Origin of the sequence: Homoserinimonas aerilata (assembly GCF_006716125.1) — a bacterium.
Classification (GTDB): Bacteria; Actinomycetota; Actinomycetes; order Actinomycetales; family Microbacteriaceae; genus Homoserinimonas; species Homoserinimonas aerilata.
The window spans coordinates 746,041-800,109 of sequence record NZ_VFOM01000001.1 but is presented as its reverse complement, the minus strand read 5'-3'; the positions used below and the strand labels follow the sequence as shown (position 1 = coordinate 800,109).

Genomic DNA, 54,069 nt, shown 5'->3' with positions numbered 1-54,069 from the left:
GGTGTCGCCGTCGACCCACGACTGCTTGGAGCGGTCGTAGCGTCGTTGGGTCGACGCGAGCCTGAAGCTCGTGATGGAGAGTCCTTCGCCTGTCGTCAGGTGTTTGGGGTCCGTGGCGACGAGGCCTGTGAGTGTGATGGTGTCAGTCATGACGCCAGTCTGCTCAGCCGATGACCGCTGTGGCGGGCCGTCGGGCGATCAGGGGACAACCGCTCGCAGCGACCGCCGGTTGAGGAGAAGAGGCCGAGCTCAGTGTTCCTTGAACTCCGGCCATGGCGTGCCCGGCAGCAGGCTGGCGTGCAGGGCGCTCTTCGCCACATCGAGCGCGGGGAACACTCCCCTGTACTCGCTGTCGTCGAGCAGCTTGTAGGTGTAACCGCCCTCGACGGAATGCACCGTTCCGACAGCACCGGCCTCGCCGAACGCCACCCAGGTCTTGCCTGTCAGAGTCACATCACCCATGATGATCTCCTTCTCGAATCGAGACGAACTGCGTACTGATCCGACCCTATGCCGGTGCACCGACAGGGTCGAGGGCTTGTCGGCACATTACGAGGCGACCGGCCTCGACAACGGCATCAGAACCGCGGATGCGACAGCCACATTCGGTGCCCTGCGGCCCTAGGCTGGTCTGGTGACTGTTCCCAGCGACTACGCCCCCGCATCCGACCGTTATGACTCCACCGAGTACGCGAGGGTGGGCCGCAGCGGTCTCAAACTCCCGACGATCTCGCTCGGGCTGTGGAACAACTTCGGAAACGACCGCCCGATCGACACGCAGCGGGCCATCATCCGCCGCGCCTTCGACCTCGGCATCACCCACTTCGACCTGGCCAACAACTATGGCCCTCCCGGAGGCTCCGCCGAGAGCAACTTCGGGCGCATCCTGCACGAAGACCTGCTGCCGTACCGCGACGAACTGATCATCTCGTCGAAGGCCGGCTACCACATGTGGCAGGGCCCGTACGGGGAATGGGGTTCGCGCAAGAACCTGCTCGCCTCCCTCGACCAGAGCCTCGGACGCCTCGGCCTCGACTACGTCGACATCTTCTACTCGCACCGCCCCGACCCCGACACCCCCATCGAGGAGACCATGGGCGCTCTGGCGACCGCCGTCACCTCCGGCCGTGCACTCTATGCCGGCATCTCCAACTACAGCCCCGAGCAGACGCGGGCGGCCCATGCCGCCATCGCCGAGCACAAGGTTCCCCTGGTGATCCACCAGCCGCGGTACAACATGTTCGACCGCCACATCGAGAACGGCCTGTTCCCGGTGCTCGACGAACTCGGCATGGGCAGCATCGTGTTCTCCCCGCTCGCGCAGGGCATGCTCACCGACCGCTACCTGAAGGGCATCCCGAGCGACTCCCGCGCCGCTGAGGGTCGCTGGATCAGCGAGAGCAACATCGACGAGACCTACCTGCAGCGGGTCAGAGGCCTGGGCGAGATCGCAGCCGGCCGCGGCCAGAGCATCGCGCAGCTCGCGCTCAGCTGGGTGCTGCGCCAGCCGCAGGTGACCTCGGCCCTCATCGGGGCGAGCAGCGTCGCCCAGCTGGAGAACAGCTTCGCCGCAGCATCCGCCCCCGCCCTCACCGACGACGAACTGGCCGCGATCGAGCCGCTCGCCGTCGACGGCACCGCAAGGGCCTGATACCCCCTTGGGCTACGTCTACGCGCTGCTCGCGGCGGTGCTGTTCGGGGTCAACGGGAGCGTCACCAAGGTCGTCGTCGATGCGGGGCTCGACCCCGCCCAACTGACCCTGTTCAGGGTGGCCGGAACCGCTGTGATCGCCGGAGGCATCCTGCTGGTGATGAACCGTGACGCGTTCAGGGTGAGCCTGCGGCAGCTCGCCATCCTCTCGCTTCTCGGCGTGACCGGGGTGGCCCTCCTGCAGTACTTCTACGCGGTCGCGCTCAGCCGGCTGCCCGTGGGTATAACCCTCCTGATCGAGTACACGGCCGTGCTCATGGTCGCCGTCGTCGCGTTCTTCTTCTTCAAGGAGAAGGTGCGGGCCCGGCTGTGGGTGGCGATCGGATGCGTTCTGGTGGGCCTCGCCGTCGTGGCCCGCATCTGGGCGAACGAGCTCGACCCGTTCGGGGTTGCGATGGCGTTCGGCGCGGCGGTCGCGCTGACCATCTACTTCTTGGGCGGCGAGCGGGAGGTCGGCAAGACATCGCCCATGGCGGTCGCCTTCTGGGCGATGTCGGCGGCGACCGTGTTCTGGCTGCTGTTCAGCGGATGGTGGACGCTCGACCCCGGCATGTTCGGCGAGGCCGTGTCGTTGGGCGGCAATCTGGCCGACGCGGTGGTGCCGCTGTGGGTTCCGCTGCTGTGGAACATTCTGCTCGGGTCGTTCGCGCCGTTCTTCCTGTCGCTGCTTGCGCTCAGATATCTCAGTGCGACGGCCGCCGGCGTCGTGGCGACGGCCGAAGTGATCTTCGCGTTCCTGTTCGCCTGGCTGTGGCTGGGTGAGGGTCTGGATGCCGTGCAGATGCTCGGCGCCGGCGTCGTTCTCGTGGGCATCGTGCTCGCCCAGACGGCACGCGTCGACAAGGTCGTGGATGCCGACCTGGCCCTCATCGACGACCCGGATGCCGCGCTCAGCTGAGTCCGCCCGGGTCGCGCTGTCAGCTGTTCCGCACCATCAGGGCATCGGATGTCGGTGGTCGCGCCTATCGTCACAGTGACAAGTCCGGGGCCGGCCGGAGAAGCCACCGTATTTCAGGAGAAACCGATGATCACGCTCGACTTCGCCCCCGGCACCGCATCCGCCGCGCACAGCAGCACCTCCGGCATCGTGCTTGTACCCCTTGCCTCGGGCATGTGGCGCGTGACGCGGCCCGACGGTGAGGTGCTCGGTTACGTCGACGCGGTGCAGGCTGCGGATGGCGAGAGGTTCAGGGCCAAGCGCATCAGCGCGCGCCTGCGTCGCTTTGTTGTCATCGGTGAGTTCTGGCGCATGGACGAGGCGCTCGAGTGCTTCACCATGGGCTGAGCCGGGCTTCTGCGGGCGCCACAACATGAGCGCCACCCAGTTGAGCGACACGCGCCGACGCCACCGATATGTACCCCATACGGGGATAACATCACCCCATGCAGTGGTGGAATGATTTCGTAACCTGGTTCAACTCCGATGAGGGTTGGCAGATCGTCTCGACGGCGATCATTCCGTTCGTCGCGATCGTCGTCGCCGGCCTCGTCGCAGCCCTGATCGGGCGCGCGAGCACCCGACGGGTGATCTCGCTGACCGATCGCGAGCGTCGCATCGCCACCGTGACCGCGCTGATCAGCGCAGCACGGCGTGCCTCCAAGTGGAACACGCTTTCGGTGCCGGAGCAGCAGCATGCCGAGCATCTCGTGCACGAAGCGGACACGCGCATCCGTCTGCTCCCCATCCCGGGCACCGCGCTTGCGGCGGACTGGGCCGCGCATGAGATCGCGCAGATGAAGAAGAACTCCGTCAACTTCAGCTTTCAGGCCGATCAGTCGCTGATCGAGTTCCGCGACCGGCTGGTGGAGTGGCAGGCGAAGCCGAGCCGCGCGAAGAAGCTCTTCAAGGGCGATCTGGACACGTGGGCGTACGAGTCGACACTCGTCGATCAGGATCTCGTCACGAAGCAGCAGGAGTGGGCTCGCCGTCAGGTCAACGAGACCGGCCCGATTGCCGTCAGCCCTGCCTCGCCTTCGACGACGCCCGCCGTCGCTCCCCCCGCGGTGTCACCTGCGGTGACGCCTGCCGCGTCATCCGGCAGCGCCGCTCAGGCAGGCTTCGAGCGCCCTGCAGCTGTCGCCACCGCGGAGTCGTCCACGCCTGCTGCGGAGCCACGCAAGCCCTTCAGCTGGGGCGCATCGCGCACGTCAGCGGCGTCGCCTGTTGCCACTCCCCCGGCGTCGACGCCCGAGCCGGCTGCTCCCGCGACGCACAGTGTCGACGTGCCCTCCAACCCGGATGACACCTCGTTCACGGCTCCCGGCCCCGTGTCGGCGGAGACGGTGCGCAAGCGCATCAACCCCGACGACGCCTACTGATCCGCAGCTGCAATAAGCACTCTCCGCTTAGTACGGCTGTGTTTTGTCGCGACGGCGGCGAAATTTTCCACAGCCGTCGCGACAAAGTACAGCCGTCGGGTCAGGAACAAGATGTGCCCCCGGCAGGATTCGAACCTGCGACCAAGAGATGAGAAGCACCGCGAGATCTTCTCCAAAGTGCCCCCGGCAGGATTCGAACCTGCGACCAAGAGATTAGAAGGCTCCTGCTCTATCCCCTGAGCTACGGAGGCGTGGGGCGCTTCAACGATACAGCAGCTGCCGTGTCGCTTTCGTGGCGTCAGATGGCCTGCGCGAGCGCGGTGAGCACCTGGTTGAGGGTGGGCACGCCTTCTGCTCGGAACACCTCTTCGTCGTTGCCGTCGAGCACGACGATGGTCGGCGTCACCCGGATGCCGGCACGTTCTGCCTCCGCTGAGTTCTGGGCGACGTCGAGGTCGGCGATCTTCGCGGCGGGCACCAGCTTGGATGCCTCATCGAGCACCGCCCTCGTGTGGATGCACGGGTCGCAGAAGGCGGAGGAGAAGAGGATCAGTTGCACGTTGGGGTGCAACGACGCAGGGGCCGCAGGGATTCCCGATGCGAGGTCACGTGTGCCCGGGGCATCCGCTCTCCTGCTGCCGGTGCGTCGTTTCAGTCGCGGTCTTCGGGATCTTCGACTGCTTCGCTGTCCTTGGCGTCGTAGCTGTAGGTGACATGGTAGACGCCGCCCACTTCACGCCAGCTGGCGGCGTCGTAGTTGATGAGTGTCTCGTTGCCGGCCTCGGCCGCGAGCACGGTCAGCTCGTCGTCCCAGCTGCCGTCTGTGCTGATCCTGCGGTCGGTCTGCCCGTCGCTGGGTCCGCCGGAGTAGATCACGATGTATTCGTCGCCTTTGGCGAGCTTCGGCTTGGCTTCACTCATGGTCTTGTTCTACCACCTCGGGGGCGCTGCTGCGAGAAGCTCGCCGCATTCGTGTGCTGCGCACAGCCACGCGCGGCGGCTCGTGTCGCCGCCCGACTGTAGGCTGAGGGGATGGCTGGTAGCACGGATCGTCTCGTTTGGATCGACTGCGAAATGACGGGGCTCGATCTCGTCAACGATGAGCTCGTCGAGGTGGCGGTCGTCATCACCGACTATGAGCTGAGGCTGATCCATCCGGGCTTCTCGATCGTCATCAAGCCAGACCAGTCGGCGCTCGACAACATGGGCGACTTCGTGCGCAACATGCACACCGAGTCGGGGCTGCTGGAGGAGATCCCGAACGGGGTCAGCCTGGCGGATGCCGAGTTCGCGGTCAACGAGTACATCCTCGAGCATGTGCCGACCGCGGGGGTTGCCCCTCTCGCCGGCAACACCATCGGCACCGACCGCGCTTTCATCGCCAAGTACATGCCGCGGGTGGATGCGCACCTGCACTACCGCAGCGTTGACGTGTCGTCGATCAAGGAGCTCGCACGCCACTGGTTCCCGCGCGTGTACTTCAATGCGCCGGCCAAGAACGGCGGCCACAGGGCCCTCGCCGACATCTTGGAGTCGATCCGCGAGCTCGGGTATTACCGGCGCGCGGTGTTCGTCTCCGAGCCGGGCCCGACCACGGAGGAGCTCGTGCGGGTGTCGTCGTCTGTGGTGGAGGAATTCAGCTCCCGTCTGTAATAGACTCCTCTGGTGGCTCCGCACCTTGCGTGCGGGGAGACATGGTGGGCGTAGCTCAGTTGGTAGAGCGCTGGCTTGTGGTGCCGGATGTCGCGGGTTCGAGTCCCGTCGTTCACCCCAATGTGATGTCTCAGGACATCCCGATCGGCCCGGGTTGGCATGTGTGCCAGCCCGGGCCGATTCTGTTTTCTGCGCCTGCGGCACTGTGACAGGCTGGTTGCATGCCCCAGACGCTTGAACGCCACGACACGGAAACGGTGACGACCCCCGAGTCCCCGTGGGCGGCGCTCGTCTGGAACGACCCCGTCAACCTCATGTCGTACGTCTCCTACGTCTTCCGCAGTTACTTCGGCTACGCGCCGGCGGAGGCGGAACGGCTGATGCTGCAGGTTCACCTCGAGGGCAAGGCGGTCGTGGCGACGGGCGGCCGTGAGCAGATGGAGCGCCACGTTGAGGCGATGCATGATTTCGGTCTGTGGGCGACACTCAGCAGGGTCGATGGCTGAGGTGCGAAAGTGAGACGATTCGAGCGCGCCGACGACGGCACCATGGTGGCGGTGGCGGATGCAGATGAGCGGGCGCTTCTGGAGAGCCTGGTCACGCAGGTGGGCGGCCTGGTGATGGAGGGCGGCGATGTCGCATCCGATCCGGCGCTGCTCAGGCTTCTGCCGGATGCCTACCCGGATGACGCGGAGGGCTCGGCGGAGTTCCGCAGGCTGACCGCGGCGGGGCTGCTGCAGCGCAAGTCCGACAACGCGCGCACCGTGTTGCGAACATTGGAGGCGGCATCCGACTCTGGTGAGGTGCGGCTCGATGCGCAGGAGGCCGGCGCGTGGCTTCGCGTGCTCACCGATGTGCGCCTCATCGTGGCCACCCGCCTCGGCATCGACACGGAGGACGACGATGCGGGACGTGACGTCGACCCGATGATGCGCGATGTCTACGACTGGCTCGGCTTCATTCAGAATTCGCTCGTGGAGGCCCTCGACTCGCCTGCGGGCGGCGTCGATGCTTGAGCTGAGCGCGGAGGAGTTCGAGCGACTCGTCGTCGACGAGCTCGACCTGCTGCCCGACGACATGGTCGACGGCCTCGACAATGTGGTGTTCGTCACCGAGGACCGCCCCGAAGACGGCTCACTCGATCTGCTGGGGCTGTACGAGGGCGTCGCGCTCACCGATCGCGGCCAGTACGGCTTCGGCGAACTGCCCGATCGCATCATCCTCTTTCGGGAGCCGCTGCTCGCCATCTGCGCTGACATCGACCAGCTGAAGGAGGAGATCCACGTGACACTCGTGCACGAGATCGCCCACTTCTACGGCATCGACGACGCGCAACTGCACGAGCTCGGCTGGGGCTGACGCCTTCGCTCAGGCGGGCCGCTCGGGCGGTGCCTTGCTGAACAGCGAGGCGGGGCGCAGCGTGTCACGACCGAACTTCTGGGCGACGCCGTCGATCGTGCGCTCGGCCTCGCGCCATCCGTCGTGCTCATCCCACAGCGCGAGCGCCTCGCCGCCCGCGGGGGCGAGCTGCTCGGCGCGCACACCGATGAGACGCACGGGCGGATGCTCCCCCAGCGCCTCGAGACTGGATCGCGCCTCCGCGTAGATGGCCCGGCCGAGATCGGTCGGTTCTGCCAGTTTGCGCGAGCGGCTGAGGGTGGTGAAGTCGGCGTAGCGGAGCTTGAGCGCGATGGTGCCGCCGGTGAGCCCAGCGGAGCGCAGGCGCACGGCCACCCGGTTCGACAGGCGCAGGAGTTCGCGGTGCAGAATGGCGTCGTCGACGACATCCGTCTCGAATGTCACCTCGTGGCTGATGCTCTTCTCCTCGCGGCCGGGGGTGACGGCGCGCGGGTCGATGCCGCGCGACAGCTCGTAGAGCCTCAGCCCGAGCGCATCACCGAGCCCGCGCTGCAGCGAGTCGAGTGGGGTCACGGCGATGTCGCCGATCGTGTGCAGCGCCCTGCGGGTGAGCGCCTGCTCCGTCGCCGCCCCGACGCCCCACAGGGCGGAGACGGGCAGCGGGTGCAGAAAGGAGAGCGTCTGCTCGGCCGGGATCACGAGCACGCCATCAGGCTTGGCCCGACCGGATGCGAGCTTGGCGACGAACTTGGTGGCTGCGGCGCCCACAGAGCAGGCCAGCCCTGTCTCCTCCCTCACCCTGGCGCGGATGAGCCGCGCGATGTCGGCGGGCGAGCCAAGCACCTTGCCCGCGCCGGAGACGTCGAGGAAGGCCTCATCGATGCCGAGCCGTTCCACGGATGGCGTCATCTGGTCGAAGACATCCATGACGATGCTCGAGAAGTGGCGGTACTTCTCGAAATGCGGCTCCAGAACGACCGCGTGCGGGCAGCGTCGCAGGGCCTGCGCGAGCGGCATCGCCGAACGCACCCCGAACTTGCGGGCAGGATAGTTGGCGGCGCTCACAACCGAGCGGGCCGAGTTGTGCGCAATGACGACGGGCCTGTCGACGAGCTCCGGCCGCTCCAGCAGCTCGACGGAGGCGAAGAAGGCATCGAGGTCGACGTGCAGGATGGGCGCACTCCAGCTGTCGACGGTGTCGGCGCTGACCTGCCGCGCACTGCCATCCTGCTTGCCCATCAGTTCAGGCTAGTCGGCGCCACCGACATCCCTCGGCACCGTCTGATGGTCATGTGTCAGTCGAGCGCCGGCGTGCGAGCGACGAGCGCACGCGCCCTCTGGTCGACCGTTCGCAACGTCTTGGCGAAGGGGTAGATCGCCAGGAACACCCACATGGGCGCGCGCAGCACCGGGTTGCTGAGGCCGTGTCGGGTGAAGGTGCGGTCGAAGCGGTGCGCGTAGTAGTGAAAGTCACTGGGCGAGTCCTCGAGACGGCGGGCAGACATCCCACTGACCATCGTCGGCACGTAGGCGATGGTCAGTTCGTGCGCCCGCAGGTGCAGCGAGAGGTCGATGTCCTCGTGCATCACGTCGGCCTCGTCGATGCAGGCCTCGTGACGGATCTGCTGCCATGCCTCCCGGCGGATGGCCATGTTGCTGCCGAACAGAAAGCGGTAATCGCCGAGGATGCGCAGCATGAGCCGCCGCACGCTGTCGTCAGCTTTGAGGCCGAATCTCTTCATCGGCATGTCGTAGTAGAGCACGGGGCCCGTCGCGGCCGACACACCCTCATCCTGGAACGCCTTCTGCACCTCGTCGACCCAGTTCGGTTCGACGACGGAGTCGGCGTCGATGCGGCCGATGACGTCACCGCGGGCGCTGTCGATGCCGAAGTTGCGGGTGGGCACGAGCCCCTGCGTCGCATCCTGCTGAAGATAGATGAGTGAGCTGCCGTCGAACTCCTTCTGGAGTTCGCGCACGATCTCGGCCGTGCGATCCGTCGACCTGTTGTCGACGACGATGACTTCGAGGGCGGGGCGCGTCTGCAGGAGCGCCGCGGTGACACAGGCCCGAATGCTGGCCTCTTCGTTGTAGGCGGGGATGACGATTGAAACCGAAGGGTTTGGTGTCATGGCCTCAATCTACTGGCAGAGCGCTCCCGACTACCCGATTCGGGCAGCGATCCACGCATAGGGGTTGACCGAGGCTCCCCCGCCGGGGTGCAGCTCGAAATGCAGGTGTGCCCCCTGCGCGTTTCCTGTCGCACCGACGGCGCCGATCACCTGGCCAGCCTCGAGCTGCTGGCCGGCGCTCAGATTCATCGAGCCGGCCTGCAGATGCGCGTAGACGGCGGTGACGAGCTGCCCGTCGATCACATGGTCGATCACGAGGTGCACGCCGAAGTCTCCGCTCGTGGAGGCCTCGCGCACCGTGCCGGCGGCGATCGACTGGATCGGCGTTCCGGCCCCGGGGAATATGTCTATTCCCTCATGGAATGTGGAGTGGCATCCGGAGCATGAGCGCGGCCCGTAGCCGCTGGCGATCCCGATGCCGGGGGCAACCGGGTACACGAGGGTGGGCAGCAGCGTTGCCGTGTAGCTGTCGGGTGCGAGCGGTGCAATATCGGGCACGGATGCGATGACGAGCGACTGCGACGGCACCTGCGGTTCGCCCACGACCCCCTCGATCGTCTGCGCTGCGGCGGGCAGCGCCGCTCCCAGCCCGGTCGCGAGAACGAATGCGCCCGTCACGAGCGCGAAACGGGGCCTGAGTCGCTTGACGCCGTGCACATAGCCGATCCTGCGCTGCAGGGCGGGTGGGAGGCTCGGCAGCGTATCGCCACGATTCTGGTGCACAGCATTCTGGGGCACGCCAAGGCGTGGGGATGTAACGATTGGGGGCACGCGGGCTTTCCTTTATCTTTGCCCTGTGGCTGCGGTCGGGCCGCTGCCGGGCATACTTCGGGATGCACTCGCTCATGCCTGATGTCACGACATGGCGCGCTGGTCATCAATGGGGGGGGGTGTGGTTTCTGCGCGGAGCACTTCGCTCGGCCATCTGGGCCTGAGGGAAGCCGGGGCATCCGCGAACCGACATTTCAGTAAACCCGAGGAAGCTCCGCGCAAGCTGAGAACACCGTCAGCGGCGCGAAAACAAACATTCAGGAAATTTTGCGCAAGATCAGGAATATCTCCCATTTGCATGCGGTTGCATGGAGTCATGACCATCACCACTGAAACCCACCCCCAGTACATCGCCGGCACCTGGAAGCTCGACCCGGCGCACTCCACGGTGTCGTTCAGCGTCAAGCACCTCATGATCAGCAAGGTCCGTGGCACCTTCGACATCGTCGACGCCACGATCGTCACCGCTGAGAACCCGGCCGACAGCACGATCGAGGCCACAATCGACCTCGCATCCGTCAACACCAACCTGGCCGACCGCGACAACCACCTGCGCACAGGCGACTTCTTCAAGATCGACGAGTTCCCCACGGCGACGTTCCGCTCGCACGGGCTCATCGCCAACGGAGACGACTTCACCCTCGAAGGTGAACTCACGCTGCGCGGCGTCACCAAGCCGATCACCCTCAAGGGCGAGTTCGGCGGCGTCATCACCGACGGCTACGGCCAGACCAAGGCGGCCGCAAGCGCCACCACCAAGATCAACCGCCACGACTTCGGCGTCAGCTGGAATGCGGCCCTCGAGGCCGGCGGCGTGACCCTCGGCGACGACGTCACCATCTCGCTCGACCTGCAGGTCGTGCTGCAGAAGTAGTCCCCCCTGAAGACAAGGGCCCCCGCCGATTGGCGGGGGCCCTTTCACATTTGCAGACGGCGACATTCGCAGACGGCGACATTCGCCGACGGCGGCTATGGGTGCTGCAGCGGCTCGTGCGCCGCATGCTCGGCCGGTTCCAGCTGGAACGTCGAATGCTCCACGTCGAAATGTTCGCTGAGGCATTCGCCGAGCGCGTCGAGCAGCGCGCCGGTCTCCCCCTTCGCGAAGACGGATGCCTCCACCACGACATGCGCCGAGAACACGTTCTGCCCCGGTGTCAGCATCCAGACGTGCACGTCGTGCACGTCGACGACGCCGGGCCGCGACAGCACATGCTCCCGGATGAGCGCCACATCGGTTCCGCGCGGCGTCGCCTGGCTGAGCACCAGCACCACCTCGCGGAGCAGGCTGTACGCGCGCGGCAGGATCAGGATGGCGATGGCCAGCGAGGCGATCGCATCCGCTGCAAGGAAGCCCGTGGTCATGATCACGATGGCCGCGATGATGACGGCGACTGAGCCGAAGAGGTCGCCCAGCACCTCGAGGTAGGCGCCGCGCATGTTGATCGTGGAGTTCGCCCCGCCGCGCAGCACCAGCAGCGCGGCGAGGTTCGCGAGCGCTCCGATCACGGCGACGACGAGCATCAGCAGTCCTTCAACATGCTGTTCGCCCGGCTGGAGCAGGCGCGAGAAGGCCTCCACGACGACGTACACGACGACCCCGACGAGGATCGCCGCGTTGATGAATGCCGCGAACACCTCCACCCGCCGGTGACCGAACGTCTGCCGGTCGCTGGGCGGCCGTGCGGCGATGACGGTTGCGACGAGGGCGATGACGAGCGCCGCAACATCCGAGAGCATGTGCCCGGCATCGGCGAGCAGCGCGAGGGAACCAGAAAGGATGGCGCCGACGGCCTGCACGACGAAGACCGTGCCGATTATGGCGATCGCGATCACCAGTCGGCGGCGATTCGCCGTTCCGACGTGGTCGTGCCCGCGCGAGGGGCCGTGCGCATGATCGTGGGTTGCCATCACCCCAACTCTAGGAAGCCACGCTCGACAACTCCAGCGGCCTGCTCGCGGCGCGCCGTGTCACGCCGATTTCTTGCGTGTGCCCTTCGAACTGCCGCTGGTGGCAGGCTTCTTGCGTGTCTTCGCGGCCGGTGCCTTCTTGCCGCGGCTCTTCTCGACGCTCCTCCGCAGGGCTTCCATGAGGTCGAGTACCTCTCCATCGGTGTCGTCCTCGCCCTCTTCCCCGAACGTCGCATCCGTGTCGAGGGCCTCGCCCTTCTTCAGCTTCGCCTCGATCAACTCGCGAAGCTGCTCCTGATAGTCGTCGCTGAAACGGCTCGGATCGAAGTCGTTCTCGAACGACTCGACGAGTTCGGCAGACATCTCGAGCTCCTTCGCCGATATCCGCACGCGCTCGTCGAGGGAGGGGAACGCCGCATCCCGTACCTCGTCGTCCCAGAGCAGCGACTGCAGCATCAGCACATCACCACGCACCCTCAGCGCGCCGAGGCGCGTCTTCTGACGCAACGCGAAATGCACTATCGCCGTGCGATCGGTCTTCTCGAGGGTGCGACGCAGCAGCACATACGCCTTCGTCGACTTCGAGTCCGGTTCGAGAAAGTAGCTGCGCTCGAACATGATCGGGTCGAGTTGGTCTGACGGTACGAACTCGACCACGTCAATCTCACGGCTCTTCTCCTCCGGCAGCGAGCTCAGATCGTCTTCCGTGAGCACCACGGTCCGCTCGCCATCGTCATAGGCCTTGTCGATGTCGTCATAGTCGATCGCCTTGCCACAGATCTCACAGCGGCGTTGATAGCGGATGCGCCCGCCATCCTTGTCGTGCACCTGGTGCAGCGAGATGTCGTGGTCTTCGGTCGCGCTGTAGACCTTGACCGGAACGTTGACAAGGCCGAACGCGATGGCACCCTTCCAGATGGCTCTCATGGCAGCCATTCTGGGCCCGAATCATCCGCATGAGCAGCTTTCGGAGAGAACGTGGAGGTGGGGCGACACGTTACCGTGGCGTATGAGCCATGAGAGCAGCACGGCACGACAGCGGCGCGGATTCTTCGTCACCGATCGGCCACACACCCCGGCTGGCACGGTCGCCATCGGGCTGTTCGGCGGTGCGCTGCTCGGCGCGGCGGCCTGGTGGTTGCACGGTGCGCTGCCACAACCGTGGAACACGCTCGCCAACACGAGCGCGCTCTGGGGACTCGTCGCCGCAGCCGCCGTGCTACTGCAGCGGGCGCATGGCCTGCTCGCACTCGTCACGGGGATGGCGTCGCTGCTGGGGATGACCGGGACGTTCGGTGCCCTCGATGCCGCGTCGCCGAGAGAGGTCACCGAACGTCACGGGGATGGCGTCGCTGCTGGGGATGACCGGGACGTTCGGTGCCCTCGATGCCGCGTCGCCGAGAGAGGTCACCCTCTACCTCGTCGTCGGGGTCGTGGCCGGCGCGCTGTTCGGCCTCGCCGCATCCGTCGTCGACTCCGATCGGTGGCAGTACCGCACATTCGCAGCCGGGGTGCTCGGTGGCGTCATCACCGGAGAGGGCCTGTACGGCATTGCCGTCGTCGACGTGTCGGGGCCGCAATGGTGGCTGGAGTTGACCCTCGGGCTGCTGATCGCCGCGCTCATCGGGCGCGGATGGATGTCACGGATGCTGTCGCTCGGTACGGCCGCGATCGTCGCGCTTTCACTCCTCAGCGCATACGCGCTCTACGACGCCGCCATGCTCGCATAACTCCGCTTGTGATGTGAATCCCTCCGAAGCGCAAGAAGGCGGCGCAGTATGGGGGCATGGCGACAGCACAGCGGGCCGACGGCAGCCAGACGGTCACGATCGACGGTCACAGGCTGAAGCTCACACACCTCGACAAGGTCATCTACCCCGAGACCGGTACGACCAAGGCCGACGTGCTCGACTATCTCGCCCGGATAGCTGATGTGATGATCCCCCACATGGCGAACCGACCGGCGACGCGCAAGCGCTGGGTGAACGGAGTCGGCACGGCAGAGAAACCCGGGCAACTGTTCTTCCAGAAGAATCTCGACGAGTCGACGCCGAAGTGGGTGAAGCGTCGCGACATCCAGCACAAGGACCATGTCAACTCCTATCCACTCGTGAACGATCTGGCGACGCTCACGTGGCTGGGCCAGATCTCGGCGCTCGAGATCCATGTGCCGCAGTGGCAGTTCGGCCGAACCGGCGTGCAGAAGAACCCCGACAGGCTCGTGCTCGACCTCGACCCGGGCGACGGCGTCGGACTGCAGGAGTGCGCGGAGGTGGCACGCCTGGCCCGAAGCATCCTCCAGGGCATGGGACTCGATCCGCTGCCGGTGACGAGCGGCAGCAAGGGAATCCACCTGTATGCCGCCCTCGACGGCAAGCAGACATCGGATGACGTCAGCGCGGTCGCCCACGAACTCGCGCGCGCCCTCGAGGCCGACCATCCCGACCTCGTCGTCAGCGACATGAAGAAATCCCTGCGGACGGGACGTGTGCTCGTCGACTGGAGCCAGAACAGCGCCTCGAAGACAACAGTCGCGCCGTACTCGCTGCGAGGACGGCTGCATCCCATGGTGGCAGCGCCGCGCACCTGGCGGGAACTGGCATCCGCCGACCTTCGGCAGCTCGACTACACCGAGGTGCTCGCGCGAGTGAAACGGCGCGGAGACCCCCTCGCAGGGCTCACGGCCGGCCATCTGCAGTCGCTCGAGCCGACGAGCGAGCGGATGGACGGCTTCGACGCGACCGAAGAGACGGAGCGCCGCCTGGCCATCTATCGCAGCAAGCGCGACGCGTCGAAAACGAAGGAACCGATGGGTGAAACGGCCGCAAAGGGCACGAAACGCGCGAAATCGGGCAATTCTCCTGCGTTTTCGGCGGATCCCACGTTCGTGATCCAGGAGCACCATGCGAGCCGGTTGCACTGGGACTTCAGGCTCGAGCACGAGGGCGTCCTCGTGAGCTGGGCCCTCCCCACGGGCGTTCCAACCGATACGAAATCGAACCATCTTGCGGTGCAGACCGAGGACCATCCGCTCGAGTACGGCGCGTTCGAGGGCAGCATTCCCGAAGGCGAATACGGTGCGGGTGATGTGACCATCTGGGACGCCGGAAGCTACGAGCTCGAGAAATGGCGCGACGACGAAGAAATCATCGCGACCCTCCACGGTGAGAAGCACGGCACGAACCGATACGCGCTCATCCATACCGGCGGCGACGGCCGAGCCGCGAACAACTGGCTCATCCACCTCATGAAGGCACAGCCCGCAGAAAACGGCACAGACGCCGAAACCACCGGCAAGAAGACACCGGCGAAGAAGACCAAACCCCATGCGAAGGGTTCGTGGAGGTCCCCCGCAGCCATGCTCGCTACCCTGGGAGGACCCGGCGATCTCATACGCATTCGCGAAGCGGATGCCGAGGAGTGGGCGTTCGAGATGAAGTGGGACGGCATCCGTGCCATCGCCGTCGTCGAGGGGAATGTCGCGCGGCTGATCAGCCGCAACGGCAACGACCTCACGGTGAGCTACCCCGAGCTCGCCGTCCTCACATCCGCCGTCGACGCTGATGCGATCATCGACGGCGAGATCGTCGCCCTGAACCGCCGCGGACGCCCCGACTTCGGCCTGCTGCAGACCCGCATGAAGCTCACGCGTAAGGCGGATGTCGAGAAGGCGATGACATCCGCCCCCGTACAGTTCATGGCGTTCGACGTTCTACAGGTCGCCGGCGAGAGCGTCATGAAGAACGACTACGACCACCGTCGCGAGATCCTCGAGAACCTCGTACGAGAGAAGGGGCCGATCGCGGTACCGCCCGCGTTCCCGGGGGACCTCGACACGGCGATGGCGAGCAGCCTCGAACTCGGCCTCGAGGGTGTCATGGCCAAACGCCGAGACGGACGCTATCAGCCCGGGCGGCGATCGAGCGGCTGGGTGAAACTGAAGCACCACCGCAGCCAGGAGGTCATCGTCGTCGGTTGGCTGCCCGGAGCTGGTTCACGATCGGGAAGGATCGGTTCCCTCCTGCTGGGGGTGCCCGACGGAGAGAGCCTGCGCTACGTCGGCCGTGTGGGCACCGGCTTCAGCGAAAAACAGCTCGACGAGACGCTCGTGCGGCTGCGCCGAATCGAACGCAAGACGCCGGCGCTCAACGACGTACCGGCATCCGACGCCCGCGACGCCCATTGGGTGACACCCTCGCTCGTCGGCGAGGTCGAGTTCGCCGAGTGGACCCCGACGAGACGACTTCGCCAGCCGAGTTGGCGCGGCTGGCGACCCGACAAGGACCCCGTCGACGTCGAAGCCGAAGGATGAGGGTCGGTATCCGGCTCCCGGCTCAGCCGAGCTTGCCGCAGGCGCTCTCGAAGCTTGCGTATTCGCCGACGACCTGCCCGTGACAATCCGTCACGCGGTAGCCAGCACCCCACAGTTTCTCCACGAGGCCGGCGAAGTCCTGTTCACGCCGTGCCAGCCACACCCCGGATGCCATCTCCGTCCAGGCGAGAGCGACCGCAGAGTGCGTCGTGCCCATGTCGACAACAGAAGTCATAGCAACACTCCCTATCTCACCCGAGAGCGCCGTACGCGGTGGGACCGTGTGCCCCTGTGCGGCGCCCTTCCCCGGCGTCCTGACCCGATCCGGTCCGGTTCGCCTAAGGCTCACGGTACCCCTGAACGGGGTACATGACAACAGGGAGAACGCTGACAGGCCGGTGCCCATATCAGGGGTACCGTGACGGGCGGAAAGGACATCGCCATGACGCCCAGATCGAAGGACTCCCACCTGAAGAAGCCGGAGATGTACGAAGAGCTCCGCGACGACGGAATGAGCAAGCAGAAGGCAGCCCGAATCTCGAACGCAGCCGCGAAGGAGGGAGCATCCGCCGTCGGCCGCCGCGGCGGCGAGGCAGGTTCGTACGACGACTGGACAGTTCCACGGCTGCGGGAGAAAGCGAAGGACATCGGCCTGCACGGCTACTCGAAATGGAAGAAGTCGAAGCTGATCGACGAACTTCGCAACAGTTGAGAGGCCTCCAGACGGCTGGGAGCGTGTGAAACCGGATGCCATCGGCACGCTAGCGTTGAGAAGGTGACCTCCGCCCGCCGCACCGCCTCGAGCATCCGCGAATCCATGCTCACCACCGCGACAGATTCAGGGCTCACCCTCGACGTCGAGCAGTTGGCCGCCGTTGATGCGCTCGCACAGTTCGGCGCCACGGTGCTGCGTCACGCGGGCGACAGCGAGCGGCAGCCGAGCGGCCTGTACCTGTGGGGAACCGTCGGCCGCGGCAAGACCTGGCTTGCGGATGCATTCTTCGCCGCGATCGCGGTCGAACCCAAGCGGCGCCTCCACTTCCACTCCTTCTACCGCCAGCTTCAGCGCGACCTCTACCGGGGCGACGGACCACCGCCGCCCGGCGCGATCGACACCGCCATCGACGAGCTGCTCGACGGGGTCGAACTGCTCTTCTTCGACGAATTCCACCTGCACGATGCCGGCGACGCGACACTCGCCCTGCGGATGCTCAAAGAACTCGCCGACCGGGGCGTCCCCCTGCTCGCAACCTCCAACTATGCACCCGCAGCCCTGCTGCCCGACCCCATGTACCACCACCTCTTCGCCCGCGGCACAGCGCTCATCGAGGACGTGTTCACGGTGGTGCCGCTCGGCGGCGACACCGACTACCGCCGCATGGAGCAGCCCGACGAGGTGCGCAGCGGCTTCGCCCGCGGCAGCTGGCAGGTTCCCGGCCTGAAGCCGCGCCCCGAGCCGGAGGAGAGCACGCAGCTACACTCCGGCGGGCACACCTTCATCGCCAGCCGCGCAGACCGCGACGAGCTGTGGTTCACCTTCTCTGAGCTGTGCGAGTCGCCCACGACTGCGGGCGACTACCTCGCGTGGGCGGAGCAGTGGCGCCGCTGGGTCGTCGAGGCCGTGCCACGCCTCACCGACTGCACACCGCAGGCCAGGCAGCGCTTCCTCAACCTCATCGATGTGCTCAACGACCGCGGCGTCGAGACGACGTTCATCAGCCACCTCAGCCCAGAGCAGGTGCTCGAGGGCGGGCGGGCGCCCACCGCGCGCGGCGCCGCCGCCGATCGCGAGGAGCTCGGGCTCGGGCTCGACGGGCTGCCCATCGACGTGGCACGCACGGCCAGCCGCCTCGCCCTGCTGCGCCGCATCCTGTAGCCCGCAGTTCCCCAAATGTCCTTGATGGGGCATCCGGATGCCCGTAGGGTCGTCGGCATGGACGAACGCACCGAACATGGAGAGCACCCGGTGCAAGGACCTCCCGTCATGGCTCCCGCGACAGAGGCCATGCCCGGCAGCGCCATTGGGGCCGTCACACTCGGAGCGATCGGCACGCTGCTGATCCCGCTCGCTCTCGTCCCGGTACTCCTCGGCATGGCGGGGCTCGCCGCGGCGGTCACTGCTCGTGGGGAGATCGTGCGGAACGGTCGCCGAGGCGCCGGGCTGTCACTCGCCGGGTTCATGCTGTCGCTTGCGGCGACCGCTGGCGGGCTGCTCGGCCTTCTCGGCTGAGCCGATCCCGCCGTTAGAGTTGCTGCGTGACCTCTGACGCCCTGCCCATCAGCACGCCCCGCCCCTGGTTGGGCAGCTACGCCCCCGGTGTACCGCACGACATCGAGCTGCCGAGCGGCAGCCTGCTCGACATCGTCGAAGGCTCCGTGCGGGAGTTCCCCGACAATGTCGCGCTCGAGTTCTTCGGCGGCACAACCACCTACGCGCAGCTCGGCGACCAGATCGATCGCGCCGCGCGCGCCCTCAGCGCGCTCGGCGTGAAGAGGGGCGACCCCGTCGCGCTCGTGCTGCCCAACTGCCCGCAGCACATCGCCGCGTTCTATGCGGTTCTGCGCCTCGGTGCCATCGTCGTCGAGCACAACCCCCTGTACACGCCCGGCGAGCTCCGCCACCAGTTCGAGGACCACCGCGCCCGCGTCGTGATCGCCTGGGACAAGGTGGTCGCGACCATCCAGGACTTCCCCTCCGACCTCGCCGTCGACACGATCGTGTCGGTCGACGTCACCCGGGCGATGCCGCCCCTGACCCGCTTCGCTCTGCGCCTGCCGATCGCGAAGGCCCGTGAGGCGCGTGCCACGCTCACCACCAAGGTCAGCGGCACCGTGCCCTGGCACGAGCTGCTCGCCGGAGACCCGATCAGCCCGGATGTCCCCAAGCCGTCGCGCGATGACGTCGCCGTCATCCAGTACACGAGCGGAACCACCGGCCACCCGAAGGGTGCCACGCTCACCCACCTCAATCTCAGCACCAATGCGGCGCAGGCCCGCGCCTGGGTTCCGACGATCCCGCGCGGTACCGCCGTCGTTTACGCGGTGCTGCCCATGTTCCACGCCTACGGGCTCACGCTGTGTCTCACCTTCGCCATGAGCATGGGCTCACGGCTGGTGCTGTTCCCCAAGTTCGACCCGGAGCTGGTGCTCAAGGTCATCAAGAAGCATCCGCCGACGTTCCTGCCCGCGGTGCCGCCCATCTACGACCGGCTGCAGGCGGCCGCGAAGGAAAAGGGCGTCTCGCTGGAGGGCATCCAGATCGCGATCTCCGGTGCCATGCCTCTCAGCGCGGCCCTCGTCGAGCCGTGGGAGGCGGAGACGGGCGGCTACCTCGTCGAAGGCTATGGCCTCTCCGAGACGAGCCCCGTTCTCATGGCCAACCCTGTGCATCCGTCACGCAAGGCCGGAACGGTGGGCCTTCCCCTGCCCAACACCGAGGTGCGGGTGGTCGACCCCGAGAACCCGACCGTCGATCGGCCGACAGGTGAGGCCGGAGAGCTGATCGTTCGCGGCCCCCAGGTGATGAGCGGCTACTGGAAGAAGAGTGAGGAGACCGCGGCGGTGTTCGTCGACGACCCTGACGGCGGCATGCCCTGGTTCCGCACGGGTGACATCGTCACGATCGACGGCGACGGCTTCGTCTCCATCGTCGATCGCATCAAGGAGCTCATCATCACGGGAGGCTTCAACGTCTCCCCCAGCGAGGTCGAAGACGCGCTGAAGAACCATCCCGACATCGTCGACGCCGCAGTCGTCGGGCTGCCCAGCGAGCACAGCGGCGAAGATGTCATCGCCGCCGTCGTGCTGCGCCAGGGCGCCACCCTCGATGCGGATGCCGTGCGCGAGCGGATGCGTGAGCAGCTGACCGCCTACAAGGTGCCGCGCCGAATCGTCGCCGTCGACGAGCTGCCGAAGTCACTCATCGGCAAGACGCTTCGCAGGGTGGTGCGCGATAGCCTGCTGGAATGAGCAGCGACGCCACAAGCCAGGACACCGGATACATCCTCGCCATCGACCAGGGCACCACCAGCTCCCGGGCGATCATCTTCGACCATGACGCGAGCATCGTCAGCGTCGGCCAGAAGGAGCACGAGCAGATCTTCCCGAGGCCCGGATGGATCGAGCACGACCCTGCCGAGATCTGGGGCAATGTGCGCGAGGTCATCGGGCAGGCCCTCTCCAAGGCGAATCTGACCCGCCACGACATCCGCGCGGTCGGCATCACCAACCAGCGGGAGACGACCGTCGTCTGGGACAAGGCCACCGGCGAGCCCGTCTACAACGCGATCGTCTGGCAGGACACCCGCACCCAGGGCATCGTCGACCGCCTCGCCGCCGACGGCGGGCTCGACCGTTTCACACCCGTCACCGGGCTGCCGCTGAGCACCTACTTCGCGGCAACCAAGATCGCCTGGATCCTCGAGAACGTCGACGGGGTGCGGGAGCGCGGCGAACGCGGCGAACTGCTGTTCGGCACAACCGACACCTGGGTGTTGTGGAACCTCACCGGCGGCCCGCAGGGCGGCGTGCACGCGAGCGACGTGACGAACGCCAGCAGAACCCTGCTGCTCGACCTGCGCACACTCGAATGGGATGACGACATCCTGGCGGCCTTCGACATCCCGCGATCGCTGCTCCCGGAGGTGCGATCATCCTCCGAGGAATACGGCCGCGCCGCCTCCTCCAGCCTCCTGCGCGAGACCCCCATCGCCGGCATCCTCGGCGACCAGCAGGCGGCCACCTTCGGGCAGGCCGCATTCGCCGCAGGCGAAGCCAAGAACACCTACGGCACCGGCAACTTCCTCATCATCAACACGGGAACGGATGTCGTGGCCAGCACGAACGGCCTGCTCACCACCATCGCGTACAAGCTCGGCGACGGCGATACGCACTACGCGCTCGAAGGCTCCATCGCGGTGACCGGCTCGCTCATCCAGTGGCTGCGCGACAACCTCGGCATCATCTCCTCCTCGGAGGAAGTCGAGAAGCTCGCCCTCTCCGTCGACGACAACGGCGGCGCCTACTTCGTGCCCGCATTCTCGGGGCTCTTCGCCCCCCACTGGCGACCGGATGCTCGGGGCGCGCTTGTGGGCCTCACCCGTTTCGTGAACAAAGGCCACATAGCCCGGGCCGCCCTCGAATCGATCGCATTCCAGACGCGCGAGGTGCTCGACGCCGCGACCGCAGACATGGGAACACCTCTGGAGGAGCTGCGGGTCGACGGTGGGGCGACCCAGAACGACACGCTTCTGCAGTTCCAGGCAGACATCCTCGATCTGCCCGTCGTGCGGCCCGTCATCGGCGAGACCACGGCGCTCGGCGCCGCCTACGCGGCCGGACTCGCCGTCGGCTACTGGAGCGGACTCGACGAGCTACGCGAGAAGTGGCAGGAAGACCGGCGCTGGGAGCCGACCATGGATGCGGACGAACGCGGACGGCTCACCCGCAACTGGTCGAAAGCCGTGGAGCGGACGCTCGACTGGGTCGACGACGACGTGCTCTGAGCGTGGAGTCGCCCGTGGGCCGGGTTTCGAGACTGTCTCGGTAGACCGCGACACCTCAACCCTCGGGATGGCTGCCGCGGGACGGCTACTGACCCGCAGGGGCGCTCAGCGGTCGATGCGCTTGAGCAGGTGCGCGGGAATCGCCACCGCGACGCCCACAGCGAGAATGCCCCCGAGGAACATCACCAGCTCAACACCGGGAGTCGAGAACGAGAACCCCATCAGCAGCAGCCCGCCCACGAAGACGATGAAGGAGATGACGAAGGCGACGATGTTCATGCCTCGACTTTAGCCGTTTTCGGCACACGGCGTGGCATCCGTCGACCCGGAGCTAGTAGCCCTCGGGCATGAGCACCCACAGCAGTATGTAGATCAGGATCGGCATGCCCGCGAACAGCACGCAGAGCGCGAAGATCCAGCGCACAAGGGTGGGAGACAGATCGAATCGGAGCGCGATGCCGGCGCAGACGCCAGCGAGCACGCGACCATCGCGGGGCCGTTGAAGAGTTGACATGCTCCCATCCTGCCCACCGAGCACCCCCGGCGGTATGGGGGATCTCCCTGATTTCGGCAGGGCCGGCTGTCACTCCGGTTCGGTGACGAAGTCGATCAGCTGCTCGACACGGCCCAGAAGTGCGGGCTCCAGATCGGCGAAGGTCTCCACCCGCCCGAGGATCCGCTGCCAGGCGCGGGCGATGTCGGCCTGCTCCTCGTGCGGCCAGCCGAGCGCCTCACAGATGCCGTGCTTCCATTCGATGCCGCGCGGGATGACAGGCCACTCGCGCAGCCCGATCCTCGCCGACTTCACCGCCTGCCACACGTCGATGAACGGATGCCCGACGACGAGCACGTGGGCTCCGTACGGGCCGCGCGCCACCGCATCCGCTATGCGACTCTCCTTCGAGCCGGCCACGAGATGGTCGACGAGAACGCCGATGCGGCGGTCGGCCGAGGGCGCGAACTCGCGCACCACGGCGTCGAGGTCATCGACGCCCTCAAGATATTCGACGACGACACCCTCGACGCGCAGGTCGTGGCCCCACACCTTCTCGACGAGCTCGGCGTCGTGCCGGCCTTCCACGAAGATGCGGCTGGCGCGGGCGACCCTCGCCGTGTGATCGGTGACGGCCACGGATCCGGATGCGGAGCGCAGCGGGCCAGTCGCCTTCTGCTTCGCCGGCGCCGCCAGCACGACGGGCTTGCCCTCGAGCAGAAAGCCCGGGCCGAGCGGGAACACCCTGATGGCCCCGCCGAAGTCCTCAAGCTGAACGTGGCCGGACTCGGTGCCCACGACCGCACCGCAGAACCCGGTGTCGGCCCACTCGATCACGAGCTCGTGCTCGGCTTCAACCGTCGGCACGGGTTTCGGCCTGCGGCTCTGCCGAAAATCGGCCAGAACGTCGGCGCTGTAGCGGTCGGGGCCGAAAAGATCATCGCTCACCGCATGAGGCTAACGGGCGGGCCCACAGAAGACACGGCGACGTGCCGGGATCGAGCGCGGCCCATCAGAACAGCGCCGGCTGCTCGATCGCCCGCGCAGCGATGCCCGGCGGCAACTCCTCGGCGATGAGTGAACGCGGGGCGTTCTCGCCGCCCTCGAACCGCGGTCGTCCGAGGGCCGTTGACCGCACTCCCCCGGTAGCCGGGTCTTCGCGCCCGCGCTCGAGACCGTGGTTCCTGATGAGCGGCTTGAGTTTCGCGGCGAGCCACTGCCGGTACTCCTTGGGCGCGTAGGCCCCCTTCGCGTAAAGCTCGCGGTATCTGCCGACAAGCTCCGGATGCACGCGCTCAAGCCACTGGAAGTACCACTCCTTGACACCGGGCCGCAGGTGAAGCGCCGAATAGATGACCGAGGTGGACCCCGCATCCCTCACCTGCCGCAGCGCCGTCTCGAGATGCGCGCGCGTGTCGGTGAGGAAGGGCAGGATCGGCATGAGGAACACCGTGCAGTCGAGGCCAGCCTCCCGCACCGCACTCACGGTCGCGAGGCGCGCCTTCGCCGTCGGTGTGCCCGGCTCGACCGACTGCTGCAGTTCGTCGTCGTAGACGGCGATCGACATGGCCAGATCAACGGGGACATGCTCGCTCGCCTCCGCAAGAAGCGGCAGGTCGCGGCGCAGCAGCGTGCCCTTCGTGAGGATCGACAGCGGCGTGCCCGTCGAGGCGAGGGCCGAGATGATGCCGGGCATCAGCCGGTAGCGACCCTCCGCCCGCTGATACGGGTCCGTGTTGGTGCCGAGGGCCACCGGATGCCGACCCCACGACGGCTTCGACAGCTCCTTCGCGAGAACCTCGGCCACATTCACCTTGACGATGATCTGGGTGTCGAAATCACGGCCAGCATCGAGGTCGAGATAGTTGTGCGTCGGCCGCGCGAAGCAGTATGTGCACTGGTGCAGGCATCCGCGCATCGGGTTGATCGTCCAGCCGAAAGGCATACGGCTCTGCCCCGGAACGCGGTTGAGTGCCGACTTCGCCAGCACCTCGTAGAACGTGACGCCGTCGAACTCGGGCGTGCGCACCGTGCGCACCAGATTGTTGAGGCGCGCGAGCCCCGGCAGGGCACCCTCCTGCTCCTGGTTGATCTCCTGCCCGCTCCACCTCATCCCGACATTCGAACACATGTTCGAACACAATGCAATCTGCGGATGCTCGGGGCAGGATGGGAGCATGACCAACGCAATCGTGGAACGCGACGACAGCATCCACCACTACGTCCTCACCCTCGACGGCACCGAGATCGGGCACATCAACTACCGCGACGACGGCGGACGCCGCGTCATCCTGCACACGAAGGTCGACGACGATCAGACCGGCCACGGCTACGGAACGCAGCTGATCGTGGCCGCGCTCGATGACATCCGCGAGCAGGGGCTGCGGGCCGTCACCCTCTGCCCCATGGCCGCCGCATACGTCACCAAGAACCGTGACTACGACGACATCGTCGACCCGCCGCACGTGCTCGAGCAGGGCCGCAGCTAGCTCGTACGGCTGGAGGATTTCGATACGCTCGGGTCACTCAGCTGGCGACAGCAGCACCCCTGCGAGAACCAGCTCGCGCACGCTCGGCAGCAGCTCCTCAAGCAGCGCCCCGCCGTCCACGTCAAGCAGTTCGGCGATTGCGCCAGCAATGGCCCGGATGCTCAGCTCGCCATCGCAGGCACCCACGAGCGCGGCGACCGCTGTGTCGAGTGGCAGGCTCCTCGCGAAGCCCCCGCCCTGTCGCAGCGTCATGACGGTGGGGTGCTCGTCGCCCGGCCAGTAGTGGCGCTCCTCGGTGACGTCGCCTGCCAGGGTGAGGCGGGCATCCGCGAGCCCTTCTTCACCCACGGTCGTGAGCCAGTCGTGCGCACGAAGCGTCGCGGCGATGTGACTGCCGTGCGAGTCGTTGCCGAGCGGGCCGTCGAGCCGTTCGAGGCGCCTCAGCGTCGGCGATCCCCGCTCGGGCATGCGCAGGGTCATGTAGCCGAAGCCGACGCGGGTGACCCCTCGGGCGGCGAAGTCGTCGAGCCACGCGCCATAGAGCCGATCGAACTCGGCTGTTCCGGAGCGCGTGCCGCCGTCGCGGATCCACGTCTCCGCGTACTGTTCGACGCTCTGCACCTCACGCTCCACAATCCACGCGTCGAGACCGGTGCCGTCGAGCCACCCGTCGAGACGGTCGAAGGCGTCGACGCCGCCGCGGTACTCCCAGTTGCCGAGCAGCTGGGCGACCCCGCCGGGCGCGAGATGCTCCGCCGCATCCTGAACCACCTGTGCAACGAGCGCGTCACCCACAAGCCCGCCATCGCGGTACTCATACGCGGGGACGCCGTCGACGCGCGGCGTGATCACGAACGGCGGATTCGACACGATCTGGTCGAAGCGCTCCCCCGCGACAGGTTCGAACAGGCTGCCGAGACGGAACTCGATGCTGTCGATTCCGTTCAGCTGGGCGTTGAGCGCGGCCAGATCGAGCGCGCGCTGCGAGATGTCGGTGGCGACGACGCGACGCGCATGCCGGGCCGCATGCAGGGCCTGGATGCCGCATCCGGTGCCGAGATCGAGCACGCTGTCGACGGGCTCGTCGATCATGAGCCCGCTGAGAGTCATGGATGCCCCGCCGACGCCGAGAACATGATGCGGCGGGATCGCATGGCCGAGCGCGAGCTCGCCCAGATCGCTCGCGATCGTGAACTCACTGGCACCGTGGGCGTCGACGAAACTGTAGGGGCGCAGGTCGAGCAACGGTCGCAGCACAGGGGCAGCATCGCTGCTCCCCTCGACAAGCTCGACAAGCCCCAGCTCGATCGCACCGTCGACCCCGAGGCTCGGCAGCGCGGCCTCGAGAGCGCCGCGTTCGACGGCAAGACCGAGCACGAACGCCCGGGCCAGCCTCGCTGCGGGCGCGACGGAGTTCTCGAGCCCGCGGAGGGCCGGAACCCGCTGGCCGCGGAACAGCCCGGCATCCGCCTCGACACCCCACAGGGCCGTGAGCGTCTCGACGCCGTAGCGGGCCGCCGCGAGATCGTCTCGCAGCCGGGCGATGAGGGCGCTATTCACCGGAGGCCGGGCCCAGCAGGGCCACCATCTCGGGCAGGCCGAACTGCTGCGCGATCGCCAGCGCGGTGTGCGAGCCGAGCTCCGGGTCCGCACCGGCCGCCAGCAGCGTGGTCACGATCGCGCCGTTGTTGCGGAACACCGCGCACGACATCGCCGTCTGGCCCATGTCGTTGACCCTGTCGACATCCGCACCCAGCGCAAGCAGGGCATCCACCGTCTCGGCATGCTGGTGGTAGGCGGCGAGGATGAGCAGCGAGTCACCGCGCGCGTTGGTGAGGTTGACGGGCACGCCCGCGGCCACAAGCTGCTTGACCTTCTCGACATCGCCGTCGCGGGCCGCCTCAAAAACGGTTTCGGCGAACGCGAGCGTCTCCTCGTCGGGGGCCTGCTGTTCTGCGTTCTTCTCTTCAGCGTTCTCACTCATGCTGCTCCTCGCGACTGTGTGCGCGTCAACGCTACCCGTTCAGATTCTCCTGCGGCGCCGCCCAGCGCACCATGTTGCCGCTGAGGCGACAGTTGGCGACATAGGTGTCTGGTCGTAGCTGTCGCCTAAGTCGCCAAGTGTCGCGCGAAGCAGAGTGCAGCGCGCGGCACCTCGGCGTCGGGGGTGCCGAGTAGCGTTGCCGCATGGTCGCTCACAATGACAAGCCGATCCTCTACCTCCACACACCGACGGAGTGGGAGGCGTGGCTCGACGAGAACGGAGCCACACATCCGGGCGTGCGGCTGCAACTCACCAAGAAGGCGTCGAAGCAGCCCGGCTTCCGCTACCCCGAAGCGCTCGACGTCGCGCTCTGCTTCGGCTGGATCGACGGTCAGACGGGCAGGCTCGACGACGACTTCGTGCTGCAGTCGTTCACGCCGCGCAGGCCGCGCAGCGTCTGGTCACAGCGCAACCGCGAGTACATCGAGCGACTCACAGCAGAGGGGCGGATGCGCCCGGCCGGCATCGCGCAGGTCGAAGCCGCGAAGGCCGACGGCCGCTGGGATGCCGCGTACCGCGTCGCCGACAAGACCGTGCCCGACGACCTGCAGGCCGCCCTCGATGCCTCGCCCCGGGCATCCGAACTCTTCGCAACGCTGTCGTCGCAGAACCGCTTCGCGATCATCTTTCGCACGAACGGCGCGAAGCGGCCCGAGACCCGCGCCCGCCGCATCGCCGGCTTCGTGGAGATGCTCGAGCGCGGCGAGACCCCGCACTGACGCCTCCGCGAGTGGTCAATCCTCGCCCCACAAGCGCGATCTTGGGGCCGAAACTGACCACTCGCGGGCAGCTCAGGCGGTGACGCCGAGCAACGCTGGCTCCTTCGGCGCGAGCATCCGGCGCAGGATGACGCGCTCGACGAGAGTCCAGGTGGTGCTCGCCGCAAGGTACAGCGCCGCCGCCAGCGGAACGATCGCCGCGAACACGACCGTGATGAACGGAAGCCAACTCAGAACCGCCGCCATGTTCTTCATCGCCGGCGCAGCATCCGGGGCACCCTCCAACCGCGGGGCGGTCGCAGCAAAGCGCAGTGACGTAACCCGCGAGAACCACGCCGTCACCGCGACCACAACAAGAACCGCGCAGTGGACGAGCAACGACGCAGGGTCGGCGAACGACGCGAACAGCGAATCACCCAGCCGCGCCCGGAACAGCTCAGCACCCAGCAGATCGTTGCTGTGCCCATTGATGCTGCCCACAATGAACAAGCCGTACACGATCGACAGCACGGGGGCCTGAATCAGCGCCGGCATCATGCCCGCGAACGGCGACGACTTCTCGTCGCGATAGAACTCCATCATCTTCTGCGAGAGCACCTCAGGCCTCTTCTTGTACTTCTGCTGCAGCGCCGCAAGCTTCGGCGCGAGCCGCCTGCGCGTGAACTCGGTGCGCACCAGCGACACCCCCAACGGCACGAGCGCAGCCCGCACCAGCACCGTGACAAGCACCACCGCGAGAGCCGCAGAAGCAGCCCCCACCAGTGGCTCGAGCAGGGCCGCGAGGCCCGTGACAAAACCGTGGGCCGCGTCGAGAACGGCGGCGATCGGGCCAAAATCGTAAAAACTCATGACAGAACTCCCTCAGAGCGAAGCGGATGCCGATGGCCGGATGGCCGCGGCAGTCTGGCCACGCAGGCACCGTCACCGAAGGCACCCGCTGAGGGGTGTCAACTGAGGCGAACGCTACGCGGCCGAGGACGGCCGCGCCGGGGCGCGCGAGCGGGGGCGACCCGCCGTGTCAGGATGCTGCGGAGACGGCATGGAGCTGAGCACGTTCCTGTGCTCGCGGGCACGCCCACCGACCGTGAGCTCATGGATGCCTACAGCCGCGAGGGTGGCGTGGCGGGCGGCCAGAATCGCCGCAAATGCGACAGCGGCAACAGCGGTCGCGATGAGCGCCGACTGCTCAGACTGCGCGGCAGCCACCACCAGGAACGACAGGGTCAGCATCATGATCAGCCGCTGCTTCAGCATCGTCATCATGAGCCTCCTCCCGGTTCTTCGACCATCGTACGCTCTCGCGCAGCTTCGTTCGCTGAGCGGGCCCCCGCATCCGTAGACTTCATGCATGCGCGCTACTGTCATCCACGGCGAACGGGATGTTCGCCTCGAAGAGGTCCCGGAACCACGGCTGCTGGCCGCAACAGATGCGATCGTGCGGGTCGTCGCAGCCTGCGTCTGCGGCTCCGACCTGTGGCCGTACCGCGGTGTCACTCCCACCCACGAGCCGCGCCGCATCGGGCACGAGTTCGTCGGCGTCGTCGAGCAGCTCGGTGACGAGGTGAGCACCCTCTCCGTGGGCGACTTCGTCATCGCGCCGTTCTACTTCTGCGACAACACGTGCGCCAACTGCCGCAACGGGGTCAGCACCAGCTGCCTGCACGGCGGATGGTGGGGTGCGGATGACCGCAACGGCGACTTCGTCGACGGCGCGCAGGGCGAGAAGGTGAGGGTTCCGCTGGCCGACGGCACCCTCGTCGCCACGCCGGGCATGCCCGACGACTCGCTCGTTCCGAGCCTGCTCACCCTCGCCGATGTCATGGGAACCGGGCACCATGCGGCCGTCTCCGCCGGGGTCACCGCCGGCAGCACGGTCGCGGTCGTCGGTGACGGAGCCGTGGGCCTGTGTGCGGTGCTCGCCTCGAAACGGCTCGGAGCATCCAGAATCGTCGCCATGTCGCGGCATGCCGACCGCCAGGCCATCGCCCGCGAGTTCGGCGCGACCGACATCGTGGAGGAGCGCGGCGATGAGGGCGTCGAGCGCATCAAGGAGCTCTTCGACGGCATCGGGCCCGACTTCGTGCTCGAATGCGTCGGCACGAAGGAGTCGATGGATCAGGCGATCCGCTCCGCGCGGCCCGGCGGGATGGTCGGCTACGTCGGCGTTCCCAACGGCGGGCCCGAGCTGCCCGTGCGCCGGCTGTTCAACACGAACGTCGGCGTCAACGGCGGCGTCGCATCCGTGCGCGGCTACGTCGAGGAGCTGCTGCCCGAGGTGCTCTCGGGCGCGATCAACCCGGGCCGCGTGTTCGACCTGCAGTTGCCCCTCAGCGACGTCGCCGAAGCATACGCGGCCATGGACGAGCGCCGCGCAACGAAAGTGCTGCTGCGGCCGTAGAACTTTGGCGGCAATAGGGTTGTGCGAGTGACCGTTCTCGCCGTCCTACGCAACCCCCGCGCCCTCAGCACCGAGGTGCTCGCCGGCATCGTCACGACGCTCGCGCTCATCCCGGAGGTGATCTCCTTCTCGATCATCGCCGGGGTCGACCCACGGGTCAGCCTCGTCGCATCCGTGGTGCTCGCGATCTCCATGTCGTTCCTGGGCGGCCGGCCCGCGATGATCACCGCAGCCGCCGGCGCCGTCGCACTCGTCGTGGCGCCCCTCGTGAGGGATCACGGCGTCGAGTACCTGCTGCCGACGGTGATCGTCGCGGGGCTCGTGCAGGTGCTGTTCGGGGTGACCGGCATGGCCCGCATCATGCGCTTCATCCCCCGCTCGGTGATGATCGGCTTCGTCAACGCCCTCGGCATCCTGATCTTCGTCGCCCAGGTGCCGCACCTGCTGGGCGTGCCGTGGCTCGTCTACCCGCTGTTCGCCCTGACCGTGCTCATCGTGCTCGTGCTGCCGCGCTTCACCACCGTCGTGCCGGCCCCGCTCGTCGCGATCGTGGTCGTCACGGCGATCACCGTGGTCGCCCACCTCACAGTGCCGACGGTCGCCGATCAGGGAGCGATCGGGGGCGGGCTGCCGGGCATCACACCCCTGCTGGTGCCGCTGAACCTCGAAACCCTCGGCATCATCTGGCCGACCGCTCTCAGTGTCGCCTTCGTCGGCCTCATGGAGACCCTGCTCACGGCGAAGCTCGTCGATGACATGACAGACACCCGCTCGCACAAGGGCCGCGAATCGTGGGCGCTCGGCGTCGCGAACATCATGGCGGGCCTCTGGGGCGGCATCGCCGGATGCGCGATGATCGGCCAGACCGTCGTCAACGTGAAGCTCGGCCGTGCCCGCACCCGCGTGTCGACGTTCGTCGCCGGGGTCTTCCTGCTGCTTCTCGTGACCGTGCTCAGCGAGATCATGGAGCTCATCCCCATGGTCGCCCTCGCCGCCGTGATGATGGTCGTCGCGATCAAGACCGTCAACTGGCACAGCGTGCACCCTTCAACACTGCGCCGGATGCCTCTGCCCGAGACGCTCGTCATGCTCACGACCGTGGGCACCGTCGTCGCCACCAACAACCTCGCGATCGGTGTCGCTGCGGGCGCCGTGCTCGCCATGGTGCTGTTCGCGCGACGGGTCGCCCACGTCGTGCGGGTGACTCGTACCGCGACCGACACCCGCGCGCACTACACCGTGACGGGCCCGCTGTTCTTCGGCAGCAGCAACGACCTCGTCGAGCAGTTCTCCTACGGCGAAGACCCGGGCCAGGTCGTCGTCGACTTCAGTGCCGCCCAGATCTGGGATGCCTCCACGGTGGCGGTTCTCGACTCTGTGCAGGCGAAGTATGCCGAGCACGGGGCATCCGTCACCTTCATCGGGCTCGATGAACGCAGCACCGCGCTGCACGGGCGTCTCTCGGGGTTCCTGTAGTGGTGCCCCGCAGGTGAGTTGCCCCTAAGCGTTCTTCGCATGGGTCGTGAAGAGCACTTCGAGGCAACTCATCGCGCTGATGGTCAGATGGCGAGCTGCCCGCCGTCGACAACCAGCTCAGTTCCGTTGACATAGGACGAGTCGTCTGAAGCGAGGAACACGACCGCGCTCGACACCTCATCCGGCTCCCCGAAACGAGCGGCGGGGATGCTGTCGTTCGCGATCTGGGTGCGCAGCTCCTCCGGCACCGTGTCGATGAGCATTGCGGTGAGGATTCCGCCCGGGTGGATCGAGTTCGCTCGGATGCCCTGGGCCCCGTATTCGGATGCGACCGCCTTGGTCATCCCCCGAACAGCGAACTTGGCGCTCGTGTAGGCGAGGTTCGGCGTGCCCGGCTTGTGCTGGAACCCGGCCGTCGACGAGATGTTGATGATCGAACCCTTGCCCTTCTCGAGCATGCCCGGGATGACCGCGCGCATGCCGTAGAAGACGCCATGCTGGTCGATCGCGATGGTGCGAAGGTAGTCCTCGCCCTTGAAGTCGGCGGCCTTCGCCTCTGGGCCGGCGTAGCCCGCGTTGTTGACCAGGATGTCTGCGGACCCGAACTTCTCCTCCGTCGCCGCCACGACCTCAGCCCACGACTCGGGGCTTGTCACATCGTGCTTGACGAAGAGCACGTCGCCGCCGATGCTGTCGGCTACCTTCTGGCCGAGTTCCGCGTTGAGATCGGTGAGCACGACCTTCGCCCCCTCGCCGGCCAACCGATTCTGAGAGGGTCAACCGAACGTCACCCCTCCGTCGTCGCCGATCGACCAGCCGGGGTTGTGGGCGACCTCCCACACGATGCCGTTCGGGTCGCGTACGAGCCCGTGGAAGATGCCGCCGAAGGCTCCGACCTGAGCAGGCTTGAGAAGCTCGGCACCGAGGGATGCAAGGCGGTCGATGGCAACGGAGACCTCCTCGGCGCTGTCCACGTTGTGCGACAGCGTGACCCCGGCGACCGGCGCCGGAGAAGGCATCCCCGCATCCTGCGCGAACTTCTCGGCATCGAACAGGCCGAGAACCGTGCCGGGGGCGACCTGAAAGAAGATGACCTCACCCGCCACGTCGACCAGCGGATGCCAGCCCAGGCCTTCGCGGTAGAAGGCGCGCGCCGCATCCAGATCCGGTGTCGAGAACGTCAGGAAGTGAACTCGCTGCTGCATGATCCGACGACAGTCGTGCGGCTTATTTCTTGAGCGCCCTGATGACGGCCGACAGCGCCTTGCCACCGCAGTAGACGAGCGGGATCGACACGACCATGAGCGCGATAACGTTCGGCACGAAGCGGGCGCCGAGCGTCGACCCCACGTAGACGCCGAGCGGCACGCTCGCGCCACCACCACCGCCCCCGCTGCCCGAATCACCCGGCGGTACGCTGTCACCGTCCGCGGAGCCGCCGCCGAAGCCGAACCAGATCAACGAGACGGGCATCGTCTCGCCCTGCTCGAGCATGACCTTCTCCCCGTAGTTGACCTTCGCGCCGAGTGACGACGTCACCTTGTCTGCAATGTTCTCCACCATGTTCGCCATGCCTCGACCCTAGGCAGAACAGGCTGCCGGATGGCGAACATCCGGCGAACTCCAAGGCTGCGGCGACGCTGTGGCACGGCCGAATGGGGTGCCACGCACCCTGCCGCGAGTGGCCATGGCGATGCGCCCTGTCAGCGGTGGCCCGTATGCTGGCATCCGCTGCTGTGCCCCAGAAAGGGGGCATGCAGACCGACCGGAAAGAGAAGGGCATCCGTATGGCTGAAGCAAGCGAGGGGCGTGTCGCCGTCTACATCGACTTCGACAACATCGTCATCAGCCGCTACGACCAGGTGCACGGTCGGGGGCACTTCCTCAAGGAGCATGTTCGCGCGATCACGAGCGAATCGGCCCGCGGCGACAAGGAGTTGGCGACGCGGCTCGAGAAGGCCACCGTCGACATCGGTGCCGTGCTCGACTACGCGTCGTCGTTCGGCTCGATCGTCATCAGCCGCGCCTACGCTGACTGGTCCATCGAGATCAACGCGAGCTACCGCGACCAGCTGATGGAACGCGCCGTCGACCTGGTGCAGATGTTCCCGGCCGTGAAATCCATGAAGAACGGGGCAGACATCCGGCTCGCCGTCGATGTCGTAGAAGACCTCTTCCGGCTGCCCGACCTCACCCATGTGGTCATCGTCGCCGGAGACTCCGACTACATCTCGCTCGCGCAGCGCTGCAAACGCCTCAACCGCTACGTCGTCGGCATCGGTGTGGCCGGCTCCACCAGCAAGTTCCTCGCCAGCGCCTGCGACGAGTTCGCCGACTACGACGCCCTGCCCGGCATCAGTGATGATGCGGCACCGGATGCGACAGGAGACGACAGCGAGACCGCACCGGAGGGCGAGCAGAAGGTCGGGCGGCGTGCAGCAGCCACGAAGAACACCGAGCGCGTGGACTCGGCCCCCAGCAAGCGCTCCAAGCAGGCCGCCCAGCAGGCGGCATCCGCGCTCCTCACCCGTGCGCTCAGGCTCGGCCACGCGAAGGACGATGCGGAGTGGCTGAGCAGTTCGGGCGTGAAGAACCAGATGCTGCGCATGGACCCGTCGTTCCAGGAGTCGGCGCTCGGCTACAAGAACTTCACCGACTTCATCAAGTCGCGCGGCGGCATCGTCGAGCTGCAGGAGGATGGGCAGGTGCGGCGGCTGCGGCTTCGCGGGAGTGTCGCCGATCAGAAGCCAAGCAACAATTAGCGCAGAGCTTATCTTTTGAGTAAATAAGCGTTAGGCTTATGGCATGAGCGAAAATGTGGATGCCGTCGCCGTCATCGTCGACGTCGCCAAGTCACGGGAGCACGCCGATCGCGAAGCCCTGCAACGCGACATCGCCGAAGCCTTCGCGCGGGTCAACGCGCTCGCCGAGGCGACCCAGCCGCTCGCCCCCACCATCGGCGACGAGTTCCAGGCCGCGTACCGCGACCTGCCCACCGCCCTGCGTGCCACCCTCCTCGCCCGACTGCAGCTCCCCGATGGCGTCGAATGTCGCTTCGGAATCGGCAGCGGCCGACTGCGCACCGTCGGCGAAGGCCTCGCCGGCCCCATCCAGGACGGCACCGCCTGGTGGTCGGCGCGCGAAGCGATCGACGAGGCGCGCGAGCGCGAATACTCGCGACTTCCCTTCGTGCGCACCTGGTATCGCGACGGAGAAGACCGCGCGGGGACAGCATCCGCTGACGCCGTCAACGCCTACCTGCTCACCCGCGACCACCTCGTGAGCGCCATGAAGCCGCGGGAACGTAGGCTGCTTCTCGGGCAGCTGCTCGGCACCACCCAGTCGGAGCTCGCCAAAGCGGAAGGCATAAGCCAGTCGGCCGTCTCGCAGAACATCCGCCGCAGCGGCGCCCTGGCGCTGCTCGCCGGCGAAACCCTACTGCTCGGAGGTCGCTCATGATCGTGATCGCACTGCTGCTCGCCACCATCGGCGTCGCCGACCTCGCGCGGGAACGATTCCGTGGCCCGCGCGGAATCGTCACCGGCGGCATCCTGGGTCTCGCCGTCGCCGTTCTCGGCACGCTCGGCACGGGAATCACCTGGGGCTGGATGCTCGCCCTCGCCGCCGCGCTCGTCGCCTGGCAGGCGCTCACCGACTACCGCGCAAAGCCGCATGTCGGCTATTGGCCGCTGGCGCTGCTCGCCGCCACGGTCGCCGCCGCCTGGGCATTCCTGCGGGTCGATGCCACGCCAGACAGCACCCTCGTCAGCTGGTACGAGGCGCTGCCGTACGCGCTGCCCGGCACGGTCACCTTCGACACCTTCGCGCTGGGCCTCGGCGGGGTGCTGGTGCTGTTCGAGACGGCCAACGTGATCGTGCGGATCGTGCTGCCCTCCGAGAAGAAGCAGGCGGTTGTGGATGCGGCTCCCGCGGCCGCCCCGGCGGCTCGCCGCAGACGGTGGCTTCTCGGGCGGGCGCAGGTCGGCGCATCCGCCACACCCGCGCCCGTCGCCGACGCCGAGCTCGCGCCCCTCAAGGGCGGGCGCATGATCGGACCGCTGGAGCGTCTGTTCATCCTCGCTCTCGCCCTTGCCGGCCAGTTCACGGCCATCGGCGCCGTCATCGCGGCGAAGGGCATCATCCGCTTCCCTGAGATCTCGAAGGATGACGCCGGCGGGTCGAAGGCCGAGTACTTCCTCGTGGGCAGCTTCGCCAGCTGGGCGCTCGTGCTCGCCGTCGCAGTGCTGCTCCAACTCGGCGCTTGACCCCCCGGGGTGGTGCCCCGTTAGGCTTGCCGACGATGTCTTCTCGAAAAGCTCTCACCTGTCTCCCGCTTCTTCTCGCCCTCTCCCTGCTCGGCTGCACCGCCGCACCAGGCCTGGGCGCTTCGGGCCCCGCCGGTTCCTCGGGCAGTGGTGCCGAGTCAGGTGAGGCTCCCGCGCTCGGCGAGGGCGTCGACTTCGAAGACCTGCCCGAGTGTGAGGGGTTCATCCTGGACGAGGATGAGGATGTCGCCGGCAGTATCGTCGCGAGCTGCGTGATCGCGACAGCTGTCGCCCACAATCACGGCAAGATGACCGTCGAGACCGACGACGGAAACGGGCTCACCATCTTTCGCTACGAGCCCTACGCGGCACGGGTCGTGACCCTCGACGACAACCGGCTGTTCATCAGCGGTGACGAGATGTGGTTTCAAGACCAGATCGGCTGGGTGCGCGCGGAGAAGGACTCCAGCAACCCCAGAGCGATGATGGCGTACACGATCACCTCCGCCTTCCGCGCATTCAACGACCCGCGAGTGGCAGTCGCCATGCTCGAAACGGCGACCTCCTGGAAGATCATCGACGAGGAGGAGATCGACCGCCCGGACGGCAACTCCAAGAACGCCTGGCGGCTCGATGCGGAACCGTTCGACTTCATGGGGGTGCACATCTCGGCGCTGTCGCTCTGGATCGACAACAGCTACACCACGCTGCAGCAGGAGGCCGTGTCCTCCGCGCTGGGCATATCCACCGTCACGCTGAACCGCTACTACGACTGGGGTGTCGAAGAGGAGTTCATCGCGCCGGTGGGGTGACTGCGTGCCGCGCTTAGAGATAAGTTGAATGCTTATAATCGGTCGTTATCAGCCCTGTGCTGATTGTCGCGCGATGCAACTCATCCTCTCCTCAACAGCCCCCGAAACTGGGGCGCGAGATTCCACAGAAATCCTTCTCTGATCAGGTAAAAATGTCAGTGGCTACTGGCAGGGTGAAGGCATGGAAAGCATCCGCGCCACCCTCGAGCAGGCCATCGGCCTGCTCGTCGAGCTTGCGCGCGCGGATGTCTCGAGGCTGGATGACGAAAGCCTGTGCCAGACGGTCGGTGCGATCGAGCAGGCTGGGCGGCTCGTCGATACGCTGCGCACCCGCGGGGCTTCCGAGATCGACGCCCGGTCGGCGTACGAGGCCGGCAACGCGGGTCTGGCGCAGCGACACGGACACACGCGTGGCGCTCACCTGCTCGAGCAGCTGACGCGCATCTCCCCTGCGGAGGCTGCGCGACGAGCCCGACTGGGTGCCGCCATCCGACCTGATGTTGCGCTGTCAGGCGAGGCGCTGCCGGCGCGCTTCCCACTGCTTGCCGACGCGATGATCGCAGGAACAGTGGGCACGGATGCCGCGCGCATGATCATCACATGCCTCAGCCAGGCAGCCGCGACCGCCGCTGGTGGCAGCATCGACGCCGCCGAGCGCGCCCTCGTCGACACGGCCCGCGCCGAACCGGCGGAGATCGTCGCCGTCCACGCGCGGGTGTGGCGCGAAGCCCTCGACCCCGACGGCGCCGAGCCTCGCGATGAGGCCGTGCGCCGGCGCAGAGCCTTCCGGTTGGGGCGAGAGCGCGACGGCGTGACCCCATTCACCGGTGTCGCCGACCCGACACTCGCGTCGCTGTTTCGAACCGCATTCGTCGAGAGTCTCGCGCCCGGCGCGACACCCCGATTCATGGATGAGACCGACGCGCGTGCCGGTACGACAAGCAGCGTGACCCGTGACGGCGAGATCATCGAGAGCGTGCGCGACCCCCGCACGCCCGACCAGCGGCGACACGACATCCTCACCGGCATGCTCACCGCCGCCCTACGCAACGCGAACGCCCACGCTGAGACCGGTCAGATCGGCAGCCTCCGCCCCACCGCGACCGTCATGGCCGTCATCACACTCGCCGAACTGCGCGCCGGCCGCGGCGTCGGCTGGATCGACGACCACGACGAACCCATCCCCGCACACGCAGTGCGCAAACTCGCCTGCGAAGGCGGAGTGACACCCATCCTCCTGGGCGACAACGGCGAAGTGCTCCACCTCGGCCGCACACAGCGTCTCTTCAGCCCTGCCCAACGGCGCGCACTCGCCGTACGCGACGGCGGATGCGTGTGGCCGCAATGCTCCGCGCCGCCAGGCTGGTGCCACGCCCACCACGTCACCGAATGGGAGAACGGCGGCCGCACCGACATCGACAACGGCGCCCTGCTGTGCCCGGCGCACCACCACATGCTGCACGCATCCGAATTCACCATGAAGATGATCCGCGGCAAACCCCGTCTACTCGCACCACCCTGGCTCGACCCCGCACAACTGTGGCGCCCGCTCGGTCGCACCCGCGCCACCATGGCGGCGACACTGTGACGCGCGGTACCGTGCCACACATGGGCACGCCCTCAACTGAATGCAGAACGCCACGCGGCAGACCGATGGTGCCCAGAGCACCTCAACTCGCGCTGAGCACCGCCAGCACGTTGCCCGCCGGGTCACGGAACCAGGCAATGAAGCCCGCGCCGTCATCACCGCGCACGATGCCCTTCTCGTCGGTCTGCATCCCCGAAACGTCATCACCGTAGATCTTCGTCGTCACGCCGCGCGCATTCAGATCATCCACGGCCGCCTCCACATCGTCGACCACAAAATTCAGCACAGTGAACGTCGCCGGCACGTGATCCGGCTTCGGGTAGACGAAACCCTCACCACCACCCCCGAAATGCAGCGTCAACGTGCCCATCTCCGTCAGCTCGACCTTCAGCCCGAGAGTCTCGCCATAGAAGGACTTCGCGGCATCCAGATCATCCACCGAGAACGATGGCACCGCAGTCGTCGAACTGAACATGATCACTCCTTCGAACAGAAACAGGAACAGAAACGCACAAGGCCCGAAGCCCCGACGACGGCGACGCTACGCCCCCAAACCCGAAACCACCAGAGGAAACACGCCGTGGCAACACGGCTTCGAGACGGTCGCGCCAGAGCGCGACCCCTCACCCCACAGCGGATCTCACTCGGCGGCGAGCTGCTCCCGCACCATCGGTACGACCTCGCGGCCGTACAGCCCAATGGATGACATCAGCTGCTCGTGCGGCATGGTGCCGTTCGAGTACTTCAGATCGAAACGGGAGAGGCCGAGCCCGCGCACGGCACGCACGATCTTGTCGGCGACGGTCTTCGGCGACCCCGCGAAGAGGGCGCCATCCCTCGCCTCGTGCTCGAACTCCGCGCGGGTCACGGGAGGCCAGCCACGCTCGGCCCCGATGCGGTCGCGGTTCACCTTGAAGTGCGGGTACAGCTCCTCGAGCGCCTGCTCGTCCGTCGCAGCCACATGCCCGGGCGAGTGCGCACCGATGGGCAGCTCCGGCAGCTCGAACTGCGCGAGGGCCCGCTTGTACAGCTCCGCGTAGGGCGCGAAACGCAGCGGGTCGCCGCCGATGATGGCGAGCATGAGCGGCATGCCGTAACGCGCCGCGCGCACGACAGACTCGGGGCTGCCGCCGACCCCGACCCAGGTCTTCAGCGTGCCGTTCTCGATCGGCGGGAAGACGCTCTGCTCGGTGAGCCCGGCGCGCAACTTGCCCGTCCAGGTGACCGGCTCGTTCTTCAGGATCTCCGCGAACAGGTCGATCTTATCCTCGAAGAGCTGCTGGTAGTCGGCCATGTCGAAGCCGAACAGCGGGAACGACTCCGTGAAGGAGCCGCGGCCGAGGATGACCTCCGCGCGACCGTTGGAGAGCGCATCCACCGTGGAGAACCGCTCGAACACGCGCACCGGATCATCCGAGCTGAGCACCGTCACGGCCGAGCCGAGGCGGATGCGCGAGGTGCGGCTCGCAATGCCGGCCAGCACCACCTCGGGCGCGGAGACGGCGAAGTCGTCGCGGTGGTGCTCCCCCACACCGATGAAGTCGATGCCGAGCTCGTCGGCGAGCACCGCCTGCTCGACGATGTTGCGGATGCTCTGGGCGTGGCTGATACGTTCGCCGTCGAGACCCACCATCACGTCACCGAATGTGTCGAGTCCGAGCTCTACCTGCTGCGCCATGGGGCACCTTCCCTCAAGTTACATGTGTTCGCATATATCGCAACACGCATGGCCCCACAGCATATTCCCACCCGCCCAGAGCAGGCACAATGGAAGCATGCCCCCCACACCTCCCCGCCGCAGCTACGGCCGCCGGATTGGCGCGCTCGTCGTCGCCGTCATCTCACTGGTGCTCGTGTTCCTGTTCGTGACGGTCATCATCCGCGACCCCTCGATGGCGTCGGCCTGGGTGGGCCTCGTATGCTTCGCCTTTGCCGCGGTCGGCGCGATCGTCACCATGGAGATCGACAGGAGGAACCCCCGATGACGCTGCGGCCCCCGACCCCTGCGCCCTCCGCCGTCATCTCGCGCGACGGCACCAAGATCACCACCTTCGACTTCGGCGACCCCGACGGCGCCGTCGTGCTCGCCGTGCACGGCTTCGCCTCCAGTGCACTCGCCAACTGGAGTGTCACCGGCTGGATCCGCGATCTCACCCGCGCCGGGCTCCGGGTCATCGCCATCGACCAGCGTGGCCACGGCGGCAGCGACAAACCGCACGACCCGTCCAACTACACGATGGACCACCTCGTCGATGACGTCCTGGCCGTCGCCGACACGTACATGCTCGACACCGCGTCGCTGCTCGGCTACTCGCTCGGCGCGCGCGTCAGCTGGCGAGCGGCCATCGAGCATCCGCACCGCTTCGATCGCGCCGTGCTGGGCGGCATGCCCGCCGGCGACCCGCTCAGCCGCTTCCGGCTGGAGGAGGCGCGCGAACACATCCGCTCTGGCGTGGCCATCGACGACAAGCTGACGGCAACCTTCGTGGCCATGGCCGAGACACTGCCCGGCAACGACCTGGAGGCGCTCGTCTCCCTCGTCGAAGGGCTGCGTGGTGGCCCGCAGGCGTGGATCACGGACACGCCCACCCAGCCGCTCCTGCTCGCCACAGGCGGCGAGGACCCGCTGCTCGACGACTCGCGCCGGCTCGCTGAGGCCGCACCCGACGCCGAGTTCCTCGAGATCGCCGGGCGCAGCCACTTCAACGCGACAACCGCGAAGGAGTTCCGCGAGGCGGCGACAAGATTCCTCACCGCCCCGCGATAGAAGTCACTACTGCGCGGCACGCTCCAGAACGAGCTCGCGCACGCGGGCGGCGTCGGCCTGACCCTTCATGGCCTTCATGACGGCACCGATCACGGCACCGGCAGCCTGCACCTTGCCGTCACGGATCTTCGCGAGCACATCCGGCTGCGAGGCGAGCGCCTCATCGATCGCAGCGATCAGGGCGCCGTCGTCAGAGACGACAGCAAGCCCGCGCGCCTTCACGACCTCCGCGGGCGACCCCTCACCGGCGATGACGCCCTCCAGCACCTGGCGGGCCAAACGGTCCGTCAACTCGCCGTCCTCGACCATCGCCACCAGCTCTGAGACGTGCAGCGGAGACACCAGGGTGCCAGCATCCACGCCCTTCTCGTTCGCGACGCGCGCGATCTCGCCCGTCCACCACTTGCGTGCGGCCTGCGCTGAAGCACCGGCGGCGGTCGTCGCCTCCACCTCGCTCAGCAGGCCCGAGTTCACGACATCCTGGAACTCGAGATCGGTGAAGCCCCACGCCTCCTTCAGACGGCGACGACGGATGGCCGGCGCCTCCGGCAGGGCAGCCCGCAACTCCTCGATGAGAGCCTTCGACGGCTCCACCGGCAGCAGGTCGGGCTCGGGGAAGTAACGGTAGTCATCCGCGTCACTCTTGGGGCGACCGGCCGAGGTCTGGCCGGTGTCCTCATGCCAGTGGCGGGTCTCCTGGATGATCGTGCCACCCTTCGCGAGGATGGCCGCCTGACGCTGGATCTCGTAACGGATCGCACGCTCAACACTGCGCAGGCTGTTGACGTTCTTCGTCTCCGTGCGGGTGCCGAGCGGTGCCGGGTCCTCCCCCGGCGCCGTGCGCGGGCGCAACGAGATGTTCGCGTCGCAGCGCAGGTTGCCGCGCTCCATGCGCGCCTCAGAGATGCCGAGGCCGATCACGATGTCGCGGATCGTCGACACGTACGCCTTCGCCAGCTCGGGCGCGTCATGCTCCGCCCCGTAGATGATGTTCGTGACGATCTCCACGAGGGGCACACCGGCACGGTTGTAGTCGACAAGCGAATACTCGGCACCCTGGATGCGACCGGTCGCGCCGCCCACATGGGTCAGCTTTCCGGCGTCCTCCTCCATGTGCGCCCGCTCGATGGGGATCTCGAACATCCGGCCGCCCGGCAGCTCGACCTCGACGGAGCCGTCGAAGGCGATCGGCTCGTCGAACTGGCTGATCTGATAGTTCTTGGCCAGGTCGGGGTAGAAGTAGTTCTTGCGCGCGAAGCGTGACGACGGCGCGATCTGGCAGCCGAGCGCGAGGCCCAGGCTGATCGAGTGGCGCACCGCCTGCTCGTTCACGACCGGCAGCGAGCCGGGCAGGCCCAGGCACACGGGCGTGATCATGGTGTTCGGTTCACTGGCCGGGTTCTCGGAGTTCGCCGGGTTGGGAGCATCCGAGAACATCTTCGTGCGCGTGTTCAGCTCGACATGCACCTCGAAGCCGAGAACCGGCTCGAACATCTCGAGCGCCTTGTCGAAGTCCATCAGTTCTGCCTTGGCCATCAGACGGCGCCTTCCTGTGCTGCGAACTCTTCACCCTGCGTCAGATCGGGGGCACGGCTGATGAGCGTGTGCCCCCAGCCCTGCTCCAGCAGCGCCTCGAGCGTCGCACCGACCTCGTACAGGCGGGCGTCCGCGCGGGCGGGCGCCATCAACTGGATGCCCGTCGGCAGGCCATCCTCGGCGGCGAGACCCATGGGGATGCTCATGCCCGGGATGCCGGCAAGGTTCGCCGGGATCGTCGTCACGTCGTTGAGGTACATGGCCATGGGGTCTTCGAGCTTCTCGCCGAAACGGAACGCCGTCGTCGGGGCAGACGGCGACACGAGAACGTCAGCCTTTTCGAATGCGGCCGCGAAGTCGCGCTGGATGAGCGTGCGCACCTTCTGCGCGCTGCCGTAGTAGGCGTCGTAGTAGCCGGCGCTGAGCGCGTAGGTGCCCAGGATGATGCGGCGCTTCACCTCGGGGCCGAAGCCGGCCTCGCGCGTCGCCCCCATGACGTCCTCGACCGTTCCGCCACCGGGCGGGTTGACCCGCAGCCCGAAGCGCACCGAGTCGAACTTGGCCAGGTTGCTGGACGCCTCAGCCGGGAGGATCAGGTAGTAGGCGGCGACCGCATACTCGAAGCTGGGGGTCGACACCTCGACGATCTCGGCGCCCGCGGCGGCCATCGTGTCGAGCGCCTCCCTGAAGCGCGTGTGCACGCCCGGCTGGAAGCCCTCACCGTCGAGCTCCTTCACGACGCCGACCCGCACACCCCTCAGGGAGCCGGATGCGGCGCCGGTGCGAGCCGCAGCGGCGAAGCTGGGCCAGACATCCTTCAGGGAGGTGGAGTCGCGCGGGTCATGCCCGCCGATCACATCGTGCAGCAGCGCAGCGTCGAGCACGGTACGCGAGACGGGGCCCACCTGGTCGAGCGAGGAGGCCAGCGCGATCGCACCATAGCGGGAGACGCCGCCGTAGGTGGGCTTCATGCCGACGGTGCCGGTGACGGCGCCCGGCTGACGGATGGAACCACCCGTGTCGCTGCCGAGCGCGAGCGGCGCCTCGAAGGCCGCGACGGCGGCCGAGGAGCCACCGCCCGAACCGCCGGGGATGCGCTCGAGATCCCACGGATTGCGGGTGGGGCCGTAGGCGGAGTGCTCAGTGGATGAGCCCATCGCGAACTCGTCCATGTTGGTCTTGCCGAGCGGCACGAGGTCGGCCTCGCGCAGGCGGCGCACGACGGTCGCGTCGTACGGCGGCACCCAACCCTCGAGGATCTTCGAACCTGCGGTCGACGGCATGTCCTGCGTGCAGAGCACATCCTTGATGGCGATGGGAACGCCGGCCAGCGGCGAGAGCTTCTCACCCGCGGCCCGACGGGCATCGATCGCCGCGGCCGTCTGCAGCGCAGCATCCGAGACGTGCAGGAAGGCGTGGATGTCACCGTCGACGGCGGCGATGCGGTCGAGGTGCGCCCGCGTCGCCTCGACGCTCGACACCTCACCGGAGCCGAGCTTCTCGCTGAGCTGTGCGGCCGAAAGCCGGGTCAGGTCGCTCACTGCTCCTCCCCCAGGATCGCCGACACCTGGAAGCGGCTGCCGTCGTGCTCAGGCGCGCCAGCCAATGCCTGCTCCGTGGTGAGCGTCTCGCCCACCACATCGGCGCGGAAGACATTCGACAGGGCGATCGGATGCGACGTGGCCGGAACATCCGGCGTCGCGATCTCAGAGACCTTGGCGATCGACTCGACGATCGTGGCCAACTCGCCCGTGAGCTTGTCGATCTCAGCCGGCGTCAACGAGATGCGGGCAAGGTTTGCGAGATGGGCGACCTGCTCGGTCGTTATCTGGGTGGTCTGTTCGACCTGGTGTGAAGACATGCGGCTCCGAAGGGGTCTGGCGGGGATGCAGCAATTCTAGCCGCGAAGCAGTGACACGATTCGTGGCGACCGCACGATCGTCTGAGGCTGTGCGAACGTTTGTGTATTCGACTGCCCTGAGGCGAGCACAGCCGCACCCGCATCGCCCATGACGAGATCGCCGGAGCCCAGACTGATCAGCGCAAGATTGCGCAGGCACTCGCTGCCCGGCACGAAATAGCCGTTGTGCCCCGTCGACGCGGCGAGTGCGATGCCCGTGAGATCGTCGGTGCCACCGGTGACACCGATCGGGCGGGCGCCGAAGGCCTCCCCCGCCGGGTCGTGGCCATAGAAGGTTCCCAGAACGACCGGATCCCAGCTGGCCTCGCCGACGAAGACATTGCCGGCCCGCACGGCCAGGTCGGAGGCCGAGGCGACGACGACACCCGGCGAGCCGACGATCGCCAGAGCATCGACCGCCGTCACCCCGTCGGAGAGGGCGATGGATGCGGCCGTCGAGCCGTAGGAGTGAGTGATCAGCGTCACGAACGGCTGGTCTCCTGCGCGCACCGCCCTCAGACCGCCGATCGCCTGCGCGATGCGATCCGCGCCCTCATTCGCAAGCGCCAGCTCCCCAACGGTGAACACCGTTGGGGTCTCGTAGCCCATCCACGCGACCGTCGCAATGGAACTATGCGTGACCGAGGCCGAACCATCCGGCTGCCGGATGCTGCCGAGAAGCGTCAACTCCTCGGAGTGGAGTGCCTGGGCCGTGGTGGTCCAGTCGACGATCTGCCCGTCGACGGTGAAGAACATGCCCGGCACCAGATAGCTGACAAAATCGGCGGTCGACAGGTCGCCGAGCGCCACCGCCGCCCTACCCGGCCACTCAATGTCGACCGCGATGAGCGAGCGTGCGGGAACCGTGCCCCTGTCGCCGAGCGCGAGCTCGATCTGCCTCAGCATGCGCAGCTGTGCCTGCAGCGCGACATCGGCCGCCCTGCCCGCGCCCTCGGCGACCGCCCGCTCAAGCATGACGATGGAACTCTTCAGATAGCTGCGGTTCGCGGCATCCCTCACCTCGTACGGCACGCCCTGCAGATTGCCGATCACACCGGGAACCGCCAGAACGAGGGCCCTGCGAGGCTCGGCGCCGATCTCAGACCACCACCCGGCCACATCATGGGCGAGAGGAGGCAGCGCGACGAGGGCCGACAGCTTCTCGGGATGCGCGTCGGCGAATCGCCCGATCGACACCTGGTCGAGTTCGCCCAACTGCCGCAGGAGTTCGACGCCGGAGCTGTCGGCGAGCCGATCGAAGTCGACCGGGGCGGAGAGTGTGGGCAGGCCCTGCACCACCGCGTTGTAGCGGGAACCCCCGAACCCTGAGGAGGCCGAGTTCTGCGTTCCCTCGCGTTCGGCAGTGGAGGCCGAGGTGCTGATGTGCTCGACGAACACCCCGGTGACACCGACAAGGACCACCAGGGTTGCGACGATCGCAATGAAGCGAGGCATCATATCGCGACGCACCCCAAGCACGGGCTGGAAAAACAGGTAAGTGCCTAGAGTCTAGGGCCACCAAATGGCCTGCCACCAGCCAGTTTCCGAACCCCGAATGAAGTTGTGGGCGAGCTCACCGCTAGCCGTCGAGGCCGCCCGGGCCCTTCGTCACGAGGATGGCGAACTGTGCGGCATCGAGCACCCGAATTCCGAGCTCCTCCGCCTTCGCCAGCTTCGACCCCGCGCCCGGCCCGGCCGCCACGAAGTCGGTCTTCTTCGACACGCTCGACGCCGCCTTGCCGCCCGCCTGGATGATCGCCTCCTGAGCGCCGTCGCGGGTGAAGCCGTCGAGCGAACCCGTCGCCACAACGGTCAGCCCGGCGAGCACGCCGCCCGCCGCGGCCGCCGCGCCGGGACCGGGATGACCGGGCGTCGTGAACTGCACACCGGCATCCGCCCACTGCTGCACGATGTCGAGGTGCCAGTCGACCGTGAACCAGTCGATGAGCGCGTCGGCGATGATGCCGCCCACCCCGTCGACCTCGGCCAGCTCATCACGGCTCGCCTTTCTGATCTCGTCGAGCGAACCGAAATAGTCGGCGAGAGCGCGGGCCGCGACCGGGCCGACATGGCGGATGTTGAGGCTCACCAGGATGCGCCACAGCGGCTTCGTCTTCGCCTTCTCGATCTCGTCGATCAGCTTTGTGGCACTCGACGACGGCTGCACCTCGGTGAGACCGTGCTTCTTCTCAGCCGCGGAGGGGTTGCGGCGGAACGGTGTGCGCACCTTCTCCGCACCGTCGTCGCCCTCCTTCGGCAGACCGGTCTCGTTGTCGCGCACGATCACCTCGATGGGCATGAGGTCGGCGACGGTGAGGTCGAAGAGCGCAGCCTCCGTGACGAGCGGCGGGATCTCGGGCACGAGGGGCTGCGTCAGAGCGGCCGCGGCCACCTCACCGAGCACCTCGATGTCGAGGCCTCCCCTGCTGCCGATGTGCTCGACGCGGCCGCGCACCTGGGCGGGGCAGCTGCGCGCGTTCGGGCAGCGCAGGTCGATGTCGCCCTCCTTCATGGGCCGCAACGGCGTGCCACACTCGGGGCACTCCGTCGGCATCACGAACTCGCGCTCACTGCCGTCGCGCAGTTCGACCACGGGGCCGAGCACCTCGGGGATGACGTCGCCGGCCTTGCGCAGCACGACCGTGTCGCCGATGAGCACGCCCTTCGCCTTGACCACATCCTGGTTGTGCAGGGTCGCCTGGCGCACCTCGCTGCCGGCGACGCGCACCTTCTCCATGACGGCGAACGGGGTCGCGCGGCCCGTGCGGCCAACACTCACGACGATGTCGAGCAGCTTCGTGTTGACCTGCTCCGGCGGGTATTTGTAGGCGATCGCCCAGCGTGGAGCGCGGCTCGTCGCACCGAGCTCGTCGTGCAGCGCCAACTCGTCGACCTTGACGACGATGCCGTCGATCTCGTGCTCGACGCTCGCCCTGTTCTCGCCGTAGTACTCGATGAATTCGGAGACCTTCGCCGCCGACGGCACGACCCTGTAGTACGTGCTCGTGGGCAGCCCCCAGCCTGCGAGCAGCTCGTACACCTCTGACTGGTTCTGCACGGGCGGATTCGGCCACGCCCCGATGCCGTGCACGAGCATCCGCAGTGTCGCCAGGCGCCGGTGCATCTGCGCGAGCTTCTCAGCGTTCTTGCCCTCGGCCTTCTGCCGCAGCGAGCCCGACGCGGCATTGCGCGGGTTGGCGAACACCCGCTCGCCCTGCTCCGTCTGCGCCGCGTTCAGCTTGCGGAACTCCTCGACAGGGATGAACACCTCGCCCCGCACCTCGACGATCGGCGGATGCCCCTCGCCCGCGAGCCGCTGCGGAATCGAAGAGACGAAGCGGATGTTCTCGGTCACGTCCTCGCCCACGCGCCCGTCACCACGGGTCGCCGCGCTCGTGAGCACACCATTCTCGTAGCGCAGGTTGATCGCGAGGCCGTCGATCTTGAGCTCGCACAGGTAGTCGATGCGGCGGCCGGCATCGCGCTCGACCTTCACAGCCCACGCCTCGAACTCCTCAAGGCTGAACACGTTGTCGAGGCTGAGCATCCGCTCGGCATGCTCGACCGGGTCGAACAGGGCTTGGGCCCGACCGCCGACCGTCTGCGTCGGGCTGTCCTGACCCTGCAGCTCAGGGAACAGATGCTCGAGCTCCTCGAGCCGGTGCATGAGCCCGTCGTACTCCTCATCGGAGACGAGCACCTCGTCACGCTCGTAGTACGCGTCGCGCAGTTCGAGGATGCGCGTCGTCAGCGCATCTGCCTCAGCCTTGGCGGCCTCCAACTCGGGAGGGGTAACGGTCTCTGCCACGGCACAAGCCTAAACGTCGCCACCGACAAGCGACCCCGGATGCGAAGACCCGGACGGCGCCTCAGGATGCGGAGACGGGCACCGCGCTCACGGTGCGGTCGATCGTGCACTGGCCGAGCACCCGCGTGCCCACGTAGATGACGGCGGTCTGCCCGGTCGACACCCCGTTCAGCGGCACATCGGGTCGGATCACGAGCTCGCCGTCGGCAACCCACGCCTGCGCCGGAACCGGATCGCTGTGGGCCCGAACCTGCACATGGCAGGCGAATGGCTCGAACGGGTCCGCCGGAGGCAGCCCAGCCCAGGTGAACCGCGCCCCCGCGACCTCAGCCAGATCGAGCGCCTCACGCGGGCCGACGACGACCGTGTTGTCCTTCGGCCGCACCTCGAGCACGAAACGGGGTCGCCCATCCGGGCTCGGAACGCCCAGGTTGAGCCCCTTGCGCTGCCCGATCGTGAACGCCGCGGCACCCTCATGCCTACCGACGACCTCGCCGGAGCGATCCAGGATGATGCCCTGCTCGGCGCCGACGCGCTCGGCCAGCCAACCGCGGGTGTCGCCATCCGGAATGAAGCAGATGTCATGACTGTCGGGCTTGCTCGCCACGCTGAAGCCGCGCTCGGCGGCCTCCGCGCGAACCTCCGCCTTCGACGGCGTCGCCCCCAGCGGGAACATGCAGTGCGCCAACTGCTCGGCGGTGAGCACACCCAGAACATAGGACTGGTCCTTGGCCCACGCGGCCGCACGATGCAGCTCCCGGTTGCCCTCCGCATCCGTCACCATCGAGGCGTAGTGCCCGGTGACGACGGCGTCGAAGCCCAGATCGATCGCCTTCTCCAGCAGCGCCGCGAACTTGATCTTCTCGTTGCAGCGCATGCACGGGTTCGGGGTGCGGCCCGCGCTGTACTCGGCGATGAAGTCGTCGACCACGTCGAGCTTGAAACGCTCAGAGAAATCCCACACGTAGTACGGGATGCCGATGATGTTCGCCGCACGCTGGGCGTCCATCGAGTCCTCAATGGTGCAGCATCCGCGGCTGCCGGTGCGCAGCGTGCCGGGCATCCGACTGAGTGCGAGATGCACGCCCACAACCTCGTGGCCCGCATCGACCGCGCGCGCGGCAGCGACCGCGGAGTCAACCCCGCCACTCATCGCCGCCAAAACCTTCACCGGAACAGTGTACGCGCCCTGTTCCGGGAGGCCGCCGAGGGCCGGCTACGGGATGTCGTTGAGCGTCTTCTCGACAGCGCCGAGACGACCATCGATACCGTCGAGGCGCTCGATGAGCTTCTCGTTGATGGCCGTGTTCTGCTTGAGTGCCTCTTCGACGCCCTTGTTGCGACCGCCCAGCGCGCCGATGATCGCGACGATGCCCCAGACGATGGCTCCGATGATCGCGATCCACGCGAACCAGGGGATGTAGTAGAAGAACGGGAGGGTCTCTTCGGCGGCGTGCAGCATTATGGGTTCTCGCTTTCAGTGGTGGCCGGCGTTGCGGCGACCGCGGCGACAAGCGCAGCGGGGTCGATGGTGAGGGTGAACGGAACGACCTCGAAATATTTGAGGGCCTTGCCGTCGTCACTGAGTTCGAGATGGCCGGCCACGAAGCCGGCCTCCTCGAGCTTGGTGAGGTGCATGTAGAGGAGTGCTCGCGACATGCCGACCCTTCTGGCGAGTTCGCTGACGTGCAGCTTCTCTCCGGAGAGCAGGGCGATGATGCGCATGCGCTGGGCGCTTGCAATGGCGGTGAGACGGATGCTGAGCTCGTCTGCCGAGATCGTCTCGCCGTTCATATCGCCTCCTTTGCTTGCACCTGTTAGAAGAAACTTACAGGTGAAAGACGTGGAGTGTCAAGCGCGTACGTCAGACGGCGCGATCGTTGTAGCCGGCGCGACGCGCCCTCTCAACGGCGGTGGGCAGCGCGGCGAGGAGCGCGTCTACATCCGCCTCTGTCGAATCGTGGCCGAGCGTGAAGCGCAGCGCGCCCCGCGCATCCGCGTCGCTGAGCCCCATGCCCAGCAGAACGTGCGACGCCTCGGGGATTCCCGCCTGGCAGGCGGACCCCGTGCTGACGGACACGCCCGCCGCATCCAGCAGGAACAGCAGCGAGTCACCCTCACAGCCGGGGAACGTGAAGTGGGCGTTGTTGTCGACCCTGTCCACGGGGTCGCCGCGCAGAACCGCCTCGGGAACAGCGCTGCGGACGCCGGCGATGAGCCGGTCGCGCAGCCCCTGAAGCGAGCGGTGCGGATGCCGAGCCGCCGCCCCGAAGCCGACCGCTGCGGGCGCATCCTGGGTTCCCGACCGCACCTGCCGCTGCTGCCCACCACCATGGATGAGAGGAACGACGGATGCCGTGCGAGACAGCGCGAGCGCCCCGATTCCGAGCGGCCCGCCGATCTTGTGGGCGGAGACGCTCAGAGCATCCGCCCCGCTCTGCCGCAGCGACACCGGCAGATGCCCGTACGCGGAGACGGCGTCGATGTGCACCGGCACGCCGTGCGCGGCGGCGAGCGCCGTCAGCTCCTCGACCGGCTGGATGGTGCCCACCTCGTTGTTCGCCCACAGGAAGGTGAGCAGGGCGACGTCGTCGAAGCGGTCGAGGGCGTCCGCGACGGCAGACACCTCGATACGCCCGAGGCTGTCGATCGGCAGCCATTCGACGATGGCCCCCTCGTGACGTTCCAACCATTCGACGGCGTCGACCGTGGCGTGGTGCTCACCGCGGGGCACGAGGATGCGGCGGCGCTGCTCCCCTGCCGCCCAGAAGAATCCCTTGACGGCCAGGTTGACGGCCTCGGTCCCGCCGGAGGTGAAGACCACCTCGATGGGGTCGCAGCCGAGCGAGGTGGCGACGTGCTCGCGGGCCTCCTCGAGCATCCGCTTCGCCCCCTGCCCCTGGCTGTGGATGGAGGAGGGGTTGCCGACGAGGTCGAGGGCCGCGATGTAGGCCGCGCGGGCCTCAGGCAGAAGGGGCGTCGTCGCCGCGTGGTCCAGGTAGACCGGCATGGGCGCTCCTCGTGTGTCTGTTCGAATCGGGCTGTCGTGACCCGTGTTGGGGCGGGCGGGTGGCCCCGACTGTCAACCGTCGTCAATTACTCTAGGACGATGTCTTCCGCCCTCCCCGATGATCCGTTCCGTGATCTCGGCGTGCGCGTCGGCGCGTCGGGCGGCGAGCTGCGCGTCTGGTCGTCGAGCGCGACCTCCATGGAGCTCGGCATCTTCGACCCCGATGACACCGACCGGCTCGTCGCGACCGCGCCGATGGTGCGCGATGAGCACGACGTGTGGAGCGCGATCCACCCCGAGCTGCGGCACGGCGCGCGCTATTCGATCAGGGCCGGCGGCGACGGGGCTCGCTTCGATTCGGCGCGGCCGCTCATCGACCCGTACGCGCGAGGTCTGGTGCGCAGCCCCAGCGGGCAGTGGCGCGGCTACGTGCAGGACGACTCCTTCGACTGGGGCGGCGTCGAGAAACCTCGCGTGCCCCTCGACCGCACCGTCATCTACGAGGCGCACGCGAAGGGCATCTCGAAGCTGAACCCTGCCGTGCCGGAGGAGTTCCGCGGCACCTACGCCGGCCTGGCCCACGACACGGCGATCGCGCAGCTGAAGGATCTCGGCGTGACGACGATCCAGCTGCTGCCCATCCACCAGTCGGTGAGCGAGGAGCGCCTCACACGTCTCGGCTTCACCAACTACTGGGGCTACAACACCCTCAACTTCTTCACCCCGCACACCGAGTACGCCTCCGCCGCTGCCCAGTCGGGCGGCACCGCCGCCGTGCTGCGCGAGTTCAAGGGCATGGTCAAGCTTCTGCACGAGGCCGGCCTGGAGGTCATCCTCGACGTCGTCTACAACCACACCTCCGAGGAGGGGCCGGGCGGGCCCACCACCTCCCTGCGGGGCATCGACGACGCCGGCTACTACCGGCAGGACGCCGACGGCAACTACATCGACGTCACCGGATGCGGCAACTCGCTGAACACGTCGAACCCGGCGGTGCAGCGAATGGTGCTCGATTCGCTGCGCTACTGGGCGAACGAGGTGCAGGTCGACGGCTTCCGCTTCGATCTGGCGGCCACGCTGGGGCGTGACGCCTCCCACGAATTCGACCCGGAGCATCCGCTGCTGAAGGCCATCGTCGAAGACCCTGAGCTGCAGGGCCTCAAGATGATCGCCGAGCCGTGGGATGTCGGTTCCGGCGGCTGGCAGACGGGCCGCTTCCCGCAGGGCTGGCTCGAATGGAACGACGGCTACCGCGACCGGATGCGCGACTTCTGGCTCACAGACATCGCAACGGAGCGCGCGCACGGCCTCGCCGAGGAGGGAATCGGCAGCATGACCCGCCGCTTCGCCGGCTCGGCGCATGTCTTCAGCGAGGAACGCGGGCCGCTCGCGAGCGTCAACTTCATCACCGCACACGACGGCTTCACCATGGCCGACCTGGCCGCCTACAACCGCAAGCACAACCTCGGCAACGGCGAGCAGGGGCGCGACGGCACCGACAACAACCACTCCTACAATCACGGCTTCGAGGGCCCCACCGACGACGCGGCGATCACGACCGCGCGGCGCAAGGCCATGCGCAACATGCTGGGCACCCTTCTGCTGTCGGCGGGCATCCCCATGATCACGGCGGGCGACGAGTTCGGCCGCAGCCAGCGCGGCAACAACAACGCGTACTGCCACGACGACGAGCTCAGCTGGATGCCGTGGGAGCACGAGGAATGGCAGCACGACCTGTTCGGGATCGCGAAGAAACTGCTGCGGCTGCGGCAGGCACATTCGGCACTACGACCGGTGCGCTTCGGCCGGGAGGGCGAGGCTGTTCCGTCGTCGAGTGAGATGTTCTGGTACAACTCCGACGGCGAGAGCATGTCAATCGAGGACTGGGATTCACCAGCTCAGCGGGCGCTGCAGTACATTGCGGCGTCGACCCCCGAGGTGGAGGATTTCAACCGCATCCTGCTGATCGTGCAGGGCCGGGAGGAGGACGAGGTCTTCACGCTCCCCCACCACGACGGCGTCGTCTCGTACACACTGCTGTGGGACAGCGCTCGCGACGAGATCAAGGCCGACGAGCATCCGCCGGGCGCCACCGTCAGGGTCGCCCCGACGTCGATGCAACTGTTCCAGGCGCACTGATGGCATACGGAACCCCCGCGACGGTTGCTCTGACGGCTGCCGGAGTTCCGTTCACCCCGCACACCTACGAGCACGACACTTCGGTGACGAGTTTCGGTCTGGAGGCGGCGGATGCGCTGGGTGTCGAGCCGGACCGTGTGTTCAAGACCCTGCTGGCGGATGTCGACGGACGCCTCGTTGTCGGTATCGTGCCGGTCACGGGAAAGCTGGATCTGAAGGCGCTGGCCACGGCCGCCGGCGGCAAGAAAGCCGTTATGGCTGACCCTGCCGTCGCCGAACGGAAGACCGGTTATGTCGTGGGCGGTATCAGCCCGATCGGGCAGAAGACGTCGCATCCGACGTTCCTTGACGAGACGGCTGAACTTTTCGACACGGTGTTCGTCAGCGGCGGGCGCCGCGGGTTCGATATCGAGCTGACACCGGCCGACCTGGTGCTGGTCACATCGGCGACGATCGCCGACATCGCGCGCTGACGCGATACCGGTCGTTCGGCTAGGCCGTCTGCTGGAAGATCAGTCCGATCTTGCTCAGGTCGAGTTGGGCGTCCATCGTGCCGTTGCCGGAGCCTGACGGGAAGGTGAAGGTCACGATGGCGGTGACCACCCCATCGACTCCTCCCGCCCCGGGGGTGATGGACAGGGTCTGGGTGGGGATGCCGTAGGCCTGGTCGGAGGTCACCGTGTACTGCGCCGCCGACAGTCCGCCGGCCGCGAACGCGAAACTCGGGTTCCCGGCGTTGAGGATGTCCATCCCGAGCGTGTTCCCCTGCGCGTTTCGCGGGACATCCACCAGCGAGTTGTAGTCGATGTGGAGATCTGCCTTCAGGTTGTCACCCTTGGCGATCACATGAAGCGGCTGCTCCAACACCAGGGTGTCGCCCGGAACGATGCGGAAGGTTGCGGGGTCGGTGATGGTCTGGTTGTTGACCTTCCACACGGCGCTGCCTGTGCTCTCGA

Annotated in this window: 62 protein-coding genes, 2 tRNA genes and 1 pseudogene (2 of these 65 cut by a window edge); 31 read left to right on the top strand and 34 right to left on the bottom strand. The window is 67.2% G+C overall.

What is annotated here, in order from left to right; genetic code table 11:
• On the bottom strand, nucleotides 1–150 hold the beginning of the coding sequence (ssb, locus tag FB562_RS03795) for a single-stranded DNA-binding protein (RefSeq protein WP_141879927.1). 393 nt of this gene lie to the left of the window's left edge; 150 of the gene's 543 nt are visible here — the first part of the coding sequence; its start codon is at nucleotides 148–150; its stop codon lies beyond the left edge, outside the window.
• Between the two features lie 99 nt (nucleotides 151–249).
• Complete coding sequence (locus FB562_RS03790) at nucleotides 250–462, bottom strand: methyltransferase (protein ID WP_141879926.1); 213 nt, start codon at nucleotides 460–462, stop codon at nucleotides 250–252.
• 172 nt (nucleotides 463–634) lie between these two features.
• Here FB562_RS03790 and FB562_RS03785 point away from each other — a divergent pair, with 172 nt between their 5' ends.
• From FB562_RS03785 to FB562_RS03770, 4 genes are all read left to right on the top strand, one after another.
• Entirely contained in the window at nucleotides 635–1,651 is a 1,017-nt protein-coding gene (locus FB562_RS03785; RefSeq protein WP_141879925.1) for an aldo/keto reductase, read from the top strand.
• Nucleotides 1,652–1,658: 7 nt separating this feature from the next.
• Complete coding sequence (locus FB562_RS03780) at nucleotides 1,659–2,609, top strand: DMT family transporter (protein ID WP_141879924.1); 951 nt, start codon at nucleotides 1,659–1,661, stop codon at nucleotides 2,607–2,609.
• A gap of 126 nt (nucleotides 2,610–2,735) precedes the next feature.
• Nucleotides 2,736–2,996: a hypothetical protein gene (locus FB562_RS03775; protein ID WP_141879923.1), complete on the top strand. Its 261-nt coding sequence runs from the start codon at nucleotides 2,736–2,738 to the stop codon at nucleotides 2,994–2,996.
• Nucleotides 2,997–3,094: 98 nt separating this feature from the next.
• Nucleotides 3,095–4,030 (top strand): hypothetical protein, encoded by a 936-nt coding sequence (locus FB562_RS03770; protein ID WP_185740450.1) that lies wholly within the window; start codon nucleotides 3,095–3,097, stop codon nucleotides 4,028–4,030.
• 178 nt (nucleotides 4,031–4,208) lie between these two features.
• Here FB562_RS03770 and FB562_RS03765 read toward each other — a convergent pair.
• The 3 genes from FB562_RS03765 to FB562_RS03755 all read right to left on the bottom strand — a co-directional run bounded on the left by FB562_RS03765 (nucleotide 4,209) and on the right by FB562_RS03755 (nucleotide 4,951).
• A tRNA-Arg gene (locus FB562_RS03765) sits at nucleotides 4,209–4,281 on the bottom strand.
• Nucleotides 4,282–4,328: 47 nt separating this feature from the next.
• Complete coding sequence (locus FB562_RS03760) at nucleotides 4,329–4,589, bottom strand: thioredoxin family protein (RefSeq protein WP_185740449.1); 261 nt, start codon at nucleotides 4,587–4,589, stop codon at nucleotides 4,329–4,331.
• A gap of 92 nt (nucleotides 4,590–4,681) precedes the next feature.
• A complete protein-coding gene (locus tag FB562_RS03755; RefSeq protein ID WP_141879922.1) occupies nucleotides 4,682–4,951 on the bottom strand; it encodes an oligoribonuclease in 270 nt (89 codons plus the stop codon).
• Between the two features lie 111 nt (nucleotides 4,952–5,062).
• On the opposite strand from FB562_RS03755, the gene orn reads away from it, so the two are divergent.
• From orn to FB562_RS03730, 5 genes are all read left to right on the top strand, one after another.
• Nucleotides 5,063–5,683: an oligoribonuclease gene (orn, locus tag FB562_RS03750; RefSeq protein ID WP_141879921.1), complete on the top strand. Its 621-nt coding sequence runs from the start codon at nucleotides 5,063–5,065 to the stop codon at nucleotides 5,681–5,683.
• A 44-nt stretch (nucleotides 5,684–5,727) separates the two neighbouring features.
• Nucleotides 5,728–5,803, top strand: a tRNA-His gene (locus FB562_RS03745).
• A gap of 101 nt (nucleotides 5,804–5,904) precedes the next feature.
• On the top strand, nucleotides 5,905–6,189 hold the full coding sequence (gene clpS / locus FB562_RS03740; protein ID WP_141879920.1) for an ATP-dependent Clp protease adapter ClpS: 285 nt from the start codon (nucleotides 5,905–5,907) through the stop codon (nucleotides 6,187–6,189).
• 9 nt (nucleotides 6,190–6,198) lie between these two features.
• A complete protein-coding gene (locus FB562_RS03735; protein WP_141879919.1) occupies nucleotides 6,199–6,699 on the top strand; it encodes a DUF2017 domain-containing protein in 501 nt (166 codons plus the stop codon).
• A complete protein-coding gene (locus FB562_RS03730; protein ID WP_141879918.1) occupies nucleotides 6,692–7,042 on the top strand; it encodes a metallopeptidase family protein in 351 nt (116 codons plus the stop codon). The genes FB562_RS03735 and FB562_RS03730 overlap by 8 nt, the downstream gene beginning before the upstream one ends.
• A gap of 9 nt (nucleotides 7,043–7,051) precedes the next feature.
• Here FB562_RS03730 and dinB read toward each other — a convergent pair whose 3' ends face one another.
• From dinB to FB562_RS03715, 3 genes are read right to left on the bottom strand one after another with little or no spacing between them, the layout of a single operon-like run.
• Nucleotides 7,052–8,281 carry a DNA polymerase IV gene (dinB, locus tag FB562_RS03725; RefSeq protein WP_141879917.1) on the bottom strand — a complete coding sequence of 410 codons (1,230 nt, stop codon included), beginning with the start codon at nucleotides 8,279–8,281 and terminating at the stop codon, nucleotides 7,052–7,054.
• Nucleotides 8,282–8,337: 56 nt separating this feature from the next.
• Entirely contained in the window at nucleotides 8,338–9,174 is an 837-nt protein-coding gene (locus FB562_RS03720; protein ID WP_141879916.1) for a glycosyltransferase family 2 protein, read from the bottom strand.
• A gap of 30 nt (nucleotides 9,175–9,204) precedes the next feature.
• Nucleotides 9,205–9,912, bottom strand: a complete 708-nt coding sequence (locus tag FB562_RS03715) for a M23 family metallopeptidase (RefSeq protein WP_221625358.1) — start codon at nucleotides 9,910–9,912, stop codon at nucleotides 9,205–9,207.
• Nucleotides 9,913–10,261: 349 nt separating this feature from the next.
• On the opposite strand from FB562_RS03715, the gene FB562_RS03710 reads away from it, so the two are divergent.
• Nucleotides 10,262–10,819, top strand: coding sequence for a YceI family protein (locus FB562_RS03710; protein ID WP_141879914.1), 558 nt, complete (start codon nucleotides 10,262–10,264; stop codon nucleotides 10,817–10,819).
• 95 nt (nucleotides 10,820–10,914) lie between these two features.
• On the opposite strand, the gene FB562_RS03705 is transcribed toward FB562_RS03710, so the two are convergent.
• Together FB562_RS03705 and ku are read right to left on the bottom strand one after the other, a co-directional pair.
• Nucleotides 10,915–11,853: a cation diffusion facilitator family transporter gene (locus tag FB562_RS03705; RefSeq protein ID WP_141879913.1), complete on the bottom strand. Its 939-nt coding sequence runs from the start codon at nucleotides 11,851–11,853 to the stop codon at nucleotides 10,915–10,917.
• Nucleotides 11,854–11,913: 60 nt separating this feature from the next.
• Nucleotides 11,914–12,780: a non-homologous end joining protein Ku gene (gene ku, locus FB562_RS03700; protein ID WP_141879912.1), complete on the bottom strand. Its 867-nt coding sequence runs from the start codon at nucleotides 12,778–12,780 to the stop codon at nucleotides 11,914–11,916.
• On the opposite strand from ku, the pseudogene FB562_RS13955 reads away from it, so the two are divergent.
• The 3 genes and pseudogenes from FB562_RS13955 to FB562_RS03690 all read left to right on the top strand — a co-directional run.
• A pseudogene (locus FB562_RS13955) lies at nucleotides 12,755–13,144 on the top strand (DUF6518 family protein); the annotation flags it as partial. The gene ku and the pseudogene FB562_RS13955 sit on opposite strands and share 26 nt — an antisense overlap.
• Before the next feature lie 70 nt (nucleotides 13,145–13,214).
• On the top strand, nucleotides 13,215–13,583 hold the full coding sequence (locus FB562_RS03695; protein WP_141879911.1) for a DUF6518 family protein: 369 nt from the start codon (nucleotides 13,215–13,217) through the stop codon (nucleotides 13,581–13,583).
• Between the two features lie 56 nt (nucleotides 13,584–13,639).
• A complete protein-coding gene (locus FB562_RS03690) occupies nucleotides 13,640–16,165 on the top strand; it encodes an ATP-dependent DNA ligase (protein WP_141879910.1) in 2,526 nt (841 codons plus the stop codon).
• Nucleotides 16,166–16,187: 22 nt separating this feature from the next.
• On the opposite strand, the gene FB562_RS03685 is transcribed toward FB562_RS03690, so the two are convergent.
• Entirely contained in the window at nucleotides 16,188–16,400 is a 213-nt protein-coding gene (locus FB562_RS03685; RefSeq protein ID WP_141879909.1) for a hypothetical protein, read from the bottom strand.
• 207 nt (nucleotides 16,401–16,607) lie between these two features.
• Between FB562_RS03685 and FB562_RS03680 the strand changes: the two genes are divergently transcribed.
• The 5 genes from FB562_RS03680 to glpK all read left to right on the top strand — a co-directional run bounded on the left by FB562_RS03680 (nucleotide 16,608) and on the right by glpK (nucleotide 21,669).
• On the top strand, nucleotides 16,608–16,877 hold the full coding sequence (locus FB562_RS03680) for a DUF7218 family protein (protein WP_141879908.1): 270 nt from the start codon (nucleotides 16,608–16,610) through the stop codon (nucleotides 16,875–16,877).
• A gap of 63 nt (nucleotides 16,878–16,940) precedes the next feature.
• Nucleotides 16,941–18,041, top strand: coding sequence for a cell division protein ZapE (gene zapE, locus FB562_RS03675; protein WP_141879907.1), 1,101 nt, complete (start codon nucleotides 16,941–16,943; stop codon nucleotides 18,039–18,041).
• 108 nt (nucleotides 18,042–18,149) lie between these two features.
• Nucleotides 18,150–18,395, top strand: coding sequence for a hypothetical protein (locus FB562_RS03670; protein WP_141879906.1), 246 nt, complete (start codon nucleotides 18,150–18,152; stop codon nucleotides 18,393–18,395).
• Nucleotides 18,396–18,421: 26 nt separating this feature from the next.
• Entirely contained in the window at nucleotides 18,422–20,134 is a 1,713-nt protein-coding gene (locus FB562_RS03665) for a long-chain-fatty-acid--CoA ligase (protein ID WP_246081330.1), read from the top strand.
• Complete coding sequence (gene glpK, locus FB562_RS03660) at nucleotides 20,131–21,669, top strand: glycerol kinase GlpK (RefSeq protein WP_141879905.1); 1,539 nt, start codon at nucleotides 20,131–20,133, stop codon at nucleotides 21,667–21,669. Before FB562_RS03665 ends, glpK begins: the two co-directional genes overlap by 4 nt.
• Nucleotides 21,670–21,774: 105 nt before the next feature.
• On the opposite strand, the gene FB562_RS13605 is transcribed toward glpK, so the two are convergent.
• The 4 genes from FB562_RS13605 to FB562_RS03645 form a co-directional block, all read right to left on the bottom strand.
• Nucleotides 21,775–21,948, bottom strand: coding sequence for a hypothetical protein (locus tag FB562_RS13605; protein WP_185740448.1), 174 nt, complete (start codon nucleotides 21,946–21,948; stop codon nucleotides 21,775–21,777).
• A 52-nt stretch (nucleotides 21,949–22,000) separates the two neighbouring features.
• Nucleotides 22,001–22,183: a PspC domain-containing protein gene (locus tag FB562_RS03655; RefSeq protein ID WP_141879904.1), complete on the bottom strand. Its 183-nt coding sequence runs from the start codon at nucleotides 22,181–22,183 to the stop codon at nucleotides 22,001–22,003.
• Between the two features lie 69 nt (nucleotides 22,184–22,252).
• Entirely contained in the window at nucleotides 22,253–23,110 is an 858-nt protein-coding gene (locus tag FB562_RS03650) for a DUF3097 domain-containing protein (RefSeq protein ID WP_141879903.1), read from the bottom strand.
• A gap of 64 nt (nucleotides 23,111–23,174) precedes the next feature.
• A complete protein-coding gene (locus FB562_RS03645) occupies nucleotides 23,175–24,275 on the bottom strand; it encodes an Rv2578c family radical SAM protein (protein WP_141879902.1) in 1,101 nt (366 codons plus the stop codon).
• A 64-nt stretch (nucleotides 24,276–24,339) separates the two neighbouring features.
• On the opposite strand from FB562_RS03645, the gene FB562_RS03640 reads away from it, so the two are divergent.
• A complete protein-coding gene (locus FB562_RS03640; RefSeq protein WP_185740447.1) occupies nucleotides 24,340–24,651 on the top strand; it encodes a GNAT family N-acetyltransferase in 312 nt (103 codons plus the stop codon).
• Between the two features lie 33 nt (nucleotides 24,652–24,684).
• On the opposite strand, the gene FB562_RS03635 is transcribed toward FB562_RS03640, so the two are convergent.
• Nucleotides 24,685–26,211: a DUF7059 domain-containing protein gene (locus FB562_RS03635; protein ID WP_141879900.1), complete on the bottom strand. Its 1,527-nt coding sequence runs from the start codon at nucleotides 26,209–26,211 to the stop codon at nucleotides 24,685–24,687.
• Nucleotides 26,204–26,635, bottom strand: a complete 432-nt coding sequence (locus FB562_RS03630) for an ankyrin repeat domain-containing protein (RefSeq protein ID WP_141879899.1) — start codon at nucleotides 26,633–26,635, stop codon at nucleotides 26,204–26,206. The genes FB562_RS03635 and FB562_RS03630 overlap by 8 nt, the downstream gene beginning before the upstream one ends.
• A gap of 203 nt (nucleotides 26,636–26,838) precedes the next feature.
• On the opposite strand from FB562_RS03630, the gene FB562_RS03625 reads away from it, so the two are divergent.
• Nucleotides 26,839–27,414 (top strand): YdeI/OmpD-associated family protein, encoded by a 576-nt coding sequence (locus FB562_RS03625; RefSeq protein ID WP_141879898.1) that lies wholly within the window; start codon nucleotides 26,839–26,841, stop codon nucleotides 27,412–27,414.
• Between the two features lie 72 nt (nucleotides 27,415–27,486).
• Here FB562_RS03625 and yidC read toward each other — a convergent pair whose 3' ends face one another.
• Together yidC and FB562_RS03615 are read right to left on the bottom strand one after the other, a co-directional pair.
• Nucleotides 27,487–28,263 carry a membrane protein insertase YidC gene (gene yidC / locus FB562_RS03620; RefSeq protein ID WP_141879897.1) on the bottom strand — a complete coding sequence of 259 codons (777 nt, stop codon included), beginning with the start codon at nucleotides 28,261–28,263 and terminating at the stop codon, nucleotides 27,487–27,489.
• 114 nt (nucleotides 28,264–28,377) lie between these two features.
• Nucleotides 28,378–28,674, bottom strand: coding sequence for a DUF6412 domain-containing protein (locus FB562_RS03615; RefSeq protein ID WP_141879896.1), 297 nt, complete (start codon nucleotides 28,672–28,674; stop codon nucleotides 28,378–28,380).
• Nucleotides 28,675–28,762: 88 nt separating this feature from the next.
• Here FB562_RS03615 and FB562_RS03610 point away from each other — a divergent pair, with 88 nt between their 5' ends.
• A complete protein-coding gene (locus FB562_RS03610) occupies nucleotides 28,763–29,812 on the top strand; it encodes a zinc-dependent alcohol dehydrogenase family protein (protein WP_141879895.1) in 1,050 nt (349 codons plus the stop codon).
• Nucleotides 29,813–29,839: 27 nt separating this feature from the next.
• Nucleotides 29,840–31,288 (top strand): SulP family inorganic anion transporter, encoded by a 1,449-nt coding sequence (locus tag FB562_RS03605; protein WP_246081329.1) that lies wholly within the window; start codon nucleotides 29,840–29,842, stop codon nucleotides 31,286–31,288.
• 83 nt (nucleotides 31,289–31,371) lie between these two features.
• On the opposite strand, the gene FB562_RS03600 is transcribed toward FB562_RS03605, so the two are convergent.
• From FB562_RS03600 to FB562_RS03590, 3 genes are read right to left on the bottom strand one after another with little or no spacing between them, the layout of a single operon-like run.
• On the bottom strand, nucleotides 31,372–32,049 hold the full coding sequence (locus tag FB562_RS03600) for an SDR family NAD(P)-dependent oxidoreductase (protein WP_141879893.1): 678 nt from the start codon (nucleotides 32,047–32,049) through the stop codon (nucleotides 31,372–31,374).
• Between the two features lie 15 nt (nucleotides 32,050–32,064).
• Nucleotides 32,065–32,493 carry a VOC family protein gene (locus FB562_RS03595; protein ID WP_141879892.1) on the bottom strand — a complete coding sequence of 143 codons (429 nt, stop codon included), beginning with the start codon at nucleotides 32,491–32,493 and terminating at the stop codon, nucleotides 32,065–32,067.
• A 22-nt stretch (nucleotides 32,494–32,515) separates the two neighbouring features.
• Nucleotides 32,516–32,860 carry a hypothetical protein gene (locus FB562_RS03590; protein WP_141879891.1) on the bottom strand — a complete coding sequence of 115 codons (345 nt, stop codon included), beginning with the start codon at nucleotides 32,858–32,860 and terminating at the stop codon, nucleotides 32,516–32,518.
• 182 nt (nucleotides 32,861–33,042) lie between these two features.
• On the opposite strand from FB562_RS03590, the gene FB562_RS03585 reads away from it, so the two are divergent.
• From FB562_RS03585 to FB562_RS03565, 5 genes are all read left to right on the top strand, one after another.
• Nucleotides 33,043–34,050: an NYN domain-containing protein gene (locus FB562_RS03585; RefSeq protein ID WP_246081328.1), complete on the top strand. Its 1,008-nt coding sequence runs from the start codon at nucleotides 33,043–33,045 to the stop codon at nucleotides 34,048–34,050.
• Between the two features lie 43 nt (nucleotides 34,051–34,093).
• The gene (locus FB562_RS03580) at nucleotides 34,094–34,747 is read left to right on the top strand and encodes a SatD family protein (RefSeq protein ID WP_141879890.1); all 654 of its coding nucleotides are present in this window, start codon (nucleotides 34,094–34,096) and stop codon (nucleotides 34,745–34,747) included.
• Nucleotides 34,744–35,553 carry a hypothetical protein gene (locus FB562_RS03575; protein ID WP_141879889.1) on the top strand — a complete coding sequence of 270 codons (810 nt, stop codon included), beginning with the start codon at nucleotides 34,744–34,746 and terminating at the stop codon, nucleotides 35,551–35,553. The genes FB562_RS03580 and FB562_RS03575 overlap by 4 nt, the downstream gene beginning before the upstream one ends.
• Before the next feature lie 35 nt (nucleotides 35,554–35,588).
• Nucleotides 35,589–36,365 (top strand): hypothetical protein, encoded by a 777-nt coding sequence (locus FB562_RS03570; protein ID WP_141879888.1) that lies wholly within the window; start codon nucleotides 35,589–35,591, stop codon nucleotides 36,363–36,365.
• 181 nt (nucleotides 36,366–36,546) lie between these two features.
• Nucleotides 36,547–37,953, top strand: coding sequence for an HNH endonuclease signature motif containing protein (locus FB562_RS03565; protein ID WP_141879887.1), 1,407 nt, complete (start codon nucleotides 36,547–36,549; stop codon nucleotides 37,951–37,953).
• 82 nt (nucleotides 37,954–38,035) lie between these two features.
• On the opposite strand, the gene FB562_RS03560 is transcribed toward FB562_RS03565, so the two are convergent.
• Both FB562_RS03560 and FB562_RS03555 read right to left on the bottom strand, forming a co-directional pair.
• Complete coding sequence (locus FB562_RS03560; RefSeq protein ID WP_141879886.1) at nucleotides 38,036–38,428, bottom strand: VOC family protein; 393 nt, start codon at nucleotides 38,426–38,428, stop codon at nucleotides 38,036–38,038.
• Between the two features lie 165 nt (nucleotides 38,429–38,593).
• Complete coding sequence (locus FB562_RS03555; protein ID WP_141879885.1) at nucleotides 38,594–39,631, bottom strand: LLM class flavin-dependent oxidoreductase; 1,038 nt, start codon at nucleotides 39,629–39,631, stop codon at nucleotides 38,594–38,596.
• A gap of 97 nt (nucleotides 39,632–39,728) precedes the next feature.
• On the opposite strand from FB562_RS03555, the gene FB562_RS03550 reads away from it, so the two are divergent.
• Nucleotides 39,729–39,938, top strand: a complete 210-nt coding sequence (locus FB562_RS03550) for a hypothetical protein (protein WP_141879884.1) — start codon at nucleotides 39,729–39,731, stop codon at nucleotides 39,936–39,938.
• Nucleotides 39,935–40,720, top strand: coding sequence for an alpha/beta fold hydrolase (locus tag FB562_RS03545; protein WP_141879883.1), 786 nt, complete (start codon nucleotides 39,935–39,937; stop codon nucleotides 40,718–40,720). Before FB562_RS03550 ends, FB562_RS03545 begins: the two co-directional genes overlap by 4 nt.
• 6 nt (nucleotides 40,721–40,726) lie before the next feature.
• Here FB562_RS03545 and gatB read toward each other — a convergent pair whose 3' ends face one another.
• The 9 genes from gatB to FB562_RS03500 all read right to left on the bottom strand — a co-directional run bounded on the left by gatB (nucleotide 40,727) and on the right by FB562_RS03500 (nucleotide 50,974).
• Entirely contained in the window at nucleotides 40,727–42,256 is a 1,530-nt protein-coding gene (gene gatB, locus FB562_RS03540; RefSeq protein WP_141879882.1) for an Asp-tRNA(Asn)/Glu-tRNA(Gln) amidotransferase subunit GatB, read from the bottom strand.
• On the bottom strand, nucleotides 42,256–43,797 hold the full coding sequence (gene gatA / locus FB562_RS03535; RefSeq protein ID WP_141879881.1) for an Asp-tRNA(Asn)/Glu-tRNA(Gln) amidotransferase subunit GatA: 1,542 nt from the start codon (nucleotides 43,795–43,797) through the stop codon (nucleotides 42,256–42,258). The genes gatB and gatA overlap by 1 nt, the downstream gene beginning before the upstream one ends.
• Nucleotides 43,794–44,117, bottom strand: a complete 324-nt coding sequence (gatC, locus tag FB562_RS03530; protein ID WP_141879880.1) for an Asp-tRNA(Asn)/Glu-tRNA(Gln) amidotransferase subunit GatC — start codon at nucleotides 44,115–44,117, stop codon at nucleotides 43,794–43,796. The genes gatA and gatC overlap by 4 nt, the downstream gene beginning before the upstream one ends.
• Nucleotides 44,118–44,153: 36 nt before the next feature.
• A complete protein-coding gene (locus FB562_RS03525; protein WP_141879879.1) occupies nucleotides 44,154–45,614 on the bottom strand; it encodes an alpha/beta hydrolase in 1,461 nt (486 codons plus the stop codon).
• Nucleotides 45,615–45,735: 121 nt separating this feature from the next.
• On the bottom strand, nucleotides 45,736–47,964 hold the full coding sequence (ligA, locus tag FB562_RS03520; RefSeq protein ID WP_141879878.1) for an NAD-dependent DNA ligase LigA: 2,229 nt from the start codon (nucleotides 47,962–47,964) through the stop codon (nucleotides 45,736–45,738).
• Nucleotides 47,965–48,025: 61 nt separating this feature from the next.
• On the bottom strand, nucleotides 48,026–49,135 hold the full coding sequence (gene mnmA, locus FB562_RS03515) for a tRNA 2-thiouridine(34) synthase MnmA (RefSeq protein WP_185740446.1): 1,110 nt from the start codon (nucleotides 49,133–49,135) through the stop codon (nucleotides 48,026–48,028).
• A gap of 45 nt (nucleotides 49,136–49,180) precedes the next feature.
• Entirely contained in the window at nucleotides 49,181–49,426 is a 246-nt protein-coding gene (locus FB562_RS03510) for a hypothetical protein (RefSeq protein ID WP_141879876.1), read from the bottom strand.
• Nucleotides 49,426–49,758 carry an ArsR/SmtB family transcription factor gene (locus FB562_RS03505; RefSeq protein WP_141879875.1) on the bottom strand — a complete coding sequence of 111 codons (333 nt, stop codon included), beginning with the start codon at nucleotides 49,756–49,758 and terminating at the stop codon, nucleotides 49,426–49,428. The genes FB562_RS03510 and FB562_RS03505 overlap by 1 nt, the downstream gene beginning before the upstream one ends.
• A 70-nt stretch (nucleotides 49,759–49,828) precedes the next feature.
• Nucleotides 49,829–50,974, bottom strand: a complete 1,146-nt coding sequence (locus tag FB562_RS03500) for a cysteine desulfurase family protein (RefSeq protein ID WP_141879874.1) — start codon at nucleotides 50,972–50,974, stop codon at nucleotides 49,829–49,831.
• A gap of 99 nt (nucleotides 50,975–51,073) precedes the next feature.
• Between FB562_RS03500 and glgX the strand changes: the two genes are divergently transcribed.
• On the top strand, nucleotides 51,074–53,113 hold the full coding sequence (glgX, locus tag FB562_RS03495; RefSeq protein ID WP_141879873.1) for a glycogen debranching protein GlgX: 2,040 nt from the start codon (nucleotides 51,074–51,076) through the stop codon (nucleotides 53,111–53,113).
• The gene (ybaK, locus tag FB562_RS03490; RefSeq protein ID WP_141879872.1) at nucleotides 53,113–53,586 is read left to right on the top strand and encodes a Cys-tRNA(Pro) deacylase; all 474 of its coding nucleotides are present in this window, start codon (nucleotides 53,113–53,115) and stop codon (nucleotides 53,584–53,586) included. Before glgX ends, ybaK begins: the two co-directional genes overlap by 1 nt.
• A 19-nt stretch (nucleotides 53,587–53,605) precedes the next feature.
• Here ybaK and FB562_RS03485 read toward each other — a convergent pair whose 3' ends face one another.
• Nucleotides 53,606–54,069, bottom strand: partial view of an alternate-type signal peptide domain-containing protein gene (locus tag FB562_RS03485; protein WP_141879871.1) — the 3' portion only. The gene runs 136 nt beyond the window's last position; only the last 464 of its 600 coding nucleotides appear in the window; the start codon falls outside the window, past its right edge; the stop codon is at nucleotides 53,606–53,608.

What these genes read in the sequence shown, in the direction of transcription:
- FB562_RS03790 (WP_141879926.1), bottom strand. Translation starts at nt 462, where the DNA reads ATGGGTGATGTGACTCTGACAGGCAAGACCTGGGTGGCGTTCGGCGAG.
- FB562_RS03775 (WP_141879923.1), top strand. Translation starts at nt 2,736, where the DNA reads ATGATCACGCTCGACTTCGCCCCCGGCACCGCATCCGCCGCGCACAGC.
- FB562_RS03770 (WP_185740450.1), top strand. Translation starts at nt 3,095, where the DNA reads ATGCAGTGGTGGAATGATTTCGTAACCTGGTTCAACTCCGATGAGGGT.
- FB562_RS03755 (WP_141879922.1), bottom strand. Translation starts at nt 4,951, where the DNA reads ATGAGTGAAGCCAAGCCGAAGCTCGCCAAAGGCGACGAATACATCGTG.
- orn (WP_141879921.1), top strand. Translation starts at nt 5,063, where the DNA reads ATGGCTGGTAGCACGGATCGTCTCGTTTGGATCGACTGCGAAATGACG.
- clpS (WP_141879920.1), top strand. Translation starts at nt 5,905, where the DNA reads ATGCCCCAGACGCTTGAACGCCACGACACGGAAACGGTGACGACCCCC.
- FB562_RS03730 (WP_141879918.1), top strand. Translation starts at nt 6,692, where the DNA reads ATGCTTGAGCTGAGCGCGGAGGAGTTCGAGCGACTCGTCGTCGACGAG.
- dinB (WP_141879917.1), bottom strand. Translation starts at nt 8,281, where the DNA reads ATGGGCAAGCAGGATGGCAGTGCGCGGCAGGTCAGCGCCGACACCGTC.
- FB562_RS03720 (WP_141879916.1), bottom strand. Translation starts at nt 9,174, where the DNA reads ATGACACCAAACCCTTCGGTTTCAATCGTCATCCCCGCCTACAACGAA.
- FB562_RS03710 (WP_141879914.1), top strand. Translation starts at nt 10,262, where the DNA reads ATGACCATCACCACTGAAACCCACCCCCAGTACATCGCCGGCACCTGG.
- FB562_RS03705 (WP_141879913.1), bottom strand. Translation starts at nt 11,853, where the DNA reads ATGGCAACCCACGATCATGCGCACGGCCCCTCGCGCGGGCACGACCAC.
- ku (WP_141879912.1), bottom strand. Translation starts at nt 12,780, where the DNA reads ATGAGAGCCATCTGGAAGGGTGCCATCGCGTTCGGCCTTGTCAACGTT.
- FB562_RS03695 (WP_141879911.1), top strand. Translation starts at nt 13,215, where the DNA reads ATGACCGGGACGTTCGGTGCCCTCGATGCCGCGTCGCCGAGAGAGGTC.
- FB562_RS03690 (WP_141879910.1), top strand. Translation starts at nt 13,640, where the DNA reads ATGGCGACAGCACAGCGGGCCGACGGCAGCCAGACGGTCACGATCGAC.
- FB562_RS03685 (WP_141879909.1), bottom strand. Translation starts at nt 16,400, where the DNA reads ATGACTTCTGTTGTCGACATGGGCACGACGCACTCTGCGGTCGCTCTC.
- FB562_RS03680 (WP_141879908.1), top strand. Translation starts at nt 16,608, where the DNA reads ATGACGCCCAGATCGAAGGACTCCCACCTGAAGAAGCCGGAGATGTAC.
- FB562_RS03670 (WP_141879906.1), top strand. Translation starts at nt 18,150, where the DNA reads ATGGCTCCCGCGACAGAGGCCATGCCCGGCAGCGCCATTGGGGCCGTC.
- glpK (WP_141879905.1), top strand. Translation starts at nt 20,131, where the DNA reads ATGAGCAGCGACGCCACAAGCCAGGACACCGGATACATCCTCGCCATC.
- FB562_RS13605 (WP_185740448.1), bottom strand. Translation starts at nt 21,948, where the DNA reads ATGAACATCGTCGCCTTCGTCATCTCCTTCATCGTCTTCGTGGGCGGG.
- FB562_RS03655 (WP_141879904.1), bottom strand. Translation starts at nt 22,183, where the DNA reads ATGTCAACTCTTCAACGGCCCCGCGATGGTCGCGTGCTCGCTGGCGTC.
- FB562_RS03645 (WP_141879902.1), bottom strand. Translation starts at nt 24,275, where the DNA reads ATGAGGTGGAGCGGGCAGGAGATCAACCAGGAGCAGGAGGGTGCCCTG.
- FB562_RS03640 (WP_185740447.1), top strand. Translation starts at nt 24,340, where the DNA reads ATGACCAACGCAATCGTGGAACGCGACGACAGCATCCACCACTACGTC.
- FB562_RS03630 (WP_141879899.1), bottom strand. Translation starts at nt 26,635, where the DNA reads ATGAGTGAGAACGCTGAAGAGAAGAACGCAGAACAGCAGGCCCCCGAC.
- FB562_RS03625 (WP_141879898.1), top strand. Translation starts at nt 26,839, where the DNA reads ATGGTCGCTCACAATGACAAGCCGATCCTCTACCTCCACACACCGACG.
- yidC (WP_141879897.1), bottom strand. Translation starts at nt 28,263, where the DNA reads ATGAGTTTTTACGATTTTGGCCCGATCGCCGCCGTTCTCGACGCGGCC.
- FB562_RS03615 (WP_141879896.1), bottom strand. Translation starts at nt 28,674, where the DNA reads ATGACGATGCTGAAGCAGCGGCTGATCATGATGCTGACCCTGTCGTTC.
- FB562_RS03610 (WP_141879895.1), top strand. Translation starts at nt 28,763, where the DNA reads ATGCGCGCTACTGTCATCCACGGCGAACGGGATGTTCGCCTCGAAGAG.
- FB562_RS03595 (WP_141879892.1), bottom strand. Translation starts at nt 32,493, where the DNA reads ATGCAGCAGCGAGTTCACTTCCTGACGTTCTCGACACCGGATCTGGAT.
- FB562_RS03590 (WP_141879891.1), bottom strand. Translation starts at nt 32,860, where the DNA reads ATGGCGAACATGGTGGAGAACATTGCAGACAAGGTGACGTCGTCACTC.
- FB562_RS03585 (WP_246081328.1), top strand. Translation starts at nt 33,043, where the DNA reads ATGCAGACCGACCGGAAAGAGAAGGGCATCCGTATGGCTGAAGCAAGC.
- FB562_RS03580 (WP_141879890.1), top strand. Translation starts at nt 34,094, where the DNA reads ATGAGCGAAAATGTGGATGCCGTCGCCGTCATCGTCGACGTCGCCAAG.
- FB562_RS03575 (WP_141879889.1), top strand. Translation starts at nt 34,744, where the DNA reads ATGATCGTGATCGCACTGCTGCTCGCCACCATCGGCGTCGCCGACCTC.
- FB562_RS03570 (WP_141879888.1), top strand. Translation starts at nt 35,589, where the DNA reads ATGTCTTCTCGAAAAGCTCTCACCTGTCTCCCGCTTCTTCTCGCCCTC.
- FB562_RS03565 (WP_141879887.1), top strand. Translation starts at nt 36,547, where the DNA reads ATGGAAAGCATCCGCGCCACCCTCGAGCAGGCCATCGGCCTGCTCGTC.
- FB562_RS03560 (WP_141879886.1), bottom strand. Translation starts at nt 38,428, where the DNA reads ATGTTCAGTTCGACGACTGCGGTGCCATCGTTCTCGGTGGATGATCTG.
- FB562_RS03555 (WP_141879885.1), bottom strand. Translation starts at nt 39,631, where the DNA reads ATGGCGCAGCAGGTAGAGCTCGGACTCGACACATTCGGTGACGTGATG.
- FB562_RS03550 (WP_141879884.1), top strand. Translation starts at nt 39,729, where the DNA reads ATGCCCCCCACACCTCCCCGCCGCAGCTACGGCCGCCGGATTGGCGCG.
- FB562_RS03545 (WP_141879883.1), top strand. Translation starts at nt 39,935, where the DNA reads ATGACGCTGCGGCCCCCGACCCCTGCGCCCTCCGCCGTCATCTCGCGC.
- gatB (WP_141879882.1), bottom strand. Translation starts at nt 42,256, where the DNA reads ATGGCCAAGGCAGAACTGATGGACTTCGACAAGGCGCTCGAGATGTTC.
- gatC (WP_141879880.1), bottom strand. Translation starts at nt 44,117, where the DNA reads ATGTCTTCACACCAGGTCGAACAGACCACCCAGATAACGACCGAGCAG.
- FB562_RS03525 (WP_141879879.1), bottom strand. Translation starts at nt 45,614, where the DNA reads ATGATGCCTCGCTTCATTGCGATCGTCGCAACCCTGGTGGTCCTTGTC.
- FB562_RS03510 (WP_141879876.1), bottom strand. Translation starts at nt 49,426, where the DNA reads ATGCTGCACGCCGCCGAAGAGACCCTCCCGTTCTTCTACTACATCCCC.
- FB562_RS03505 (WP_141879875.1), bottom strand. Translation starts at nt 49,758, where the DNA reads ATGAACGGCGAGACGATCTCGGCAGACGAGCTCAGCATCCGTCTCACC.
- FB562_RS03500 (WP_141879874.1), bottom strand. Translation starts at nt 50,974, where the DNA reads ATGCCGGTCTACCTGGACCACGCGGCGACGACGCCCCTTCTGCCTGAG.
- glgX (WP_141879873.1), top strand. Translation starts at nt 51,074, where the DNA reads ATGTCTTCCGCCCTCCCCGATGATCCGTTCCGTGATCTCGGCGTGCGC.
- ybaK (WP_141879872.1), top strand. Translation starts at nt 53,113, where the DNA reads ATGGCATACGGAACCCCCGCGACGGTTGCTCTGACGGCTGCCGGAGTT.